At 54.0% G+C, this 57671-nt stretch carries 56 protein-coding genes (2 of these 56 cut by a window edge); 38 read left to right on the top strand and 18 right to left on the bottom strand.

Features of this window, described 5'->3' with window-relative positions; genetic code table 11:
• From ACXIZX_RS21545 to ACXIZX_RS21575, 7 genes are all read left to right on the top strand, one after another.
• On the top strand, positions 1-221 hold the 3' portion of the coding sequence (locus ACXIZX_RS21545) for a DUF1028 domain-containing protein (RefSeq protein WP_479404975.1). Its footprint begins 454 nt before the window's first position; the window shows 221 of its 675 coding nt (coding positions 455-675); the start codon falls outside the window, past its left edge; the stop codon is at positions 219-221.
• Positions 222-229: 8 nt separating this feature from the next.
• Positions 230-1375, top strand: a complete 1146-nt coding sequence (gene argE, locus ACXIZX_RS21550; protein WP_479404976.1) for an acetylornithine deacetylase — start codon at positions 230-232, stop codon at positions 1373-1375.
• A 40-nt stretch (positions 1376-1415) separates the two neighbouring features.
• Positions 1416-2564: an ABC transporter ATP-binding protein gene (locus ACXIZX_RS21555; protein WP_479404977.1), complete on the top strand. Its 1149-nt coding sequence runs from the start codon at positions 1416-1418 to the stop codon at positions 2562-2564.
• A 6-nt stretch (positions 2565-2570) separates the two neighbouring features.
• Positions 2571-3581, top strand: a complete 1011-nt coding sequence (locus tag ACXIZX_RS21560) for an NAD(P)H-quinone oxidoreductase (protein ID WP_479404978.1) — start codon at positions 2571-2573, stop codon at positions 3579-3581.
• A complete protein-coding gene (locus ACXIZX_RS21565) occupies positions 3578-4189 on the top strand; it encodes a glutathione S-transferase (protein ID WP_479404979.1) in 612 nt (203 codons plus the stop codon). Before ACXIZX_RS21560 ends, ACXIZX_RS21565 begins: the two co-directional genes overlap by 4 nt.
• Positions 4190-4346: 157 nt before the next feature.
• Positions 4347-4796 carry a type II 3-dehydroquinate dehydratase gene (locus ACXIZX_RS21570; RefSeq protein ID WP_061719240.1) on the top strand — a complete coding sequence of 150 codons (450 nt, stop codon included), beginning with the start codon at positions 4347-4349 and terminating at the stop codon, positions 4794-4796.
• The gene (locus ACXIZX_RS21575) at positions 4793-5722 is read left to right on the top strand and encodes a 2-hydroxyacid dehydrogenase (protein WP_479404980.1); all 930 of its coding nucleotides are present in this window, start codon (positions 4793-4795) and stop codon (positions 5720-5722) included. Before ACXIZX_RS21570 ends, ACXIZX_RS21575 begins: the two co-directional genes overlap by 4 nt.
• Before the next feature lie 30 nt (positions 5723-5752).
• On the opposite strand, the gene ACXIZX_RS21580 is transcribed toward ACXIZX_RS21575, so the two are convergent.
• Positions 5753-6715: a LysR family transcriptional regulator gene (locus tag ACXIZX_RS21580; RefSeq protein WP_479404981.1), complete on the bottom strand. Its 963-nt coding sequence runs from the start codon at positions 6713-6715 to the stop codon at positions 5753-5755.
• A 79-nt stretch (positions 6716-6794) separates the two neighbouring features.
• On the opposite strand from ACXIZX_RS21580, the gene ACXIZX_RS21585 reads away from it, so the two are divergent.
• The 6 genes from ACXIZX_RS21585 (at position 6795) to ACXIZX_RS21610 (ending at position 11515) form a co-directional block, all read left to right on the top strand.
• On the top strand, positions 6795-7094 hold the full coding sequence (locus tag ACXIZX_RS21585) for a hypothetical protein (RefSeq protein ID WP_479404982.1): 300 nt from the start codon (positions 6795-6797) through the stop codon (positions 7092-7094).
• The gene (locus ACXIZX_RS21590; protein WP_008106832.1) at positions 7084-8115 is read left to right on the top strand and encodes a polyamine ABC transporter substrate-binding protein; all 1032 of its coding nucleotides are present in this window, start codon (positions 7084-7086) and stop codon (positions 8113-8115) included. Before ACXIZX_RS21585 ends, ACXIZX_RS21590 begins: the two co-directional genes overlap by 11 nt.
• A 63-nt stretch (positions 8116-8178) precedes the next feature.
• Complete coding sequence (locus tag ACXIZX_RS21595) at positions 8179-9033, top strand: ABC transporter permease (protein WP_061719243.1); 855 nt, start codon at positions 8179-8181, stop codon at positions 9031-9033.
• A 1-nt stretch (position 9034) separates the two neighbouring features.
• On the top strand, positions 9035-9853 hold the full coding sequence (locus ACXIZX_RS21600; RefSeq protein WP_479404983.1) for an ABC transporter permease: 819 nt from the start codon (positions 9035-9037) through the stop codon (positions 9851-9853).
• 126 nt (positions 9854-9979) lie between these two features.
• A complete protein-coding gene (locus ACXIZX_RS21605; protein WP_479404984.1) occupies positions 9980-11230 on the top strand; it encodes a flavin-containing monooxygenase in 1251 nt (416 codons plus the stop codon).
• 60 nt (positions 11231-11290) lie between these two features.
• Complete coding sequence (locus ACXIZX_RS21610; RefSeq protein WP_479404985.1) at positions 11291-11515, top strand: hypothetical protein; 225 nt, start codon at positions 11291-11293, stop codon at positions 11513-11515.
• A gap of 117 nt (positions 11516-11632) precedes the next feature.
• Here the strand turns inward: ACXIZX_RS21610 and mqo are convergent, their stop codons facing one another.
• A complete protein-coding gene (mqo, locus tag ACXIZX_RS21615; protein WP_154191187.1) occupies positions 11633-13279 on the bottom strand; it encodes a malate dehydrogenase (quinone) in 1647 nt (548 codons plus the stop codon).
• A gap of 361 nt (positions 13280-13640) precedes the next feature.
• Between mqo and leuC the strand changes: the two genes are divergently transcribed.
• Genes leuC through ACXIZX_RS21635 form a run of 4 tightly spaced genes read left to right on the top strand, consistent with a single transcriptional unit; the run spans position 13641 to position 17604 of the window.
• Entirely contained in the window at positions 13641-15062 is a 1422-nt protein-coding gene (gene leuC, locus ACXIZX_RS21620) for a 3-isopropylmalate dehydratase large subunit (RefSeq protein ID WP_479404986.1), read from the top strand.
• 1 nt (position 15063) lies between these two features.
• Entirely contained in the window at positions 15064-15699 is a 636-nt protein-coding gene (leuD, locus tag ACXIZX_RS21625; RefSeq protein ID WP_179453019.1) for a 3-isopropylmalate dehydratase small subunit, read from the top strand.
• On the top strand, positions 15696-16610 hold the full coding sequence (locus ACXIZX_RS21630; RefSeq protein ID WP_179453020.1) for an alpha/beta fold hydrolase: 915 nt from the start codon (positions 15696-15698) through the stop codon (positions 16608-16610). The genes leuD and ACXIZX_RS21630 overlap by 4 nt, the downstream gene beginning before the upstream one ends.
• Before the next feature lie 31 nt (positions 16611-16641).
• Positions 16642-17604, top strand: coding sequence for a LysR substrate-binding domain-containing protein (locus ACXIZX_RS21635; RefSeq protein ID WP_323271523.1), 963 nt, complete (start codon positions 16642-16644; stop codon positions 17602-17604).
• Positions 17605-17628: 24 nt separating this feature from the next.
• Here ACXIZX_RS21635 and ACXIZX_RS21640 read toward each other — a convergent pair whose 3' ends face one another.
• The 5 genes from ACXIZX_RS21640 to ACXIZX_RS21660 all read right to left on the bottom strand — a co-directional run bounded on the left by ACXIZX_RS21640 (position 17629) and on the right by ACXIZX_RS21660 (position 22627).
• Entirely contained in the window at positions 17629-17934 is a 306-nt protein-coding gene (locus ACXIZX_RS21640) for a YdgH/BhsA/McbA family protein (protein WP_154157056.1), read from the bottom strand.
• Positions 17935-18249: 315 nt separating this feature from the next.
• Positions 18250-20118, bottom strand: a complete 1869-nt coding sequence (gene kup / locus ACXIZX_RS21645) for a low affinity potassium transporter Kup (protein WP_008106811.1) — start codon at positions 20116-20118, stop codon at positions 18250-18252.
• Positions 20119-20420: 302 nt separating this feature from the next.
• Positions 20421-21221: a MetQ/NlpA family ABC transporter substrate-binding protein gene (locus ACXIZX_RS21650; protein ID WP_479404987.1), complete on the bottom strand. Its 801-nt coding sequence runs from the start codon at positions 21219-21221 to the stop codon at positions 20421-20423.
• Between the two features lie 91 nt (positions 21222-21312).
• Positions 21313-22107 (bottom strand): MBL fold metallo-hydrolase, encoded by a 795-nt coding sequence (locus tag ACXIZX_RS21655; RefSeq protein ID WP_179453023.1) that lies wholly within the window; start codon positions 22105-22107, stop codon positions 21313-21315.
• Between the two features lie 190 nt (positions 22108-22297).
• The gene (locus ACXIZX_RS21660) at positions 22298-22627 is read right to left on the bottom strand and encodes a gamma-glutamylcyclotransferase family protein (protein WP_179453024.1); all 330 of its coding nucleotides are present in this window, start codon (positions 22625-22627) and stop codon (positions 22298-22300) included.
• Positions 22628-22869: 242 nt separating this feature from the next.
• On the opposite strand from ACXIZX_RS21660, the gene ACXIZX_RS21665 reads away from it, so the two are divergent.
• The gene (locus tag ACXIZX_RS21665; RefSeq protein WP_286176395.1) at positions 22870-23781 is read left to right on the top strand and encodes an MBL fold metallo-hydrolase; all 912 of its coding nucleotides are present in this window, start codon (positions 22870-22872) and stop codon (positions 23779-23781) included.
• A 28-nt stretch (positions 23782-23809) separates the two neighbouring features.
• On the opposite strand, the gene ACXIZX_RS21670 is transcribed toward ACXIZX_RS21665, so the two are convergent.
• From ACXIZX_RS21670 to ACXIZX_RS21690, 5 genes are all read right to left on the bottom strand, one after another.
• Positions 23810-24355: an RNA polymerase sigma factor gene (locus ACXIZX_RS21670; protein ID WP_008106795.1), complete on the bottom strand. Its 546-nt coding sequence runs from the start codon at positions 24353-24355 to the stop codon at positions 23810-23812.
• A 5-nt stretch (positions 24356-24360) separates the two neighbouring features.
• Positions 24361-24804 (bottom strand): hypothetical protein, encoded by a 444-nt coding sequence (locus tag ACXIZX_RS21675; RefSeq protein ID WP_479404988.1) that lies wholly within the window; start codon positions 24802-24804, stop codon positions 24361-24363.
• Positions 24805-24944: 140 nt separating this feature from the next.
• Positions 24945-25655: an SDR family oxidoreductase gene (locus ACXIZX_RS21680; protein WP_479404989.1), complete on the bottom strand. Its 711-nt coding sequence runs from the start codon at positions 25653-25655 to the stop codon at positions 24945-24947.
• A 166-nt stretch (positions 25656-25821) separates the two neighbouring features.
• Positions 25822-27192 (bottom strand): amidohydrolase, encoded by a 1371-nt coding sequence (locus ACXIZX_RS21685; protein ID WP_479404990.1) that lies wholly within the window; start codon positions 27190-27192, stop codon positions 25822-25824.
• 106 nt (positions 27193-27298) lie between these two features.
• Positions 27299-35896, bottom strand: a complete 8598-nt coding sequence (locus ACXIZX_RS21690; protein ID WP_479404991.1) for a glycoside hydrolase family 94 protein — start codon at positions 35894-35896, stop codon at positions 27299-27301.
• A 270-nt stretch (positions 35897-36166) separates the two neighbouring features.
• On the opposite strand from ACXIZX_RS21690, the gene ACXIZX_RS21695 reads away from it, so the two are divergent.
• Complete coding sequence (locus tag ACXIZX_RS21695) at positions 36167-36328, top strand: YnfU family zinc-binding protein (RefSeq protein WP_008102026.1); 162 nt, start codon at positions 36167-36169, stop codon at positions 36326-36328.
• Between the two features lie 4 nt (positions 36329-36332).
• The gene (locus ACXIZX_RS21700; protein ID WP_008102024.1) at positions 36333-36578 is read left to right on the top strand and encodes a hypothetical protein; all 246 of its coding nucleotides are present in this window, start codon (positions 36333-36335) and stop codon (positions 36576-36578) included.
• 16 nt (positions 36579-36594) lie between these two features.
• Here ACXIZX_RS21700 and ACXIZX_RS21705 read toward each other — a convergent pair whose 3' ends face one another.
• Positions 36595-36867, bottom strand: coding sequence for a hypothetical protein (locus ACXIZX_RS21705; protein ID WP_061719258.1), 273 nt, complete (start codon positions 36865-36867; stop codon positions 36595-36597).
• 197 nt (positions 36868-37064) lie between these two features.
• Here ACXIZX_RS21705 and ACXIZX_RS21710 point away from each other — a divergent pair, with 197 nt between their 5' ends.
• Positions 37065-37541 carry a YciE/YciF ferroxidase family protein gene (locus tag ACXIZX_RS21710; RefSeq protein WP_061719259.1) on the top strand — a complete coding sequence of 159 codons (477 nt, stop codon included), beginning with the start codon at positions 37065-37067 and terminating at the stop codon, positions 37539-37541.
• Positions 37542-37693: 152 nt separating this feature from the next.
• Positions 37694-39082 carry a H(+)/Cl(-) exchange transporter ClcA gene (clcA, locus tag ACXIZX_RS21715; protein WP_479404992.1) on the top strand — a complete coding sequence of 463 codons (1389 nt, stop codon included), beginning with the start codon at positions 37694-37696 and terminating at the stop codon, positions 39080-39082.
• A 27-nt stretch (positions 39083-39109) separates the two neighbouring features.
• Here clcA and ampR read toward each other — a convergent pair whose 3' ends face one another.
• Positions 39110-39988, bottom strand: a complete 879-nt coding sequence (gene ampR / locus ACXIZX_RS21720; RefSeq protein ID WP_479404993.1) for a LysR family transcriptional regulator AmpR — start codon at positions 39986-39988, stop codon at positions 39110-39112.
• Positions 39989-40104: 116 nt separating this feature from the next.
• On the opposite strand from ampR, the gene blaPSZ reads away from it, so the two are divergent.
• Positions 40105-41238 (top strand): PSZ family class C beta-lactamase, encoded by a 1134-nt coding sequence (blaPSZ, locus tag ACXIZX_RS21725; RefSeq protein WP_479405384.1) that lies wholly within the window; start codon positions 40105-40107, stop codon positions 41236-41238.
• Between the two features lie 71 nt (positions 41239-41309).
• Positions 41310-41450 (top strand): hypothetical protein, encoded by a 141-nt coding sequence (locus tag ACXIZX_RS21730; RefSeq protein ID WP_008106109.1) that lies wholly within the window; start codon positions 41310-41312, stop codon positions 41448-41450.
• On the opposite strand, the gene ACXIZX_RS21735 is transcribed toward ACXIZX_RS21730, so the two are convergent.
• Genes ACXIZX_RS21735 through ACXIZX_RS21745 form a run of 3 tightly spaced genes read right to left on the bottom strand, consistent with a single transcriptional unit; the run spans position 41437 to position 44094 of the window.
• Positions 41437-42549 (bottom strand): MFS transporter, encoded by a 1113-nt coding sequence (locus ACXIZX_RS21735; protein WP_479404994.1) that lies wholly within the window; start codon positions 42547-42549, stop codon positions 41437-41439. The two genes, ACXIZX_RS21730 and ACXIZX_RS21735, sit on opposite strands and share 14 nt — an antisense overlap.
• The gene (locus ACXIZX_RS21740; protein WP_479404995.1) at positions 42546-43088 is read right to left on the bottom strand and encodes a TetR/AcrR family transcriptional regulator; all 543 of its coding nucleotides are present in this window, start codon (positions 43086-43088) and stop codon (positions 42546-42548) included. Before ACXIZX_RS21740 ends, ACXIZX_RS21735 begins: the two co-directional genes overlap by 4 nt.
• A 58-nt stretch (positions 43089-43146) precedes the next feature.
• Positions 43147-44094: a MurR/RpiR family transcriptional regulator gene (locus ACXIZX_RS21745; protein ID WP_479404996.1), complete on the bottom strand. Its 948-nt coding sequence runs from the start codon at positions 44092-44094 to the stop codon at positions 43147-43149.
• A gap of 291 nt (positions 44095-44385) precedes the next feature.
• Here ACXIZX_RS21745 and ACXIZX_RS21750 point away from each other — a divergent pair, with 291 nt between their 5' ends.
• The 14 genes from ACXIZX_RS21750 (at position 44386) to ACXIZX_RS21815 (ending at position 57416) form a co-directional block, all read left to right on the top strand.
• On the top strand, positions 44386-44691 hold the full coding sequence (locus ACXIZX_RS21750) for a PTS sugar transporter subunit IIB (protein WP_008106139.1): 306 nt from the start codon (positions 44386-44388) through the stop codon (positions 44689-44691).
• A 59-nt stretch (positions 44692-44750) separates the two neighbouring features.
• Positions 44751-45092 carry a PTS lactose/cellobiose transporter subunit IIA gene (locus tag ACXIZX_RS21755; protein WP_008106141.1) on the top strand — a complete coding sequence of 114 codons (342 nt, stop codon included), beginning with the start codon at positions 44751-44753 and terminating at the stop codon, positions 45090-45092.
• Positions 45085-46398, top strand: coding sequence for a 6-phospho-beta-glucosidase (locus ACXIZX_RS21760; protein ID WP_479404997.1), 1314 nt, complete (start codon positions 45085-45087; stop codon positions 46396-46398). The genes ACXIZX_RS21755 and ACXIZX_RS21760 overlap by 8 nt, the downstream gene beginning before the upstream one ends.
• Positions 46399-46429: 31 nt before the next feature.
• Positions 46430-47779, top strand: a complete 1350-nt coding sequence (celB, locus tag ACXIZX_RS21765; protein WP_179453037.1) for a PTS cellobiose transporter subunit IIC — start codon at positions 46430-46432, stop codon at positions 47777-47779.
• Positions 47780-48223: 444 nt separating this feature from the next.
• Complete coding sequence (locus tag ACXIZX_RS21770) at positions 48224-48484, top strand: biofilm/acid-resistance regulator YmgB/AriR (RefSeq protein WP_061719268.1); 261 nt, start codon at positions 48224-48226, stop codon at positions 48482-48484.
• Between the two features lie 160 nt (positions 48485-48644).
• Entirely contained in the window at positions 48645-48977 is a 333-nt protein-coding gene (locus tag ACXIZX_RS21775; RefSeq protein ID WP_179453039.1) for a hypothetical protein, read from the top strand.
• A 126-nt stretch (positions 48978-49103) separates the two neighbouring features.
• Positions 49104-50531, top strand: a complete 1428-nt coding sequence (locus tag ACXIZX_RS21780) for an arabinose isomerase (protein WP_479404998.1) — start codon at positions 49104-49106, stop codon at positions 50529-50531.
• 242 nt (positions 50532-50773) lie between these two features.
• Complete coding sequence (locus ACXIZX_RS21785; protein WP_176972458.1) at positions 50774-51238, top strand: nucleoside deaminase; 465 nt, start codon at positions 50774-50776, stop codon at positions 51236-51238.
• A gap of 170 nt (positions 51239-51408) precedes the next feature.
• Positions 51409-52119, top strand: a complete 711-nt coding sequence (locus tag ACXIZX_RS21790; protein ID WP_479404999.1) for a FadR/GntR family transcriptional regulator — start codon at positions 51409-51411, stop codon at positions 52117-52119.
• Entirely contained in the window at positions 52106-53272 is a 1167-nt protein-coding gene (locus ACXIZX_RS21795; RefSeq protein WP_479405000.1) for a PLP-dependent transferase, read from the top strand. Before ACXIZX_RS21790 ends, ACXIZX_RS21795 begins: the two co-directional genes overlap by 14 nt.
• A 20-nt stretch (positions 53273-53292) precedes the next feature.
• Complete coding sequence (locus ACXIZX_RS21800; RefSeq protein WP_479405001.1) at positions 53293-54564, top strand: ABC transporter substrate-binding protein; 1272 nt, start codon at positions 53293-53295, stop codon at positions 54562-54564.
• Positions 54565-54588: 24 nt separating this feature from the next.
• Complete coding sequence (locus ACXIZX_RS21805) at positions 54589-55512, top strand: carbohydrate ABC transporter permease (protein WP_179453044.1); 924 nt, start codon at positions 54589-54591, stop codon at positions 55510-55512.
• Positions 55513-55521: 9 nt separating this feature from the next.
• Complete coding sequence (locus ACXIZX_RS21810; RefSeq protein ID WP_154191289.1) at positions 55522-56346, top strand: carbohydrate ABC transporter permease; 825 nt, start codon at positions 55522-55524, stop codon at positions 56344-56346.
• Positions 56347-56348: 2 nt separating this feature from the next.
• Positions 56349-57416, top strand: a complete 1068-nt coding sequence (locus tag ACXIZX_RS21815; RefSeq protein ID WP_179453045.1) for an ABC transporter ATP-binding protein — start codon at positions 56349-56351, stop codon at positions 57414-57416.
• Between the two features lie 42 nt (positions 57417-57458).
• Here ACXIZX_RS21815 and ACXIZX_RS21820 read toward each other — a convergent pair whose 3' ends face one another.
• Positions 57459-57671, bottom strand: partial view of a hypothetical protein gene (locus ACXIZX_RS21820; protein WP_179453046.1) — the 3' portion only. It continues 9 nt past the right edge of the window; only the last 213 of its 222 coding nucleotides appear in the window; the start codon falls outside the window, past its right edge; the stop codon is at positions 57459-57461.

Raw genomic sequence — 57671 nt, forward strand, 5'->3', positions numbered from 1 at the left:
AAGCTGGCGGCGAAGCGGGGCCGGTGCACTCCTCGGCATTGTCGATCGTAGATGATCAGGTGTGGCCGATTGTCGATCTGCGCGTTGACTGGACGGACGGCGATCCGATTGGCGAACTCGAGCAGCTGTGGCTGGCCTATCAGCCACAAATGAACGATTACGTGACGCGCGCCATCGATCCAACGCAGGCACCTCGTTACGGCGTGCCGGGCGACGAGTAGGAGTTTCCATGTTTACCAGCCGACAACTGCTTGAAAAGCTAGTGGCGTTTGACACCACCAGCCGTGAATCCAACCTGGCAATGATCGATTTCGTCTGGCGCTACCTGAGTGATTTAGGTGTGAGCTGTGAGCTAATCCACAACGCGGAACGCAGTAAAGCCAATTTGTATGCCCGTCTTGGGCCCGCTGGCGATGGCGGTGTGATGCTCTCCGGCCATAGCGATGTAGTGCCGGTGGATGGGCAAAACTGGAGCGTGCCACCGTTTGCTCTCACCGAACGTGACGGCAAGTTATACGGGCGCGGCACCGCCGATATGAAAGGCTACATCGCCTGCATGCTGGCGGCAGTGCCCCATTTTCTGGCGCAACCGCTGACACAGCCGCTGCATCTGGCGATCTCCTACGACGAAGAAGTCGGCTGCCTTGGCGTGCGCACCTTGCTGGATGCGCTGTCGCAGCGCCCGGAAAAACCGGCTATCTGCCTGATTGGTGAACCTACCGAATTGCAACCGGTGCTGGGTCATAAGGGCAAATTGGGCATGCGCTGTGAAGTGAAGGGTGCGGCTTGCCATTCGGCCTATGCGCCGCAGGGCGTTAATGCCATCGAATATGCCGCGAGATTGATTCAGCAGTTAACGGCGATTGGCGAGCGGATGGCACAACATCAGGATGCTCGTTTTGATCCGCCGTTTACCACCGTACAAACCGGCATCATCAGCGGCGGCCGCGCATTGAACATTGTGCCCGCCGAATGCGCCTTTGATTTTGAAGTGCGTACCTTGCCGCAGGATGATGCGCACGCCATCGCCGCTGAGCTGGATGCGTTCGCCCAAGCAGAACTGTTGCCGCGCATGCAGGCCATCGCAGCGGACAGCGCGATCCGTTTTTATCCGATTAGCGGCTATCCAGGATTATTGACCGATGCCCAAAGTGAGGCCGCGCGACTGATCGCCTATTTAACCCAATCCAGCGACTTCAGCACCGTGGCATTTGGCACCGAAGGCGGGCTATTCAATCAAGCCGGTATTTCCAGCGTAATTTGTGGGCCAGGCAGCATGGCGCAAGGACATAAACCGGACGAATTCATCAGCATCGCGCAGTTGGAAGCCTGTGACGCCATGTTGCAGCGCTTAGCCGCATGGATGAGTCAATAATTTCTGTGACATTGTCACGCAAAACAGTTTTGGAGAGTTCATGGTCAGTGCAGAAGTTACCCGATTCCCGCAGCCCGACATGCCGCATCAGGCAGTGAAAGCCAGTAACGTCGCCGTGCAGTTAGATGGCGTGCTGAAAAAATTTGGCGACGCTATCGCGCTGCACAAAATTTCCCTGACCATTGAAGAAGGGGAATTTATTACGCTACTCGGCCCGTCGGGCTGCGGCAAAACCACGCTGCTAAACCTGATGGCCGGTTTTGCCGAGGCTGATGGCGGCGAGATTTTTATCGATGGCGATCTGGTGACCGAGATTCCACCTTACCAGCGTGAAATCGGCATCGTATTCCAAAACTACGCGCTGTTCCCGCACATGACGGTAGAGAAAAACGTCGGTTACGGCCTGCGTATGCGCGGCGTGTCAAAGGCCGAAATCGCCGAGCGCGTTGAGCAAGCATTAGCCTTGGTCAAATTGGCGGGTTACGGCCATCGCAAACCACGTGAACTCTCCGGTGGACAACAGCAGCGTGTGGCGCTAGCGCGTGCGCTGGTGATCCGGCCCAAAGTGTTGCTGCTGGATGAGCCGTTTTCGGCGCTGGATAAAAATCTGCGTTTATCAATGCAGGTCGAACTGAAAGCGATCCAGCGCAAATTGGGCGTCACCACGGTGTTTGTCACCCACGATCAAGGTGAAGCGCTGAGCATGAGCGATCGCGTGGTGGTGATGTCGGCGGGACACGTGCGCCAAATCGGTACGCCGGATGAGATCTATCGCCAGCCGCGCGATCCTTTTGTTGCGGGCTTTGTCGGAGACGTCAATATTCTTCCGGGACGCTATGCCGGGCGCGATCACGCGGCGGTGCTTGAGCTGGGTGGCAACACGCTGCGTCTGCCAGCAGAACGTGTGCAGGCGAGCGTTGGTGAGCGTCTGGATGTGTATGTTCGCCCGGAAAACATTCAGTTGGGGCCGCTGTCTTCGCACTCCTTCCTGAGCGCCACGGTGATCACCCATGTTTTTCAGGGTGATCACGTGGATGTGCATCTTGATGTTCCGGCGCTCGGCAGCGCATCGCTGTTTGCGCGTCAGTCTGGGCTCGATTCCCTGACGCGTTGGCCGGTTGGCAGCGTGGTGGGAATCACCTTTGATGATGAAGGCGTGTGCGCCTTTACCACCGCTAAGCAGGGATAAGATCTGATGTTGCCTGAAATGATGAAAGCGGTAATAGCCAGCCAACCGGGCGGCGCAGAGGTTTTAACGGTTGTGGAACGTGCTGTGCCACAACCTGCGGTGGGTGAAGTGCTGATTCGCGTCGCCAGCGCGGGTGTTAATCGTCCGGATATTATGCAGCGCAACGGCATGCCCATTCCGCCGGGTTGTTCAGATGTGTTAGGTCTGGAAGTAGCAGGAAAAGTGGTGGCGTTAGGTGCAGACGTAATTGGCTTCGCCATCGGCGACGCGGTGATGGCGCTGCTCAACGGTGGTGGCTATGGCGAATATTGCGTGGCGCGCGCTGAGTTGTGTTTGCCGGTGCCCGGTAATCTGCCGTTGGCGCATGCCGCAGGCGTGCCCGAAGCGGCGTTTACCGTATGGCACAACTTGTTTGAGCTGGGGCGCTTAGCACCCGGCGAAACGGTGCTGATTCACGGTGCCGCCAGCGGCGTCGGCACTTTTGCCATCCAATGCGCGCAAGCCTGTGGCGCACGGGTGATTGCCACTGCGGGCGGTATCGACAAAATTGCGGCACTGCAACGGCTTGGCGTCTGGCGCGCCATTGATCGCTATAAAGAGGATTTTGTCGCGGTGATTGCAGCGGAAACCGCAGGTCGGGGCGTGGATGTAGTGCTGGATAACGTCGGCGGAGATTACGTGGCGCGTAATCTTAGCGTGTTAGCGCAGGGCGGACGTCATGTGAGTTTGTCATTTATGCAGGGCGCGAAGATCGAACTCGATCTGCAATTGGTGATGCGTAAAGGATTGAGTTTGACCTCTTCGACGCTGCGTCCCAAAAGCGCTGCTGAAAAGACGCGCCTGGCCGAGTGCATCCGCAAGCATCTGCTGCCGCTCATCGCTGCAGGCAAAATCGTCCCCACGCTGCATCAAGTTTTGCCGTTGTCGCAGGCGGCTGATGCGCATCGCATCCTCGAAGCCAATGCAAACATTGGCAAAGTGCTGCTCAGCGTGGATAAGCCGGGAGCGCTGGCATGATGCAACTGTTTTACGCCACTACGTCCGCCTATGTGCGCAAAGTGATGGTCACCGCACATTGTCTTGGGCTGACGAATGAGATCGCGCTGTTAGATTCGGCGGCGCATCCGATTGAACGTGATGAGCGCATTGCTACCTTTAATCCGTTAGCTAAAGTGCCGGCGCTGCGCACGGGAGATGGTTTATGTCTCTACGACAGCCGCGTGATTTGCGAATATCTCAATGCCCGCGCGCAAGGTGATTTAATCCCGCCGCACGGCGACGCGCGCTGGTTGAGTTTGTCGCGCCAGGCGCTGGGCGATGGTTTGATCGATGCCGCTTTGCTGGCGCGTTATGAATTCAGTGCGCGTCCAGCGGAAAAACAGTGGCAAGGTTGGGCCGATGGACAACTGAAGAAAGTCAGCGCCGCGTTGCGGGAAATTGAACGTCAGGTCGCCAGTTTTAGCACGCAGCCGAATGACCTGGGTTTGATCGCCATTGGGTGCGCGCTGGGTTATCTCGATTTCCGCTTCGAAGTCCTTAACTGGCGTGCAGATCATCCGCAAACCGCCGCCTGGTTTGCCATGTTCGATGCCTATCCAGCGATGGCCAGCACGCGCCCGCATTGATTGCCGTTAATCGTAATTCGGTCACCATAAATGGCGACCCTACGAATAACAGGCACTTTAACCGTAGGGTCGCCATTTATGGTGACCAGAAAATCGCACAGAACATTTGTAGGGTCGCCATTTATGGTGACCACCGCATAGCGACTCAGGAACTCACATGAATCAGCAAATCTATTTCCTTAACGGCCCAAACGCCAACCTGTACGGCATGGACAAAAGCGGCACCTACGGCACAGAAAGCTTTGCCAGCATCGGTGAACGCTGCCAGCGCCGAGCGGACTCGCACAACATCACGCTGCAATTTCGCCAGAGCAATCACGAAGGCGTGTTGGTTGATTGGATTCAGGAAGCGCGTCAGCAGGCCGCTGGATTGATCATCAACGCCGCCGGTTTAACCTACAGTTCGGTGCCGATTCTCGATGCGTTGCTGATGTTTGATGGCCCAATCATCGAAGCGCACATGAGCAACATCTGGAAGCGCGAGCCGTTCCGCCATCATTCAATGGTATCGAAAGCCGCCACCGGCGTGATCGCCGGCTTGGGCGTGATCGGTTACGAACTGGCGATTGATGCAGTGGTCGAGTTGATCAAGGCGAATGCGGCATGAGTATCCTGGTGTTTTACAGCGAGTTCGACAGCTTTGAACAGTGGTCAGCGTTGCTCGCGCCGCATCTGCCAGGCGTGACCATCTGTCGCGCGGAAGAGGTGCAAAACGTCGACCAAGTGCATTTCGCGTTGGTGTGGAAACCGCCGCACGGCTTTTTCGCTGCGTACCGTAACCTGAAACTATTGGTGAATCTGGGGGCGGGCGTTGATTCGCTGGTCGGACGCGATGATTTGCCGGATATCCCGATTGTTCGTTTGTCTGACCCGCATATGGCGCGCATGATGGCCGGCTTCGTGCTGTTTGCCGTGCTGCGTTATGTGCGCGACATTCCGGCGTTTGAGCGGGCACAACGTGAACGGCGCTGGCATTACCTGCATCCACGTTCGCCGGAAACCGTGCGCGTTGGCGTGCTGGGATTGGGTGAACTGGGCGCGCACGCCGCGCAGGAGTTGGCGCGTCAGGGCTTGGATGTGCGTGGCTGGTCGCGATCGCAGAAAACCATCGAAGGCATTACCTGTAGCAGCGGAATAGACGCGCTGGATGATTTTCTCGCCAACAGCGACATTTTGGTGGTGATGCTGCCACTCACGCCGCAAACCCAGGGATTGCTGAGTGCTGAACGACTGGCTCGCTTACCGCACGGCAGCGCGTTTATTAATGTATCGCGCGGGGCGATTGTCGATCAGGTGGCGTTAACGCAGGCATTGCAGCGTGGGGATATTGGTCAAGCCACCCTGGATGTATTCGATCGCGAACCGTTGCCGCCGGAAGATGCATTGTGGTCGATGGATAATGTATTGATTACACCGCATCTGGCTTCGGTCGCCATTCCCGCCAGCGCCGCACCGCAGGTCGCCGATAATATCCAACGCGCCGCGCGCGGCGAACCTGTTTTAAATCAGGTATTCCCGCAGCAGGGTTATTAACTAGCGGTGCCATTATGGCGACCGCCCGCATCACGCCACCCGCACCACTTGCGGATCGAAATAACTCGGTGCCGCCATGCCGGGAATATATTGGTCGGAAATAAACATGCGGCAACGCTCGGCAAACGCGCTCACCACCATGGATTGCTGCACATGCGCCATGGTGGCATAACCCAACTGCATCGCCTTGTTAACGCCCGCCAAACGCACGCGAATCAAGCGTTTACCATCCTGCGACAAGTGCGCTTTGGGTCGGACGTTAGCGATACCAAAGCCGACACCGTTCGCCACCATCGCACGTACCGTTTCCATACTGCTGGATCGCATCACCACATTCGGCGTCACACCGGCTTCGCTGAACAAGCCAAGAAAATATTCGCGACTCCACGGCATATCCAGCAGCACCATCGGCACTTCAGCCAGATCCTGCATCGAAACCGCGGATTGTGTGGCGAACGGATGATGCTCACCCACCATTACATAGGGCGGCAGTTGCGCCAGCGACTGGAAAGTCACATCGCTGGCGGGCACCAAATCATAGGTGAGGGCGATATCGATATCGGCTGAGCGCAGCTGTTTTAACAGCAACTCATGATTGCCTTCCACCAGCGAGATGCGCACGCCGGGAAAGGCGCGGCCAAAGCCAAACACCAATTCCGGCGTCAACATCGGCGCCAGCGTATCGAGGCAACCGACGCGCAGCGGGCCGCGTACGTTGTTCATCGATTCCGATGCAATGGTGTAAAGGTTCGACATCTGTTCGAGGATCAGTTTGGCCTCTTTTAATACCTGGTGGCCGATGGCGGTGAGTGAAACGCCCTGGGCATGGTGTCGCACAAACAGCTGCACGCCAAGCTCAGACTCAATATGGGTGATGGCGGCGGAAATCGACGGAGAGGAGACGTGAATACGCTCCGAGGCGCCAATAATGCTGCCCGCTTCACCGGAAGCGACAAAATATTCCAGCTGACGCTGGGTGATGCGACTGAGCATGCAGGTTCTCCTGAGATCGCTGACACGCTCATGTCGCGTCAGTCATTCTAATAGTGTCGATTTAGCTCAAGCATTTCTCATGCCAAATTCCGACTCACATCATAATCACCTGTCCATGCGCCAGCGCCCATTCGCTTCTGCCTCACCACTGCTTAAGAAAATCCTTGCTAAGCAGGCCGCTTTTTTAGCCTCAGAAATTCTGATGCAACAGCGAGGGAAATGCTGTTTTACCCAATCTCACCGCAACGGCATTATCGCTTCAACACCCGAGAGCCGCCTTCGCACTGTTTTAGTGCATTGCGACGCGATAGACCAGACGGTGGTGCAAAGCAGCTACAACAGCCATTTCATTCATTGGGGACGAGAATATGTTGCGTAAGATTGGTGCCTTAACGTTGTTGACCACGTGTGTATTGAGCGCAGGGAATGCGATGGCCGCAGATAAGCTGATTGTCAGCACCTGGGGCGGCAGCTTTAAAGATCTGATTGATCAAACCATCGCCAAAGAGTTCACCAAAGAGACCGGCGTAGAAGTGCAGTTCGTCACCGGCGGCACCATCGATCGCTTAAACAAAGCCAAGCTGGCGGGCGGCTCGCCGGAAACCGACGTCACCTTTACTACCGCGCATGTCGGTTATCTGTATGCCAATAGCGGCCTGTTTGAAAAGCTCGACATGAGCAAAATCCCTAACGCGGTGAATCTGGTGCAGCAGGCCAAAGTCAGCCCGTATCACCTTGGCGTGTGGGGCTACGTTTACACCATCGGCTATCGTCCAGATTTAGTACCGAAGGGCGAAGAATTCACCAGCTGGAACGATCTGTGGCGTCCGGAGCTGAAAAGCTCGATTGCGCTGCCAGATTGGGATCCGAGCCATATCATCGCGGTCTCCGCCAAACTCTCTGGCACTGATGCAGCGCATTGGGAACAAGGTCAGGCCAAGCTGAAAGCGTTGATCCCGAACATCAAATCCTTCTATACCGATGATGCCAACAGCCAGCAGCTGATCTCCACGGGCGAAACGCCGGTGCAGGTGATGCTGTCGATGAACGCCTACAGCATGATTGCCGAAGGCGTCAACATCAAGCTGGCGATTCCAAAAGAGGGCGCGATTTTGGGTGTTGATACCGTTGGTATCAATAAAGGCACCAAACACGCGGAGCTGGCCTACAAGTTCATGAATATCGCGCTGAAACCGGAAATCCAGCAGGAAGTGGCGAAGATTTATCGCGGCAGCCCAACGGTGACCAATGCGCATATCGATCCGGAACTGGCGAAGCTGCCTGGCATGCTGACTACGCCAGAACAGTGGAATGCCACCATCAACACCGATCCACAACTGCGCGCGGAAAAAACCGCCGAGTGGCGTCAGTGGTTCTCTGAAAACATCATGTCGCATTAATAAATAGGGGCGGCCGTTTGGTCGCCCGGTTCGTCGCACCATTTTATTCAGGCAGCAACGTCTATGACGAGAAAACCGACATTCTTACCATGGTTCATTATCCCCGCTACGTTCACGGCGCTTGGGCTGGTGGTAGCCATGTTTGCCGTGATGCAGTTTAGCGTGCGGGCTTATATTCCCGGCTCGCTCGACGTGGGGGGATTCACGCTGGCGAACTTCAACGGCTTATTTAAAAAAATCTATGCCGATGCGTTTATTAATACCGTGATGCTCAGCGCGAAAACCGCGATTTTTGGCCTGCTGATGAGTTATCCGCTGGCGTATGCGCTGGTGAGAACGCGCACCACCTGGATCAAATCCACCATTCTGATTATCGCCATTACGCCGCTGTTTCTTGGCGAAGTGGTACGCACTTATTCGTGGATCATCGTGCTGGGCAATAGCGGCTTCCTCAATAGCTTGCTGCTAGCGATGGGTCTGATTAACAAGCCGATCCAGTTTATGTTTACCCAAACCGGCGTGGTGGTCGCGCTGGTGCATGTGACCATGCCAATCATGGTGATGATGCTGGCGACTGCGCTGTCGCACATCAATCCCGACTATGAAAAAGCCGCCACCAGCCTGGGCGCAGGGCCGATTCGGACCTTGTTGACGGTGACGATTCCGCTGTCGATTCCCGGTATCGTTTCCAGCCTGACCACCGCGTTTGCCTGGACGTTCAGCGCTTTCGCAACCCCGCAGCTGATTGGCGGTGGACGCGTCAGCACCGTGGCAACCATGGTGTATCAGCTGGGCTTCTCTTCGATGAATTTTCCGTTTGCCGCCGCGCTCAGCATTGCCGGTTTGATTCTGACTATTCTGCTGCTGATGGCGCTGAAACGTATGAGCCGCTTTATCCATGCGATGGGAGAGCACTGATATGACCCGATCCCTCAACGATAAATTGATTACTCTGGCGGGACGCACGCTGGTTATCGCGATTTTGTTGTTCGTCTTGCTGCCAACGATTGTGGTGTTCATCTCCTCGTTCAGCAGCACTTCAGTGTTGTTCTTCCCGCCAAAAGGCTGGTCGCTGCGCTGGTTTGAACGTGCGGTAAATTACGATGACTTCCGTCACGGCTTCTATTCGGGGTTGATTGTGACGGCCTGGGCGTCAACGCTGGCGGTGGTTATCGGCGCCACGCTGGCGATCGCCATTGAACGTTACAGTTTCCCGTGTAAACAGGTGCTGGAAGGCGTGCTGCTATCGCCACTGTTTATTCCACATTTCACCATCGGTCTCGGCTTACTGATGCTGGTCTCTCAGTTGGGCATTGGACGCGGTTATCCGCTGGTGATCTTCTGCCACATCGTGCTGGTGCTGCCGTTTGTGCTACGTAGCGTATATGTGTCGCTGAAAAACCTCGAACAGCGTATTGAACTGGCGGCAGCAAGCCTTGGTGCTTCGCCGCTGCGCGTGGTGTGGACCATTACCGTACCGCTGATTTTGCCGGGCCTGTTTGGCGGTTGGTTATTTGCCGCCATTCTGTCCTTCAACGAATTTACCGCTTCGCTGTTTATTACCACGCAAGCCACTCAGACCTTGCCGGTGGCGATGTACAACTATGTGCGTGAGTTTGCCGACCCAACGCTGGCTGCACTGTCGGTTATTTATATTGCGGTGACGGCGACGATGTTAATTATCGCGAATAAGTTTTTAGGCTTAGGAAAAATATTAAACGTCGAAGCAGGGCATTAATGTATTAGCACCGAATGCTGTGCTTATTTAATGGCGCAGCATTTATTAACCTGAATATCATTCATACGGCACCTGATTACTCTTTTCCATGAAAAGATCGGGGTCGATCATCTTTAGGGATCTCACATGTTAGTAGAAAAAATTAATACCGTGGTGGTCGGGGCGGGTCAGGCAGGTATTGCGATGAGTGAACATCTGTCATTAATGGGCGTGCCACATGTGGTATTCGAGCGTAGCCGTATTGCTGAGCGTTGGCGTTCAGAACGTTGGGATTCATTGGTTGCCAATGGCCCAGCCTGGCACGATCGTTTTCCTTCAATGAAATTCGATAATATTTCCCAGGAAGCGTTTCCACCAAAAGAGCGCATGGCGCAATATTTCGAAGACTACGTGGAAATGCTCGATGCGCCGGTGCGTACCGGCGTGGAAGTGTATTCGGTTGAGCGCCTGCCGGAACGTAGCGGTTTTAAAGTGCTGACATCGGTCGGTGAATTTGAAGCTGACAATGTGGTGGCGGCAACCGGTCCCTTCCAGAAACCCGCTTTCCCGCAGATCGTGCCGGAAAGTGCTGCACTGCATCAAATTCACTCATCGGCCTATAAAAATCCGCAGCAGCTGCCGCAGGGCGGCGTGCTGGTGGTGGGCGCAGGCGCTTCAGGCTCACAAATTGCGGAAGAGCTGCGTAAATCTGGCCGTGAAGTGACACTCTCCATCGGCGAACATTACCGTCCACCACGTTCGTATCGCGACCGCGATTATTGCTGGTGGTTGGGCGCGCTGGGCTTGTGGGATGAAGTCAAAATCAAGCCGAAGAAACAGCACGTTGCTTTTGCCGTGAGTGGGTATGAAGGGGGTAAAACGGTCGATTTTCGCCGACTGGCACACATGGGAATTAGGCTTGTGGGTATCACCAAAAGCTGGGATAACGGCGTGCTAAGCTTTGCCGATGGTTTAGTGGAGAATATTGCCGAGGGCGACAAGGCCTATTTCGACGTGCTGCGTGATGCTGATGCTTATATTGAACGTAATGGCCTGGATTTACCGCCCGAACCGCAAGCATGGGAATTACTGCCAGATCCAGAATGTCTAATTAATCCATTATCAGAATTGGATCTGCAGGCTGCAGGCATCACCAGCATTATTTGGGCCACCGGTTTTAAATTTGATTTCAGCTGGCTGAAAGTGAATGCCTTTGATGACAATGGTGTACCGTTCCATAAGCGCGGTATTTCAGCCGAACGTGGTATTTACTTCCTTGGCTTGCCTAATCTGGTGAATCGTGCATCATCGTTTATTTACGGCGTATGGCACGATGCCAAATATATTGCCGATCATGTGGCATTACAAAACGCCTACACCGATTATAAAAAGTCGTAAAAATATCCGTAGGGTCGCCATTCATGGCGACCTCTTCCAAATATTATTGGAATATCCTCTATGACCATCACCTGCATCGAAGAATTACGCCATTTAGCCCGTAAACGCGTACCAAAAATGTTTTATGACTATGTCGATGCAGGTTCATGGACGGAAAGCAGCTATCGCGATAAAGCCGCCAACTTCAGCGCTTTGGTGGCAAAACGAATATGGGGGCGATTGACGCAGATATTCTTCGTTTGTAAGTCGGTCGCCATAAATGGCGACCCTACAAAAACGCGCTAATCAATTGTAGGGTCGCCATTTATGGTGACCGAAAGACGCTTTACTGACGATTATTGCCCCTACAAAAGACAATAAAAAAGCCGGACATTGTCCGGCTTGGTTCACTTCTGGCGAAGATTACAGCGCCATATCCTGTTTGCCTGATTCCGCACGCGGCTTAGCCTGCGTCGGTGCAACAGCTTGATCATCCATGTTGATAACCGGCGGTTTGGTCAACAGCAGCGTCGCTGCGGTGTTATCCCAAACTTGCTGGGTCAGCGCGGTGTTGCCGTTCAGCTTCTGGCCGAAGCTTGGCACGATAGCGCGGATCTTCTGCTGCCACTCTGGCGAAGCGAACTGCTCTGGGAACAGCTTCTTCATCACGTCGAGTGTGATTGGCGCAGCAGTAGAAGCACCCGGAGATGCGCCCAGCAGGGCAGCCAGGGTTTTCTGCTGATCGGTCACGATTTCGGTACCCAGTTTCAGCAAGCCACCTTTTTCGGCATCTTTCTTGATGATCTGTACGCGTTGACCAGCCTGAATCAGTTTCCAGTCTTCTTTACGCGCGTTCGGATAGTACTCTTTCAGCGCAGCAAAGCGGTCGTCGTCATTCAGCATCACCTGACCAATCAGGTATTTCACCAGATCGAAGTTGTCGATGCCCACATGCGTCATCGGCATGATGTTGCTGGTGGTGGTCGCGCTCAGCAGGTCAAACAGCGAACCATTTTTCAGGTACTTGGTAGAGAAGGTCGCGAACGGTCCAAACAGCACCACTTTCTTACCGTCAAGGGTACGTGAATCGATGTGTGGAACCGACATCGGTGGCGCACCCACAGAAGCCTGACCGTACACTTTTTCCAGGTGACGGTTAGCGATTTCAGGGTTCTCGGTCATCAGGAACGAACCGCCGACCGGGAAGCCGCCGTAGTTGTCTGCTTCCGGAATGCCGGTTTTCTGCAGCAGCTTAATCGCGCCGCCGCCAGCACCGATGAACACGTATTTCGCATCAACCGAACGCTTATCGCCGCTCTTCACATCTTTGATGGTGACGTGCCAGGAATTGTCGCCGTTACGTTTGAAATCAGTGACTTCAGATGAGGTTTCCAGCTTGAAGTTCTGATCTTTTTTCAGGCTACCGATCAACTGACGGGTAATTTCACCGTAGTTAACATCGGTGCCAACGGGTGTCCAGGTTGCCGCGACTTTCTGGTTCGGGTCACGACCTTCCATCACCAGCGGTGCCCATTGCTGGATCTGCTGATGATCGGTGGAGAACTTCATGCCCTGGAACAGGGTGGTTTTCTGCAGCGCATCGTAACGCTTGGTCAGGTACTCGACGTTTTTGTCGCCCCAAACGAAGCTCATGTGCGGCGTAGAGTTAATGAAGGAGTGCGGATCGTGCAACACACCGCGCTGCACTTGCGACGTCCAGAACTGACGCGAAATCATGAAGGATTCGTTGATTTCCAGCGCTTTGCTAACGTCGATTGAACCGTCTGCACGCTCAGGCGTGTAGTTCAGCTCCATGTTAGCAGAGTGACCAGTACCGGCGTTGTTCCAGCCATTGGACGATTCCAGCGCGACGCCGTCCAGCTTCTCAACCATCAGCTGTTTCCAGCCCGGTTGCAGCTCTTGCAGCCAGGTGCCGAGCGAGGCGCTCATGATGCCGCCGCCAATCAGCAGAACGTCAGTTTTTTCTGGTGCGTCTTCAGCGCGTACCGCTGAAGAGACAAGCAGCGCTGCCAGCGATAGGGCAGACACGATCTTTTTGGTGTGAGTCATTCCAGTCCTACTTATTATGCAATGCAGGTGAACGTTAAAAATTCGGTTTGCACATTAAGAGATTGTTACGAAATGATTAACTTGTTTTTAGTTAATAAAGTATTGGTGTTAATTAATTAACTTACAAAAAAGAAAATAGCGTGAAATATAAGCAGAAGGGGGAATTAATCGGGGATAAACCGCTTAAGCAGCGCGGTTATTCTTTATATCGGGAGACGCGACTTAGGTCAAATGAAACTCACGTATCCTTCGCTGCACATTCCATAAAACATCACTTCACGAAGCGTGTTCATTGCCCGCACACAAACTGTATTACCCTAACGTCTCTAATGACTTGTTTTACTTTCGCGTGGGCAACGGCATGACTAACAAAACACTGTATGAAAAACTGATCGATCAGCATGTGGTTCGTAAGTTAGACGATGAAGGGCATGTGCTGCTCTACATCGATCGCTCGATTCTGAATGAATACACCAGCCCGCAGGCGTTTAGCGGCCTGCGCGATCACCAGCGTCCGGTACGCAATCCGGGCACCATTCTGCTGAATGTCGATCACGTCAATCCGACGCGACCCGAGCGCGATGAGGCGATGACCGACGCGGGCGGGCAGTTACAAGTCGATTACTTCCGCCAGAACGCCGCGCATTTTGGTATCGAACTGTTCGATGTGCTGGACCCGCGCCAGGGCATTGAACACGTGGTGGCGCACGAACAAGGTTTGGTAATGCCCGGCATGGTAATTGCGGCAGGCGACAGTCATACCACCACTTACGGCGCGTTTGGCGCGCTCGGTTTCGGTATCGGCACCTCGGAAATTGAACATCTGCTGGCGACACAAACCCTGATTTATCGCACGCTGAAAACCATGCTGGTGACGGTGAGCGGCGAGCTGCCGTTTGGTTGCTCGGCGAAGGACATCATCATGGCGCTGATCGAACAGATTGGCGCATCGGGCGCGACCGGATTTGCCATTGAATTTGCGGGTGTTGCCATCGAAGCGCTGAGCATGGAAGGGCGCATGACACTGTGCAACATGGCGGTGGAAGCCGGTGCGCGCGGTGCGATTATCGCGCCGGATGAAAAAGTATTTGCTTATATCGCGGGTAAACCGCAAATGCCGACCGGCGAGCTATGGCAGCAGGCTGTTGCCGAGTGGCGCGATTTGTGTAGCGATGCGGACGCGTGCTTTGACCGCCGCATCGCCATCGATTGCAGCGATCTCGAACCGAAAGTGACCTGGGGAATCAGCCCGGATCAGGCCAGCGCCATCACCGGCCGGGTGCCCGATCCGGCGCAGGAAAAAGATGCGGTAAAACAGCAGACGCTGCGCAGTGCGCTGAAATATATGGGACTTGAGCCCGGCACGCCGTTAGCGGAAATCGCCATCACGCATGCCTTTATTGGTTCCTGCACCAACGGCCGCATTGAGGATCTGCGCGCCGCCGCCGCGATTATCGACGGACACAAAATCGCGCCGCACGTACGCGGCATTATCGTGCCGGGATCGACGCAGGTGCGTCAGCAAGCAGAAGCGGAAGGTTTAGCTGCGATTTTCGTTAATGCCGGTTTCGAATGGCGTCAATCGGGCTGCTCGATGTGCCTGGCGATGAACGAAGATGTGTTAGCGCCCGGCGATCGCTGTGCGTCTGGCACCAACCGCAACTTCCCTGGCCGCCAGGGTGCAGGTGCGCGCACGCACTTAATGAGCCCGGCGATGGTCGCCGCCGCCGCGATTGCCGGTCATCTGGTTGATGTCCGTAAATTCATGACTGCAGAGGTTTAATATGGAAGCATTTAACAACATTACTGGCACGCTCGCGCCATTACCGGCTGCCAATATTGATACTGATGTGATCATGCCCAAGCAGTTTCTCAAAGGCATCGATCGCCAGGATTTGGATCGCGGCGTGTTCTTCGACCTGCGCTTTCTGCCTGACGGCAGCCCGAATCCCGATTTCATTCTGAATCAGCCCGGCTGGGAAAACGCTGCTTTCTTACTGGTCGGCGCCAATTTCGGCTGTGGTTCCAGCCGCGAGCATGCGGTTTGGGGACTCAATCAGCTCGGCATCCGCGCCATAATCGGCACCAGCTTTGCCGGCATCTTCGACGATAACTGCCAGCGTAATGGTGTGTTGACGCTGACGTTAAGCGAAGAGGATTATCAGCGCCTGTGTGCAGTGGCGAACGATGCCGCAAACAACCGCATTACCGTGTCGCTGGAACAACAGGCGATCCTCTTCAATAATCAACGCATTGCCTTTTCGGTCAGTGCCTTGAAGCGCGAGATGTTATTGGGCGGCGGCAGCGCGGTGGACTGGACGTTGCAGTACGAATCCGATATCACCCAGTTTGAAGCACAGCATTTTGCCCAGCGTCCGTGGCTGAAACGCGGCCCAATAGTACAGGATGCCCAAGCATGAGTGAGATAACGCCACGCGGCGATTCACCCTTTATCGACGGCTTTACGCTGAGTGATGTGCGATTGGCGAACGGCGTGACGTTGCGCGTCGCCATCGGCGGAGAAGGCCCGCCGTTACTGATGTTGCACGGACATCCACAAAATCATCTGGCGTGGCGCAAGATTGCGCCGCAGCTGGCGCAGAAATATCGCGTGATCCTGCCGGATCTGCGCGGTTACGGCGACAGCGACAAGCCGGTAAGTGATGAGACGCATCGTGCTTATTCGAAACGCGTGATGGCAGACGATATTAGCCTGCTGATCGACGCATTAGGCCTGGAGCGCGTGGCGTTTGTCGGTCACGATCGCGGCGCACGCGTGGGCCATCGGCTGGCGCTCGATCATCCGGAAAAACTCTCCTGCTGCGTGTTTGTCGATATTGCGCCAACCGCCACCATGTATGCGTTAACCAATAAAGAATTTGCGACGCGTTATTTCTGGTGGTTCTTCCTGATTCAACCTTATCCCTTGCCGGAAACCATGATCGGCCACGATCCGGCGTTATTCCTGCGCAAACACATTGATGGGCAATTAAAAACGCCGGGCGCCACCGAAGAGGTAATATTCTACGATTACCTGCGCTGTTATCAAAAGAAAGAGATGATTCACGCGGTGTGCGAGGATTATCGTGCCGCAGCGACAATTGATTTAGACGATGATGCGCAGGACAGCGATAAACGCATAGAAGCGCCGCTGCTGCTGTTATGGGGAGAAAAGGGCACGGTCGGCCAGTTATATAACGTGGTGGAAACCTGGCAGGATAAAGCGCGCCATATTCAAGGCCACGCATTACCTTGCGGTCATTCACCGCATGAGGAAGTGCCCGAACTGTTTTTAAGCCAGCTTCAGCCCTTCCTGGATTCTGTGTTATAACCGGCTAAATTTCTCTAACGCTGTGATGGTTATGAAGATACTGCTTGCCGGGAAAAGTTATCAGAAGCCGCTTGAGGGCTGGCCGTCGGTTGAAGATCTGTATGTATTTATCAGCGTGGCGCGCTACGAAGGTTTTGGCCGCGCCGCCATTGAACTCGGCCAGTCGCCATCCTATATCAGCAAGCGTATTGCCATCCTTGAAAAGCAGCTGGAAACCCGGCTGTTTTTCCGCACCAACCGTGTGATGCGCCTGACGCCAGAAGGTGAAAAGGCGCTGGAAGGCGCGCTGCAAGTGGTTCACGAGATGGATTCCTTTCTCAATAACTTCCAGCAGTGGCGCGGCGAATTGACCGGCGATCTTACCGTGGCCTGTTCATTTGGTTTTGGTCAGGATTATTTGTCCGATGCGATTGCAGAATTTATGACGCGCCATCCGTCACTGAATATCAAACTGATGCTCAGCGATCGTGATATTGATTTATTGCAATCAGGAACCGATGTGGATATTCGCGTTGGCGATGATGTTAATCATTCCTACATTGCGCGAAAATTAGCCGCCAATCGGCGTATTCTTTGCGCTTCAGCAGATTATTTAGCCCGATCGCGTCCGCTGGAGACGCTGGATGATTTAATCGATCATAGCTGTCTTATTATTAATGAAAATAACAATACCTTTGGGCATTGGACGTTAACCGATGGCGAAAATAAAATCGTCTGTCGCCTGAATAGCCATTACTCATCGAATAGCGGAAAAGTGATTTTGAACTGGGCCTTAAAATCACATGGCATTGCGTTGCGATCGGCCTGGGATGTCGCACCTTATTTAAGTGAAAATCAATTGGTGCACGTTTTACCGCAGTGGTATCAGGAAGCGAATGTTTGGGCGGTTTACACGCAACGTGCTTCTGAATCGCCGCGTATTAAAGTGTTTATTGATTTTCTCGCTGAATATTTTGCAGAAAAAAGCCTGCCGATGATGAAGGGCAGGCTGTAAATTCAAGCAGAACGAAGGTAGACATTAGCCATAAGCCACTTTGCTATTAATGTGATACAACGTTGCTGTGGCGGCCATGATATGTTGACCATCGTGCGCTGGTTCGTGGGATTCCACTTCGGTGATGTGATAACCCACCGCACCGGCGGCAACGGCTTTCTGCACAAAGGCGTCATTCAGCTCTTCCATTGAGGTCGCCCAGCTCACCGAAGTAAATCCTACCGGATGAATTGATGAAAGTTCGCGATGGGTTAAATCAGCGCGAATTAAAACCGGTTTAACGGATTGCGGTGTGAAAATAGATATTACGTCATTAATTAATTGTTTCATGGCGATACTCCTCGCAAATAGTAGCTGAACCAATGGCCGCAGCTACGAATCTTTCAATTGTTGATAATGCGCTTAAACCCTAAATGTTCACGACAGGTGATCATTGCCGGTGAAGTTAATAAACACCTTTTCAGGTTAAGCGTTTTAGCTTTAATTGCTAATTAGATGTTAAGAAAGATTCAGCCACAACTCATTCAAACTTACGCGACTATTTTTGCATCTGGTTACATTTGGCGGAAAAAATAAGGTCGCCATGAATGGCGACCCTACGGTTATTTCGCGGGATTTTGTAGGGTCGCCATTCATGGCGACCGACTAAAACTCGCGCTGCCCGCCCAGCTCGATGACCCGATTCGGCGGGATATTAAATTGCTCATGCGCGCGCTGTGCGTTGCGCTGGCAGAAATGGAAAATACCGCCTTTAACCCGCATCAAACCTTTTCTCTTCTTCATCACCAGCGTGTCGTGCGAGGTGAAGAACGAGGCTTCATTGACGGTACAACCAAATCCTTCCAGCCCGCACAAATGCAGGATCTCCGCCATCGAAGGCGTTTCTCGCCAGCCGTAAGCGGCGGTTACTTGCCAGAACGACGGCGACAACTGAGTGATGCTGAGGCGCTTCTGGTTGTAGACGCGCGGGATATCGGTGGTGCGGATATGCAGCAGCACCACACGTTTATGCAGCACGCGGTTGTGCTTGAGGTTGTGCAGCAGCGCCTGCGGAATCTCATGCTCTTTACGTGAGAGGAAGATGGCAGTGCCAGCTACGCGACTCGGTGGATTGGTTTCCAGCGAACGAATCAATGCCAGCAGGCTTTCGGGATCGTTATTCAATTTGCGAATCAGGCGATTACGCTCGCTGCTCCAAATCAGCATCAATCCCATCATACTCAGCGCCAGCAGCACCGGCACCCAACCGCCAGATAGCAGCTTCATCAGGTTGGCGCTGAACAGCGGCACATCAATGCTTAACATACACAGCAGGAAAACCAGCGCCACCGGCAGCGGCCACTTCCAGTTACGCAGTGCCACCACACCCGCCAGACAAGCGGTAATCACCATGGTGCCGGTCACCACAATGCCGTACGCGGAAGAGAGTGCAGAAGATTGACGGAACGCCAGCACAATCACCGTTACTGCGACAAACAGCAGCCAGTTCACCACCGGAATATAGATCTGACCGGATTCGGTATGCGAAGTGAAAATGACGCGCATCGGCGGCAGGAATCCCTGACGAATCGCCTGATGCGTCAGCGTATACACGCCGCTAATCACCGACTGCGCCGCAATCACCGTCGCCAGCGTTGACAGCACAATCAGCGGAATCTGTCCCCAGCCCGGCGCGAGATTAAAGAATGGATTATTGATGGCCTGCGCATCGGCAATTACCAGCGCGCCCTGACCAAAGTAGTTGAGCACTAGCGCGGGCATTGCGATCACCAGCCAGGCCATGCGAATCGGCGCTTTGCCCAGATGTCCCATATCGGCGTACAGCGCTTCCGCACCGGTCACCGCCAGCACCACCATGCCAAGCGCGGCAAACGACAACGCTTTATGGCTAAGCAGGAACGTCAACGCATAGGAAGGATTGAGTGCATACAGCACCTCAGGATTGAGCAGGATGCCGCGAATACCCAGCAGAGCAATCGATACAAACCAGACAAACATCACCGGGCCGAACACTTTACTGACCTTTTCGGTGCCGTGTTTTTGAATGATGAACAGCAGCGTGAGGATCGCTACCGCCAGCGGCACTACATATTTATCCAGCTCAGGCGACACCACTTCGATACCTTCAATTGCCGAAAGCACCGAAATGGCCGGAGTGATTACGCCATCGCCGTAAAAGAACGCGCCACCAATTAAGCCCGCTAACACAATGATATGCGACGCTTTCGGTCCGACATGCTGGCGTGCCAGTGACATTAACGTCAACACGCCGCCTTCGCCGTCATGATCGGCGCGCATCACGAAGCAGACATATTTCAACGTCACAATCAGCGTCAGCGCCCAGAAAATCAGCGATAAAAATCCCATCACTGCGGTGGTGGAGATCGCGCCGTTAGGCAAAATGGAGAGACACTCTTTGAGGGTATACAGCGGGCTGGTACCGATATCCCCAAACACGATCCCTGCGGCCGCCAGCATGCCAGCAGGCAAGGACTGTTTTTCACTCTGACTCATAGATTTCCTGTGGTTTATCAGGGTTGAAGCTAATGAGGGCGAACATACCTGTTTGCGACCGATGCGAACAGTGGCAGGCGATTTTACGTACAGCATTTTTACGCCAATGACCGAAATTTTTACACCATTTTTATATGGCGCTTATTTTATGAACTGAGCTTAGCTGATTAACGCGGGAAGTCGCGGAAGGATGGATGTTGTCAGTTAAGCGGAAAATCGGTCGCCATGAATGGCGACGCTACAGTGGTTTGCCGGTGTGCATTGATGCGCACCGGCATACATAGGCTTAATTAAACCGTAAATTACCAGCCTTTAATAATATCGCCTTTGTAGATCTCATTAGCCTTATCCAGCACTTCCTGCGACTGGAAAGCTTGTTTCAGCTTCTGCACGTTGGCGCTGTCTTTATTATCTTCTCGCGCCACAATCGCATTCACGTAAGGCGAGGCTTTGCCTTCCATAAACATGCCGTCACGCGAAGCGGAGAGATTAACCAGCGCGGCGAAGTTGTTGTTGATGATCGAAATATACACCTGCGGATCGTCCAGCGTACGCGCCAGTTGCGGCGTATCGACTTCAACAATTTTCAGCTTCTTCGGATTATCGGTGATATCCAGCGTGGTTGGCAGCAGGCCCGCTTCCGGTTTCACTTTGATTAAGCCTTGCGCCTGCAATAGCAGCAGACTGCGGCCGAGCGTGGTGGCTTCGTTGGAGATGGTCACGGTCGCGCCATCCGGCAACTCTTTCAGCGATTTAATCTTGCGCGAGTAACCCGCAATCGGGAACACGAAGGTGTTGGTGACCACGGCAAAGTGGTAGCCGCGCTCTTTGGATTGCATCTCCAGATAAGGCAGGCTCTGGAAGGCGTTGGCATCAACATCTTTGTTGAACAGCGCTTCATTCGGCTGCACGTAATCATTGAAGGCCACCACATCGACATCCAACTGATATTTGTCATGCGCAACTTGCTTCACGGTATCCCACAGCGCCTGATCAGGTCCGGTGTTAATGGCCACTTTGATTTGATTTTCATCGTTTTTATTACAACCACTCAGCAGCGCCACGGAAGCAGCCAACAGAGTCGTTAGTATAATTTTCTTCATTGCGCAGATCCCCTCTTAACGTAGGGAACGAAATATAATGGATGTTTAGACGTCTGTACATCCATCTGCGGCGTGTTTGCTTACTATTCGTTCAGGCGTTCAAGCAGGCAATATATTTCTCGCCCGACTGCATCACGACCTGCTGCGCATCAGCGAGGATTTCCCGCTGTTCAAATGCGCCATAAAGCCGCGCAAATTTCAGCGCCGCCAGACGATGTGTAATATCACTCACCGTAGTGGCTGATAACGGCAGCATATTCGGATAGCTCCACATAAATGACACCGCATTAGCGCCCGGCGTGACTTGCACAATATCGCCGCTCAGCAACACGCCACCATCCTGCGCCCAATGCAATACACATCCGCCGGCAAAATGTCCGCCGAGACGAATCAGCTTCACATTCGGCACAATTTCCAGCTCATCATGTTGCCAAAGCCTAATATGCAGGCTTTCGCGCATAATCCATTCACTATCGTCGGCGTGCAGATAAATTGGCGCATCGAATGCCGCCGCCCAATCTTGCATGGTGCTGTAGTAGTGCGGATGCGAAATAGCGATGGCGTGAACACCGCCGAGCGCGGTGACAATCGCTTTAGTGGCTTCATCGAAATTAGCGATGCAATCCCACAGAATATTGCCGTGCGGCGTTTGCAGCAGAAACGCGCGTTGATTAATGGCGAAGTTGGGTACGGTTTGCAGGCTAAATAAGTTGGCAGCATGCTGCTGCCATTTATTGCAGTGCGTGGATTGCAGGCTATTCAGTGAAATCCATTTTTGCCCGCTGGCCGGCACAAATTGCCGCTCGTCTTCACATATTTTGCAGTGTTCGATTTTTCTCTGCTGCTCATCGTACGATGTGCCGCATGCCGTGCAGATTTTAATCATCATGAATTCCTCTCGTCTATTTGAGATTCATTCTAGAAGGCGAAATCAGGACGTGCGCAGATCACCATCGATTGTATTAAGGGCGTTGCACCGCATTTGGGTGTAAGAGGAAAGTGGGAATTCCGTAGGGTCGCCATTTATGGTGACCAGGTGCGCATGAATGCGCACCCTACGAAATCGGGCTGTGAAGTTAAAGTTGCGGCTGCAACTGATAAATCCACGCCGTGACCAGCTCGCCATTGCTGGTAGTGACATCAACTTCCACCCGATCGTAGCCATCTTCAAACTCATCGAGCATCGGCCAATGGGGTTCAAGCATGTCAGACATAAACAGATAACCCGGTACGCGCGGGCCGTTGTCCTGCAATACAATGCCGGGGAAATCCGCCGCTGCGCCCCAGCCGCGTGCATAGAAGGTGCCGCGAACCGATCCCGCCAGCCATTCACCGCCGATGTTTTCCAGAATATGTGCATTTGAATGGCCGGGCTGCAGCGTACCGTAGACAAATAGACGTTTCATTTTCCCTCATAAAATCAAGCAAAAGGGTGACTTTACCTATCGGCGATGACGATGTCATCAATCGCCCAATATGCGATGTGCGATGCCTTAAAAGTGGCTATTCTGAAGGACCCGCGATGAGAGGTAAAAGATCAATGTTGAATAGTTCAAGCATTTCTCGCTGCAATATAAAAAGCTACCCGCAATCCGCTCAGTTCGATGGCAAAAGGTTTAACAATAAGATCCCACGCCAGCAGTTAGGATTGACTGAATTCGCCAAACTATTCTGGGATTTTGCCTTTAATAAACCGAAAAACACCGCTCCTGAAGCTGCGCTGCCGTTAATACAACTCGACGCGCAGCAGCTTGCAGCGGCGGCGGATAACAGCGTATTTCGCCTTGGCCACTCTTCATTGCTGTTTAAAATGCAGGGGAAATATTGGCTGACCGATCCGGTATTTACCCAGCGCGCGTCGCCGTTTAAGTGGTTTGGTCCCAAACGCTTTCAGCCCGCGCCAATAGCGTTAGAAGATTTGCCGCCCATCGAAGGGATCATTCTTTCGCATGATCATTACGATCATCTGGATTATCACACCATTTTGCAGCTCAAAGATCGTGTGCGCTATTTCCTCACACCGCTTGGTGTGGGCGATTTGCTGATGTCGTGGGGCGTTGCGCAGGAAAAAATTACTCAGCTGGATTGGTGGGAATCAGAGAATATCGGCGGTATTCATTTTGTTGCGACGCCATCGCAGCACTTTTCTGGCCGTGGGATCTTCGACAGCAATAAACGGTTGTGGTGCTCGTGGAGCATTATCAGCGATGAATTCCGCCTGTTCTTTGGCGGGGATTCCGGTTATTTCGATGGTTTCAAACAGATCGGCAATAAATTTGGCCCATTCGACATGGCCTTTTTGGAAAACGGCGCGTATGACCGCCGCTGGGCCGATATTCATATGTTGCCGCAAGACACCATCAAAGCCTTTATCGATCTCAACGCGAAATGGTTGTTCCCGATTCACAATGCCGCTTTCGATTTAGCATTCCATCAATGGAACGATCCGCTTAATCAAATCGTGGCGCTGGCGCAGGAACAGCAAATTAACGTGTCGATGCCGCAAATCGGGCAGGGCGTGCAATTTTTGCAGCCGCAGCAAGAGAAACCGTGGTGGTAAAAAGAGGCCCGATTGCCAGGCAATCGGGCTATCCGGTTATTTCGTCATACAGGTTGCGCAGTCGCGTGCGCAGAAATAAAACCGCTTTGTGCTTGCGCGATAATAACGTCTGCACGCTGCTGCCGCTCTCTTCAGCCAGTTCGTTATAGCTGTAGCCGAGCAGTTCGGTTTTCTCGAACACCTCACGCTGCGCGTCCGGTAATTCGGCTAACGCTGCCTCCAGTTCTTCCCACAGCAGCGTTTTGAGATATTCATCTTCCGGCGTTTGCGGCACGCCAAATAAGGTTTCTGCCAGCTCATCTTCCGGGAAATCATTCTCTTCATTGCCGCCGAAAAAATCGGCCAGCGGCAGCTCACGCTTTTTCCGTGCCCGATCGGTCATTTCATTGCGTGCCGCCCGGAACAGCCAGGCGGCGACATTCTCCACCGGTTGCTCCACCTGCATCAGCTTATAAGTGACTTCCTGCAAGATATCGTCGGCATCTTCACGCACTGCGGTTCGTCCGCGAATAAATGCATTTAGCTTAGTGCGACAGGCGGTGATCGCCGACATCAGCAGTGAATTCTGCGCCATCGCGCTTACTCGGCGTCGCTGGATTTAGGCGGGTTATTCTCCGGCTGTGCGCGCGCTTCGCCTCGCTCATCACGACGACCATGCCAGTCGCAACGATCGCGGTTGCCACGATGACCAAAGCGATTGCGGCGATGCTGCATAAACTCTTCGCGCTGTTCCGGCGTCATCTGCATCCAGCGTTCGTGCATGCGGCGACGCGCCATACCAAACATCCCCGGACGGAATCCCAAACCGCCAAACAAGATGCGGCACAATGCCAGCAAACCCAGTGCTTGCCAGAAGCCGATGCTTTTCACTCCGATGATGCCGGGCAGCAACGCATTCCACAGCGACATCACCAACAAGCCCAGTGCGGCGATAATTACCGCGCCCATCAGCAGCGGCTTCGCCAGGCGATGGCCGCCAAAATGATCACGATGACCGTGTCTGTGCATATCAAAATCTCTCATTGTTTTATTCCTCATTAGATTAACGGATAACTGCTGGTGATGAGGTAGACGAATGAGCGGTGAGAATATTGCTAAAAAATTTAAAAAAAGAAAAAGGCTGCCAGATGGCAGCCTCGAATTGCAGACTATTTGTCGAAGAATCAGCGTTTTGCTTTATCCCTCCGTGGTCTAATTACAATATCTGCAATTTGCGTATCTTCCGGACTGTCCACGATAAAGCGTACGGCGCGTGCCACTGAAGCCGCGTCGAGATATTCCAGCGGATTGATCGGCGCATGGTTGCCCACGCGGGCACGCGAGGCCTGATTCATCGGCGTATCGGTTGGGCCAGGCGCGACTGTCGCGACCCGCACGCCATGTTCGCTCTCTTCGCTACGCAGCGCATGCGCCAGCGCGGTGAGAGCAAATTTCGAGGCGGAGTAAATAACGTGTCCTGCTAACGCCAGCGTTCCCGAACCGGAGTTGATAAACACCACTTTGCCCTGCGAAGCGCGCAGGGCTGGCAAGGTTAAACGCGTGAGTTCAGCAGGCGCGATGACGTTAATATTCAGGTGCTGTTGCCACAGTTCTGGCGTGGCGGAGAAGGTGGTGCTGAGTATCGAGATCGCTGCCGAATGCACCAGCACGTCAATCCGATCTAGCGTGGCGGTGAACGCGGCCACAGCGGCAAAATCCGTGATATCCAGCGCCAGCGGAATGACGTTGGTGACCTGTTCTAAAGCCTGCAATGTTTGCTGATTGCGACCGATGGCGTAAACCTGATGATCGGCCGCCAGTAACTTCACGGTTTCCAGACCAATACCGCTGTTGCCGCCGGTGACAATCGCCACCGGTAATGCTGATGCTGTCATAAGTTCCTCTCCTGTTGATGATTTCAAGCTAAGGAAAAGGACTGCCGCAGGCAAATGCATAAATTGACTATGTTTACCTGGTGCGCATGAATGCGCACCCTACGAAAACCTTGTTCAATTGTAGGGTCGCCATTCATGGCGACCATCATCGGTATTTGCGTGGCGTCTACATCTTCGCCAAACTACCAAACGTCTGTTTACCGTTATAGAACGTCGCCATCACCGGCGCGATGTGCGCAACGGCTTCCGCAGAACAGCTGGCGTTAACCAGCATCATGGTGGCGTGATCCTGCGCTTTCGGCCATTGCTGCTCGCCGTGGCTATTCAGCGGCAACACTTCGTTAGTGGCGATACCTAACGCGCGGCTGAGCGAAAACTCATCCGGCCCACGATAAAGCTGCGAATAGACATTGGCTTTTTCCAGCATGCTGCCGCTACCAAACGGCTGCCAGTGATCGGCGATGGTGTCAGTGCCCGACCACACCGGCACGCCAGCGGCACGCAGCTGCGGCAGCGGCATGATCACCCGGCCAATCGGCACGGTAGTAGCGATGCTGAACTGTTGCTCTTTCAACTCTTCAATCATTGCCGCCAACTCGTTACCCTGTAACGTACCCAGCGCGAAAGCGTGGCTGATGGTCACCTTGCCTTTCAGCTGCGGATTGTCACGCACCGTTTTCAGCATGTAGCGAATCGCCGCCACGCCGTGCGGCTCGGTTTCGTGCAAATGAATATCGATCGGGGCGGCGAAATCGAGCGCGATGCTGAACATGGTATCCAGCGACTTCTCCATCGCGCCGTCAACATTAGTCGGGTCCAGCCCGCCGACATAGTTCGCGCCCATCTTCATCGCTTCGCGCATCATGCCTTCGACGTTTGAGCGCAGCAATCCGTGCTGCGGGAAGGCGACAATCTCCGCATGAAAATCGTCGCGATGGTTAGCAATCGCCTGCTGCAGATGCTCCAGACCTTGTAACTTGCTGACCGGATCGATGTTGCAATGGCTGCGTGCGGAGCTGCTGCCTTTCGATTGCAGCAGGCCAATCAGTTTCTCGGCACGGATTTCTGAAGTCGGCACCAGTTCGGGCAGGATCTGCTCCTCCTGGTGAATCATATCGATCACGCTATGACGCGGCAGCGGGGCACGCCAGCCTTCGCCGTAGAAGGTTTTATCGAGATGGATGTGCATATCGCGCGTGGCGGGCAGCAGCAGATAACCGGCGGCATCCCATGCGGGCAAATTAAGTCTGACGCCTGCGGGATGAACGGCGGCAATATTGCCGGCATTCACCTCGACATCATACAAACCGGTGCGCGTGGCGGTAATCACGTCCTGTTTGCGAATAAAAGCTTCTTCCAGTCGTACATTGCGCAGCAGATAGTGCGTGGCATCCACGCGGCTGGCATTGGCGGGTTGGCAGGTTGCCGCCGCCTGGACGCTGCGGCTCATGCCCGAGCTGAGTAAGGTGCCTGCGGCGGTGAGTTTCATGCCAGCGGAAAGAAAATCCCGGCGATTACCGGGTGATAAGAGGCTCATTAGTCATTCTCCTTGTAGGGGAGAATTACCCTAAAATAGCCGCTGGCAGGGCGCTGCGATATTTTCCACTGCTGGCTATGGTGAAAACTAATGACCGCAGTGATTGCTACTCAGCGAGATGAATTCGTACCTGATGAATCCCAGCTTCACCGCTGAGCGTAATGGCATCATCCGCACTTAGCTCATCATCCAGCCACAGCTGATAACCGCCTGGCGTACGCAGCATCTCAATCTCATAGCGCGCGGCACCTTCATGATAAATCACCTTCCCGCCCGGCCACGCCTTAGGCAGACGTGGACGCAGTTGCAATTTATCGCCGTGGCGCGTAATGCCGAGCAGGGTCTCGATGATCAGCTGATACGTCCAGCCCGCCGAACCGGTGTACCACGTCCAGCCGCCGCGACCTTGGTGGTTCTCAGCGCTGTAGACATCCGCCGCCATCACATAAGGTTCGACTTTGTAGGTTGCAACAGCATTCGCATCAAGGCTGTGATTGATCGGATTGATCAGCGCCAGCAACTCCCATGCGCGATCGACCTGGCCCATTTCCGCGAACGCCATAATCGCCCACAGCGCGCCATGCGTGTATTGCCCGCCGTTTTCGCGAATGCCTGGCAGATAACCACGAATGTATCCCGGATTGGGACCAACGCCATTAAACGGCGGTGTCAGCAGCTTGATCAGGCCGTTATCGCTATCAACTAACTGCTGATCGAGCGCCTGCATCGCCGAGGTGCATTTATCATGATCGCCCGCAGCGGAAAGCACCGACCAACTTTGTGCGATAGCATCAATGCGGCATTCGGCGTTGCGCTGTGAACCCAGGGTTTCGCCGTTATCGAAGTAGCCGCGCAGGAACCATTCACCATCCCAGGCGCGCTGATTCAGTGCCGTTTTCAGCTTTGCAGCCTGCTGTTCGCACAACGTAGCGGCTTCCGCTTGCCCGATACGTGTGGAGAGCGCGGCAAAGCGTGTAAGCACGCTGTAAAGGAAAAAGCCTAGCCAGACGCTCTCGCCTTTGCCGGCAATGCCGACTTCGCTCATGCCGTCGTTCCAGTCGCCAGAACCCATCAGCGGCAAACCATGCTCGCCAAATCTCAGACCATGCTGGATGGCGCGTAAGCCATGCTGCCACAGGTTTTCCTTCAGCTGACTGACGTTAGGCAGGCTGTAAACCGACTCTTCTTCGGCCACGAGCAGCGGCGCTTCAAGATAGCTAACTGGCTGTTCTAACAGCGCCAAATCCTCAGTGGCAGTGATGTAGTGGCAAAGTGCAAAGGGCAGCCAGAGATAATCATCCGAGCAGCGGGTGCGCACGCCGCGTCCGGCTGGCGGATGCCACCAATGCTGTACATCGCCCTCGAGGAACTGGCGGGACGCGCACAGCACCAGCTGATCGCGCAACAAGTGCGGCGCGGCGTGGGTCAGCGATAGCGTGTCCTGCAACTGATCGCGGAAGCCAAACGCGCCGCCCGACTGATAATAACCGCTGCGCGCCAGCAAACGGCTGGCCAGCGTTTGGTACAGCAGCCAGTTGTTCGCCAGCAGGTTCACCGCTGCATCCGGTGTTTGCACCTCGACTTTGTTTAACAGACCGCGCCATTGCTGCTGCACTTTTGCCAGCTCTGCTTCCGCCTGTTCGCTGGGGAGAAATTGCTGCATCAGCGCCAGCGCCGCTGTTGTATCTTCCGCCGCGCCTAATACGAACACCAAGGTGCGCGTGTCGCCATCAATTAAGCTGGTCAGCGTTTGCAAGGTGGCGCAGGGATCGAGCCCCGCGCCGGTGTTACCCGATAAGCCACGCGCTTGCATCATCGCGGGTTTACGCGTTGAACCATTGCGGCCCAGACACTCAAGGCGATTACCGCTGAAAGCAATCTGATTGCCAGATGCGGCGAAGAAAGCGGTGCGCGCCGATCCGGCGCTGGTGTACGGATTCATCGCCAGAATGGCGCTGCCATCGGCCACTATCGCCGATGAGGTTTGCACGTGACGAGCAGATTGGCTCATCAGCTCACCCAGCACCCATTCGACGTAGCCGGTGATCGACAGATGTCGCGTTTTACCCGACAGATTGCTCAGCTGGATCAGCGTGATTTTCGCTGCCTGTTCGCCCGCGACGAAGGTGGTGAGCGTGCTGCGGATGCCTTGCTCCTGATGCACAAAGCGGCTGTAACCCATGCCGTGCTGCGTTAAATAATCACCATTGCCACGCATCGGCAGCGGCATCGGCGACCAGACATCGCCGCTCTCCTCATCGCGCAGATAAAAGGCTTCGCCCGACGTATCGCTGACCGGATCGTTGTGCCACGGCGTCAGGCGGTATTCGTGCGCATTTTCATACCAGGTGTAGGCCTGACCACTTTCCGAGATCACGCTGCCAAACTGTTTATTCGCCAGCACGTTGCACCAGGGCGCGGGCGTCTGAAGATGTGGGGACAGCAGAATGTGATATTCACTGCCATCGACGCTGTAGCCGCCGGTGCCATTGAACAGTTGCAAGGTTTCCGCTGCGGCGAGGCGAGCGGGCGCAGGAAAGGCCTGTTTATGTGGCAGGAAGCGGGAAGGCGGCGCAACCGGCTGCGGTTTTAACAGCACCGTCAGCTGATCGGCCAAACTGCCATTGCGTCCTTCCAGCACCACGGCTGCCACGCTGAGTAACAGCGTGACGTCCTCGGCGGCAAAATGATCGCTTTGCCGCAGGAAGATGCCGCCCGGCTTGTCGGCCAGCAACTGCACCTCGCCGGATGAAATCATCTTGATTAGCTGATTCTGCAACAGCTGCTGATAGCCGCCTTGCTCGCCGTTAAGGATCACCAAATCCGCCGTTAATCCTTTCTGACGCCAGTATTGATGGGCCTTGATCAGATTGCTCACCAGGCTAAGCTGGGTTCCGTTTTCGATGCGTACCAGCACGATAGGCAGATCGCCTGAAATGGAGTAGCGCCATAGCGAGGTTTGCCCCAGACGATTCTGCTGCATACGCTGGCTGTCGCCGCGCATTTCAGGGCTGGCAAAGATCACCGCGCTGGCGAGTTGGTTATACAAACTGGCATCTTCGGCGAGGATATTCAGCTGCCGTAGCGCCACCTGACTGTGCGAAGCCGCCATTTCAAATACCCGATTGGCATAGACATTGTTGCGATACTTCTCAATCAACCCAAGGCAGGCGTCACGCTGCGTAGTAACGCCGTACACCAGATCGAGGGTGATGGATTTACCCGGTTTGAGCGCGATTTTTTGCCGAATCGACATCAGCGGATCGAGCACCGCACCGGCGCTACCGCTGAGTACGCCTTCCGCTGAAATTGCCTGCGGATTGGCGGTGGTTCTGCCACGACCAATAAACTGCGCGCGGTCGGTTTCATAATGCGTATCGCGCTCGCTGGTGCCGTGAATCAGCAGCGCGTGGAACATCCATACTGGCTCAGTTTTTTCATCACGCGGGCGGCGATGCGCCAGAATAGCTTCCAGCTCGGTAACAATCTCGGTTTGCACAAACAGATTACTGAACGCCGGATGCGCCATATCGCTGGCGGCGGAGGCGAGCACCACTTCCGCATAGCTGGTGATATCAATCTCACGCAGCTGGCGTGAATGGTTGGTGAGGACGATGCGGCGAATCTCCACATCATCTTCTGGCGACACCACCACCTGCGTGTGCGTGCTGAGGGTTTCAGCGCGTGACTCAAACTCCGCGCCAGCATCGGTGAAGCGCGCAATGTGTTGCGGTCGCGCATCGCCGCTCGGCTGGAACGTCGGGCTGATCAGCTCGCCGGATTGACGATCGCGGATATAGCAGAAGATGCCGTGCTGATTGCTGGTGCCATCGGCGCGCCAGCGGGTTAACGCTAATCCTTTCCACTGGCTGTAACCGGTGCCGGATTGCGTCACCATCACATGATAATTGGCATTCGACAGCAGCTGCAGCTGCGGCAAGTGCGCAGCCGAACCGCTGAACTCACGCAGTTCAGGCGTGTCCGAACGCGGCTTGATCTCGCTGGTGTCAACGAACTGACGACGCGGCGTATACAGCTCAATGTCATCCGGCACGCGCTCCTGCAACAGTAAATAAGAAGACTGGAAGCGCGCGCTGGACATAAACCGCGCCACCATCGGCGCTTCATGCAGCAGATGCGAGATCGCCAGAAAACCCATTCCCTGGTGATGCGCCATGTAGGTTTTTACCGCGACAAATTGCTGACCGCGCGCCAGCCGATGTGCGGTGAAATCAAGCGCTTCGTAGAAACCGTATTTGCCGCAGGCACCCATTTTTTTTAGCCGCATCAGGTTGTCGCTGGCCTGATGCGGCAGCACCATTAGCGCTAACAGCGAGGCGTAGGGCGCCACCACATGGTCATTATTGAGGCCACGTTTTAGCCCCAACTCGGGGGTACCAAAGGCTTTGTATTGATAGTTCTGGTTGTCATCAAAAGCGGCATAGGCTGATTCGGAAACGCCCCACGGAATCTGTGCGGCGTCGCCAGAGGCGATCTGCTGTTTCACCGCCGAGAGCGCCATTTTCTCCAGCAGCGTATCCGGGTAAACCGGCATCACCAGATGCGGCATCAGATACTCAAACATTGAGCCGCTCCACGACATCACCGCAGGTTTGTTATCCAGCTGGGTAAACAAGCGGCCCAGTACGAACCAACTTTTTACCGGCAGCTGATTGGCGGAGATGGCGTAATAGTGCGTCAGGCGCACTTCGGAGGGGAAGAGATCGTAATGGCCTTTGTCGAGCAGGCCGCTATCGAGATTATAACCGACGCTGAGCAGCGCGTTTTTTTCGACATAGAGAAAACGGAAGTCCATTTTGGCGTGATCTTCCAGACGTCCTTCCAGCTCCAGCAAGGTCGCCATGCGTTCACGCGCGGCCCACATCACGGAAGCGGCGAGCTGGGCATTAAGGCCGGGGCGATGAAGCTTTAATTCACTCAGCCACAGCAACGAGGGCAAAGCGTCAGGCAGCACATCATCCGGCCCGATCCAGCTGAAATAGCGCATCCACTCTTGCTGAAAATCGCTAAGCTGGTGGATGAAGCGTTCAAACCATTTCACCTGCGACGCCGGCAGCTTGAGCTGTGCCAGCAGAATTTCACTCAGCGCGATCAAGGATGAAAGATGATTGGCAATCGCGGCGGGTGCGACATGCTGCAGCGCAACAAACTGCTCGGCGAGCTCATCCCAGCGATCGTGACGCTCTGTGCCCATTTGCGCTTTGGCCAGCGTCAAGGTGTCATTCAGACCAGCCATGATCACCGGCAAACCAATTACTGGCAGATGCTTCCACTGCGCAAGGCCCGCTTGCAAAGTAGCGAGGTGCGCAGCGAGGTTACCGCTATCGACAGTAGAAACGTAGCGTGGATTTAACGGTTTTAGCGTGTAAGTGTCGTACCAGTTGTAGAGATGACCACGGAAATGCTCCATGCGATCGAGGCTATCCAGCGTGGCGAGCGAACGGCTAATTACCTGTTTCTGCGTGATGTAGCCGAAATCCCACGCGGTTAAATTAGCCAGCAGCGACAGACCGATATTGGTCGGCGAAGTACGGTGCGCCACCACCGGCTGCAACACTTCCTGGAAGTTATCCGGCGGCAAGTGGTTATGCTCGGCGATGACGAAATCTTCAAACCATGCCCAGGTATGGCGCGCGGTCTGGCGCAAAAACTGCTGCTGCTCGGCGGAGAGTTTTTTCTGCCGCGATTGCGCCGGTTTACTCAACTGCCATAACAGCCACGGCGTAAACAGCCACAGCAAGGAAAGCGGCAACGCCAACGCGATCAGTTGTGGATTGATCAGCGCGGTTAAAAGTGACAGTGCAACGCCTGCCGCCGGATTAAACCACATCGCCTGATAAAAATGGCGCAGTGACGGCGTGGGCGATGAGCTGCCCGCCGATGCGCTTTTCCATTCATGGAGAAACTGCCCGCTGACGTTCAATCGCCACAGCGTGACGATGATCGCTTTCAGCGACCAGTAGCTTTCATGTGGCAACGCTACCAGAGTCAGTCCTGCGCGGCTCAGGCGCATTAACGCGTCTGAGGACAAGATAGAGAGATGATGTTGCCAGGCGCGCTTTTTGCTTTTGCGCATGCCTTCCATGCTCAGCGCAAAAGCGCTTGGCAGCAGCAGGAACAGCGCAATACAGCCGACCCAAAACGGCGGATTCGCTACCCAAGTGAAGGCCAGAAACATCAGCAGTAACAAGGCAGGAGCCACCAGGCTACGACGCAGGTTATCGAACAATTTCCAGCGCGAAAGTGCGCTCAGCGGATTGGCCTGATAACCGCCATCCTCGAGACGTACGCGCAGTTTTAACCAGTTCAGCAGCTGCCAGTCACCGCGCACCCAGCGGAAACGCCGCGCGACATCGCTGAGATAGTTGTCCGGATAGTGTTCATACAGCACCACATTGCTGACCACGCCGGAACGCGCGTAACAGCCTTCCAGCAGATCGTGACTCAGCACCAGATTTTCCGGGCAGGTATTGCGCGTCGCGCGAGTGAAGGCCGCCACATCGTAAATGCCTTTGCCGACAAACGAACCTTCGCCAAACAGATCCTGATAGATATCGGAAGACATTGATGAATAGGCGTCGTTGCCCGGCACGCTGCTGGAGAGCCGCGCGTAGCGACCTTGCCCAAAGGGCGGGATCTCTTCGGCCAGACGCGGCTGCAGAATGGCGTAGCCTTCCACCACGCGGTTCAGGCGATCGTCAAATACCGGCGCATTAAGTGGATGCGCCATGATGCCAATCAGCTTGTGTGCGGTTTCGCGCGGCAGAATGGTGTCGGCATCAAGCGTGATGACGTATTTCACCGTGCGCATCTGCGCCTGGCTGGCACCGACGATAACGTTAAACATCTCCGCTTCACCTTGCAGCCAGCGATTGAGCGCGTGCAGTTTGCCGCGCTTGCGTTCATAACCCATCCAAACGCCCTGCGAAGGGTTATGAACACGATTACGATGCAGCAGCGAAAACAGCACGTCGTGGTGCGATTTGCTGCTGTAACGGCGGTTAAGCGCCTGAATTTTTAGCACCGCATATCCGATGATTTCATCATCATCAACCTGATGTTCGTCCACGCTGTCGGTGAAGTCGGCCAGCAGCGCAAAGGTGATGTTGTCGAGCGCATTGCCGAGATAGCTGGTTTCCAGCGAGCGCAGCAGCGTATCGGTGCCGTGTTTGCTGCTGATCAAGCAAGGAATCACCACCAAGGTGCGATCGCCATCCGGCACCGCCAGCTCGTAATCGAGTCGCGGAAGGGGAACCGGATGGCGAGTGCGAGTTGTCACTTCGCTGAGCAGCTGTAAGGCAAGCTGGCTGCTGATGAGGATCACCGCCGGTACCAGCAACAGCCACAGCACCACCGACATACCGGCCTGATGGGTGAAAAACAGTGCTTCGGCGCTGAAGGCGGTGGTCAATAAGGTGAGGCTGCCAAGCCAGGAGAGCAGCGGCGTTTGGCTGAGATGATGACGCGCCTGATTGAGCCAGGAGCGGCGCGGCTTTAACTGTTGCTCAAGCTGCGCGCGTCCTTTATCCAGCAAAAAGTAACCTATATGCTGTTGGCGCGGCGGTAATTCGGGCTGATGACTCAGCGCCAGCACCTGATTAGCCACGCTAAGTTCATCAAACGCGCTCTGACGCGCCAGCTCTTCCACCACGTGTCGGTACTGATCGCGGCTGTCAAAATGCATCTGCGGATAAATGCCGGCAGGATCCTTTAGCAGTAGTTGCTCAACCAGACTGAGTGATTCGACTAAATCCTGCCAGTTGATTTCGCCGAGCTGGCGCAATCCGGCAATGCTGTTACTTACTGAGAGCTGGCTCAGTGCCAACTGACGGTTAAATTGTTCAATCACATCCGCGGTATTTCGCCCGGTATTCAGCAGATGTTGCTCCACCCACGTCAGCGCCAGCGAGTGATTCTGACCATTCAGCTTGCGCGCCAGTTCAGCGACGAACGCGCCTGAAAGCTGGTCGTTTTTGTGCGCCATCTCGGCAATTACCTGAATCACCCGCGTGGCGTCTTTAGCGGAGTGATGAACGATCTCATTAATCCACGCTTCGGCCTGGCTGCGCTCCTGATGGATCTCGGCAACGCCTTGCGCAATGCGCGCGAGGTTATCGAGCAGCGCAAAACGCAGCATGGCGGGAAGCGCCCACAGTTCTCCCATCAGCAGCGGCGTAATCCTCTGATAAGCATGAATAAAAGTCGCCAGCACCGTCGATTCTAAGCGGCCGTCGCTGTGACTGATCATCTCATCAGCAATCGCCTGAATACGTAAAGCGTGGGCGGGCTCTTCAAGCGCGGGTAAACCTTGACCAAATTTGGTGGGCAACAGATGGCGTACCATGCGAATTTGCTCTTCGATGATATAAAAATTATCTAAAAGCCATTCGCCAGCCGGCGTCAGATTACGCTTATCACCGGTACTTAATATTTCCGCACTTTTTATCAGCGCCTGTTCGTTTTCAGTCAGCCGCTGCAATAATTTATAACTTTTTTTGGCGTCAGAAAGATGATGCGTCTTTGCCAGTCGCTCGCCATATATTGCCATTTGCTGTTCGGAAAAAACGTCTGGCCGGTTCGCCTGATAGATGCCGCTGTCAGGCAATAATTCAAGACTAGCGCGTGCCGTTGCTGGAAGCGCACTACTGCCGATGATTGATCCGGTGGGAATTTTATTTTTCATAATGGCGTCGCTAAAAATCCAATGGATTATAAAAGTCAGCACTATCAACAGGAAGATTGACGGTATAAGAGAGGGCGAGGGAAATATCTATCTTTTATGAGTATAGCCTTAAAGTGATTTAACGTTTGGCTTTATAAGATAAAAGTTAATTTAAAATATTTAACTGAGCGTAATGATGGGGTTGAAGATCATTAACAATGTTGTCAAGTGTTAGTTGCAGTGAAAAAAATAGGGTGTGTTAGAATGAGTTAACTGAAAAAGGAAAAAATCATGAGCTGGTTAAATCAATTTTTAGAAGGTTTATCGCGCCGGGAAATAAAAACGCAGTGTCCAGTGTGTAAAAAATTCTGCCCGCAATCTTCCTTAAAACAAGCGCGCGGGCAGGCGATGTTGTGCCCGCACTGTAAATCACTGTTTATTGCTGAGGTATAGATGCATGCGCCATATTCTTGAATGGATTGATTTAAATGAACAAGCGCCGGGTTACAAGCAGGAGTGCATTGTGCAATTTGATAATGGCGAGGTGCAGGGCGGCTGGCTTTACGGCGGGCAGTCGCGCAGCGGTGAGCATATTTTTCTTGAGTCACACGCAGAATATGAGACCAGCATGGGGGTTAATTTCTGGATGTCATTGCCACCCGCGCAACCGAACCAACTTGCCACTGTTCACTCTATAATATGAAAACGAAAAATTAATATTATCGCTCATATTCGATAAATGACCGCTGCGCTTCAGCCCGATCGACAAACTGAAATCCCAGTGGATGTATTAATTTTTCATCACAATACCAGCGATCATTTATTCGTTTAAAAATGTCACCCTGATGAAATGATTGATCTTTATCCAGGCGCATAACGGCATATTTGCCGTTATTGAAGATGACTTCGTAAAGAGAAATTAAACCGAGCGGGAGTAAAGTACGTTCGTGAATAATTTCACCGCTGAGTTCGGGTTGTCTTGGTTTTTTCATGATTATGTCTCCGATTGACCTCCTTTAATTCTGGCAATGAATTAAACAATGCGTGGCGTTTATTTTTTTAAGGCTTCGCTTGTTAAATGTGTAATGTCCGCCAGGATTAAGTCAGTCTTATGTGTCGGCGCAATTTATTATTCCTTCTCGCCCACGTTTTACCTACCTGACATCCCACTTTAGCAAAAGGCAATATTATGACGATTAAAACACTGCACGATTTGTTTGTGCATGATCTCTCGGATATTTACAGCGCAGAAAAACAGATCACTAAAGCGCTACCAAAAATGATTCGTGCAGCCACCGATCCTAATCTGGTTGCGGCCTTTAAACAGCATCTGGAAGAGACGCGCGGACAAATTGAACGTATCGATCAACTGGTTGAGCTCACTGAAGGTGTGCAGATCAAACGGATGAAGTGTCATGCGTTGGAAGGTTTGGCTGAAGAAGCGCAGGAGATCATCGATGAAGTGGAGAAAGGGCCGGTTTGCGATGCCGGGCTGATCGGTGCCGCGCAGAAGGTTGAACATTATGAGATCGCCACCTACGGCACTTTGCGCGCGTTAGCCCTGAAACTGGATTATCAGGACGCCGCGAAGTTATTGGGTGAAACGCTGGAAGAAGAAAAAGCCACCGACGAAAAACTGACGCTGATTGCTGAAGAGCAGGATTAATTCCCTGTGGAGGAGGCTAATGCAGCTAGCCTCTTCCAAACTGAAAAATCCGCTTGCGAATTCCTGGGTTAAAAATCACTTTATTCTCAGTATGCTAATGCCTCTTTTCTCAAACTCACGTTTGAACACTGTGATGAAAACAGAGGATTTGCATGCCTGCCAACGGTCACTCCGCAGAGCCCAACACGACATTACGTGCTGGGCGCTTCTTATTGATGCAGAAACTATTACGCCGCGACAAAACGCCCGTCGCGCTGTTGCTGCTGGCCGCGCTGGTCGGTGTGTTAACCGGTTTAGTTGGCGTGGCCTTTGATAAAGCCGTCAATTTTGTGGTGCATACGCGCTTAAGCTGGCTCGATGATGCGGGGGACAATCTGCTGGTTAAAATCGCCGGCGCGTTTCTGCTCTCGGCGCTATTAGGCGCTCTCGGCTACTTGCTGGTGCGACGCTTCGCGCCGGAAGCGGGCGGATCGGGTATTCCCGAAATTGAAGGCGCGCTGGAGGAACTCCGTCCGGTGCGCTGGTGGCGAGTGCTGCCGGTGAAATTTATCGGCGGCATGGGCGCGCTAGGTTCCGGCATGGTGCTGGGGCGCGAAGGTCCAACCGTGCAGTTGGGCGGCAATATTGGCGGCATGTGTGTTGATCTGTTCCGCGTAAAATCTTCTGAGTCTCGCCACACGTTGCTGGCAACCGGCGCTGCCGCGGGTTTGTCAGCCGCCTTCAACGCGCCGCTGGCGGGCATCCTGTTTATTATCGAAGAGATGCGTCCGCAGTTTCGCTACAGCCTGATTTCCATCAAAGCGGTGTTTGTTGGCGTCATCGTTTCCAGCATTGTTTTCCGCGTGTGTAATGGCAATGAAGCGATCATTAATATTGGACAGCTACAGGATGCGCCAACCAATACGCTGTGGCTTTATTTAGTGTTGGGCGTGTTATTTGGTGGCTGCGGCGTGGCGTTTAACCGCTTCATTTTCCTCGCGCAGGATCAGTTTCAGCGCTTACATAATGGCCGCGTGGCACCGTGGGTGATGTGGGGAAGTTTGCTGGCGGGGATGTGTGGCGTGATTGGCCTGTTTCTGCCACAAGCCATTAACGGCGGGATTGCGCTGATTCCTGATTTCTCCAGCGGAGCTTACAGCGCGCTGGCGCTCTTTGCCATTTTCGCATTGCGCACGTTGATAACAATTTGCTGTTTTTCCTCCGGCGCGCCGGGCGGTATTTTTGCCCCGATGCTGACGTTGGGCACGCTATTAGGTACTTGTTTCGGGCAACTCTGCATGCAGTGGCTGCCGGGTTTGCAACTGGAGCCGGCAACCTTTGCTGTGGCTGGTATGGGCGCGCTGTTTGCGGCCTCGGTGCGTGCGCCGCTGACCGGCATTGTGCTGGTGCTGGAGATGACCAACAATTATCAGCTAATTCTGCCGATGATCATTACCTGTCTCGGCGCGACGCTGGCCGCGCAATTCTTCGGCGGCAAACCGTTGTACTCCTCAATTCTTGCGCGCACGCTGGCGAAAGCGAAACAGATAAATGTGCAGTAGGTGAATTGGTCGCCATGAATGGCGACCCTACGGCGTCTGGTGCGCATTTATCAACCAATCTGAAAACGCCATCATCGCGGCGCTTTCTGGCCGCGACTGCAAATGCGTTAACCAGTAGCCACCGAGATCGATCTCTGCGGCGAAAGGGCGCACCAGCTTCTCGCTTTGTAGCAGGTGATTGAAAATCCTCACCGGTGCCAGCGCAATCCCCGCACCTAACAATGCTGCTTCAACCATCGTTAGTGATGAGTCAAAAATCATCACCGGATGCGCAGGCGATGGTGCATGTTCATTAATGCTGTGCAGCCATTGGCTCCACTCATCACGGCGAAACGATCGCAACAGGGTGAATTTGTGCACGTCTGCAGGCTGCTGCAACTGCCGGGCAATGGCGGGATTACACAGCGGCGATAGCGGGGCCGAGCAAATAAACTGCGCCTCGGTGCCGTGCCAGGCGCCACTGCCAAAGCGAATGGTGTAATCGTGGCCCTCGGCGGCTGGATCAACGCGATTATTGTGGGTGGAGAGTTGCAGTTCTATGTGCGGAAAGCGGCGGTTAAAATCCTCTAAACGCGGCAACAGCAAACCGGTTGCAAAGCTTCCCACCACGCCGACTTTCAATTTCTCGCGCATCTGACCCGATGAGAAACGATCCAGCGTATCGGCAATACGATCGAATGAATCGTTTAATACCGGCAATAGGCTTTCGCCTTCGGTGGTCAACATCAATCCGCGCGATACCCGCACAAACAGCTGGCAGCCGAGCTGTTGCTCCAGCGATTTCACCTGCTGGCTCACGGCTGCATGGGTTACATGCAGCTCAATAGCAGCGTTAGTAAAACTTAGATGACGTGCGGCGGCTTCAAAGGCTCTAAGCGCGTTAAGTGGGATATAAGGGCGAGTCATGCGGCGACCTGTAAGAATTTCTATTGTCTGACGCTAAAATTAACAGTTTGTTGCTGCCTGTCAAATTGGGCAAACTGCCCGCGGAACAACAACCCGGAAGGTTAATAACAGTGAAATTGATTTCTCAAACATTGATAGCAACCGCACTGACATCGGTGTGCTCAATGACGTTCGCCGCGACGCCTGATGTGGACGCAATCGTTGATCAGGCCATCAAACCGCTGATGCAGCAGCAAGCCATTCCCGGTATGGCCGTGGCGGTGGTGGTTAAAGGCCAGCCGCACTATTTTACGTGGGGTATGGCGGATGAAAAACAGCAGCGTCCGGTCACGCAAGAGACGCTGTTTGAACTCGGTTCGGTGAGTAAAACCTTCACCGGCGTGCTGAGTGGCGTCGCGGTGAACAAAGGCGAGATCGCACTGAGCGATCGCGCCAGCAAATACTGGCCGGCGCTGAATACGCCGCAGTGGCGTGACATCACGCTGCTGCAATTGGCGACTTACACCGCCGGCGGCTTGCCGCTGCAGGTTCCCGATGCCGTGACTGATGAAAAGGCGCTGGCGAACTTCTATCAACAGTGGCAACCGCAGTGGGCGCCGGGCAACACGCGTCAGTATGCGAACAGCAGCATCGGCTTATTTGGCTGGCTGGCGACGAAACCCAGCGGGCTGACATTTGAGCAAGCGATGCAGCAACGCGTATTTACGCCGTTGCAGCTTAAGCACACCTTTATCACCGTGCCCGACAGCGAGAAGGTTGCTTACGCTTGGGGTTACCGCGAAGGCAAGCCGGTGCGCGTGTCGCCGGGCATGTTGGATGCCGAAGCCTATGGCGTGAAGTCGTCAATTAAAGATATGGCGCGCTGGATGCAGGCCAATATGGATCCGCAGCAGGTTAAAGACAAAACGCTGCAGCAGGCGCTGAATTTCGCGCAAACGCGTTTCTATCGTACCGATGCGTTATATCAGGGTTTGGGTTGGGAGATGCTCGATTGGCCCGCTCAGGCAGAGATGGCGGTGAAGGGCGCAGATAACAAGTTGGCGCTCGGCCCGCAGCCGGTACGGGATGCGAAAGCACATCCGCGTGTAACAGCGTCGTGGGTGCATAAAACCGGCGCAACGGGCGGATTCGGTGCCTACGTCGCCTTCATCCCAGAGAAGCAGATCGGCATTGTGATCCTGGCGAACAAAAATTATCCCAATACCGAGCGGGTTAAAGCGGCGATGCAGATCCTGAAAGCGTTGCAGTAAGCGTGTGGGGCGAACTTATCGCCCCATCCAGATCAACTACACTTTATGGGTGATTAACCAAGGAGCTGCAGATGAGCCATCACCCGAAAGATAAACGTGACGTGAATGACGAAAAACATCCCGCTAAGGACAATCCCAGTGAACACGGTGAGATCCCGAGAACGCGAGATGACAGTGAAGATGACAAAAAAGATCCGTTTAACGACGAATAACCAACATCATCAGCAAGGGTAGCGCGGCAAACAGCATTAATGCGGTCGACGCGCTAGCCTGCGCATAGAGTTGTCCGAACAGCAGCGATCCAATGACCTGGCCCGTAGCCAACATGAAGAACAGAATGCCTACGCCGATGGCGGGGGCATTTTCCGTTGCTGCTGCTCCCCACACCAGCAACACGCCCGAGAGCGTAACGTATGCAGCGCCACCCAGTGCCACGGCGGGAAATAGCCAGATTGAATAGTGATGGCTGATCGCCAGAAGCAGTAAGGGAACGGCGAGGCAGCACTGCGACAGCCAATAAACCCACTTCATCCCTATCCATTTCGCCATCGGGCCTGTGAAGGCACCGATGATGCCTGCTGCGCCACCCATGAGCCACAGCAGGCTCACTATGCGATCGCTGACGTCAATGTGATGCAGCAAATCCGGACCGAAGCTCCACCAGGCTGCACTGGCGATGCCGCTGATCAACGCAATGATAATGAGTTTCTGCAGAGAACGCTGTCGCAGATGGCTTAACCAGGATTCATGCCCGCTGTTTTCACTTTGATGGGGCAGCTGGCGCCAAATCGGCATCAGGCAGATCAACGCCAGCATGGCGAAAACGCCACAGGCGACGCGCCAGCCGCCGGGCAGCCAGTACAAAATTGGCACAGACAGCATAATCCCCATGCTGGTCCCGGCATTAATCACGGTATTCATCTGCGGCTGCTGTTCAGCCTCAATGCGCTGGCTGACGGCGCTCGCTAACGCAGGCGAGGCGAGACCGGCGCTCATGCCGGCGATAAACAATCCCACGCCCAGCATCCACGCTGAAACCGCGATCGAGATAATCAGCAAACCCAATGCGGCACACAGCGCGGCAACGGCAGCAGGAAAACGCGGTCCCGCGCGGGCGGTCATCATCGGCGCGATCAGCACCGCCACGCAGTAAGCGGCAAAGCTGCAGGCTGACAGCACGCCGGAAACGCGCGGCGTGAACGGGATGTCGTGCATCACGTCCGGCATCATCAGGCCCCAGGCGAAACGCGCCATGCCGTAAGTGACGGCGATAAGAGAGAATCCGGTGATGCCGAGCGTCGTGCCCTTCATGACTTTTCACTGAGAGCGATAAGCTGCATAGCTGCATTTTTACCGATTTCGCACGCCTGCGACGCACCAATTATCAGCGCTGAAGTGAGAACACCTTCAAACAGCAGCCACACCGCATCCGCTAACGCCAGATGCTGCTTGCCGATCGCCTGCTTAATGGCGCGCGCAATGTAATCCCGCATCTTGTGACGGTAAGCCAGCGCCTGTTCGGCTAAAGCGGCATCTTCTCCGGCATATTCGCCCCACGCTTTAAGAAATAAGCATCCGTTATTGCCGTATTGCTGCATCCAGTCGGCCATCGCATCAAACATCTGGCTGACCGCTTGCGCATGTTCCGGCGGCGGTAATGCGGCAAAGAAACGATCCTGACGCGTCTCCAGCACCGCAGCCGTTAGCGCTTCACGTGAGGGAAAATAGCGGTACAGCGTGCGCGTCGAGACGTTCGCCTCGCTGCAAATGCGATCGGTGCTGATGGCATGAAAGCCGTTGAGATAGAACAGCCGCTCAGCGGCATTAATGATATCCAGTTTCTTTTTCATACTTAAAAAGTAAACCGATCGTTTTACTTTTGCAAATTTGAGGATGTTATAGATTTAATTAAGGAGTAGTTAATGCTGACTCCAACCGATCCAGCGCAAACAAAATGCCATAACGCCGTGCGTTTTTTGCATCCGGCAGCGGCAGCCAGATATCGGCCTGATTCGCCATGTCTGAGGTCTGCGCACAGAGCGCGATCACCGGCGTTTTTTGAATATGGGCATGATGTACCGCGCTGAGCACGTGGCTGTTGACCGCGTCCGGCGCGAGAATCAGCAACAGATCATCCGGCTGTAAACGACTCAGCGTCATGCTCAGCAGGTTGTCATCCTGAATCCATGCGATGGGCAATCCAGCGCTTTGCAGACGCTGATGGACTTCCGCGACCAGCGGAGTTTGCAGCCCCGACGCGCCAATCAGCAGCACGCTTCTGGCATTGCGCAACATCTCTGCGGCACGTTGCCAGGTTGCGGTTTCCGCTTGCGCGTATTGCTGACTTAATGCCTGAGTAATCGTCTCAATGGGTGCAATCGAGTTGGCTGTTCGCACCTGTGGCGCACGCGCCAGCCGCATGCGCAAATCGCGGATATCTTCGCAACCCAGCGAACGGGCAAAGCGGGTGATGGTGGCGGCGCTGACTTCGGCACGTCCGGCAAGTTGTTCGATGGTGGCGGAGGCGGCAAAAGCGGTGTCGCTGAGAATCGCCTCGGCAACGCGTTTCTCCTGCTGGCTTAGTGAAGATTGCCGCTGGCGAATGACATCAATAAATTCTACGTCCCGCTGTTGACCGGCTTTACGCACCTGATGCAGAAAATCATCGAGATCCTGACAGCCAGCCGACGTGGCAAAGCGTCGCAGCACATCCGGACTCACGCCCGCCTGCGTGGCGAGACTTTCCATGGTGGCCTGCTCAGTCGCACCCAATTTAGCCAGAAAAAACCGCGCCAGCCTCGATTCCTGCGCATCCGCGCGCTCCGATTGCTGCCGTAATTGCCAGACAATATCCATCAGCTCATCACATCCTCAGTAGCGAGTGTCCATCATGCATGAAATTATTTTTCATGTTGAGCTTTTTTTCATCTGATTATCGGGTTTTATCGGCTTTTGTTGGGATTGTGACTGTTAAATTACGGTTAAGATCACACTCGTGAAAAATATTTTCATGATGTTTTTTGTTATATCTCGATGATTTATATTGGTAAATTATCAAACCATCAGAAAATCCTCTGCCCGCAGCCACTTTACAGCTTCTCTGAGACAGGTCTTAAATGGCCGGGACAAATCACAGGAGAAGAAAATATGCGCATCGTACTTTGCTGTGCTGCGGGCATGTCAACCAGCATGCTGGTGAGCAAAATGCAGCACGCCGCTTTAGGTCGCGGTCTGGAAATCGACATCAAAGCCGTGCCGGTGGCGGAATTCGAACGTATTCTGCCGGATGCCGATGTCGTTCTGCTCGGCCCGCAGGTGCAATTTGAAGCCGCCCGTCTTACCGCGATTGCCGCGCCACAGGGCAAATCTGTCGCCGTCATCGATATGATGGATTACGGCATGATGCGTGGCGAACAGGTGCTCGATAAAGCGCTGGCGTTACACACCTCCTAACCGTCCGTTTTAACCCATCCGTCTGACATTACACGGCTTTGTGCTGTGGGGGATTTTGCATGTCTGAAATCGTGGCTATCGAGTTTGAAGAGGAAATTATGCTGCTGCTGGTGCAAGCCGGCGCAGCCCGCAGCGCGGCAATCAGCGCGCTGCGGCTGGCACGAGAAGGGCGCTTCAGCGAGGCGCAGCAGCAGTTAGCGGCGGCGAGCGAAAGCATTAGCGCGGCGCACCAGCAGCAAACCGCGCTGATTGGTCTGGACGAAGGCAGCGGCAAGTTGCCGGTCACGCTGATTTTGGTCCATGCACAGGACCATCTGATGAACGCCATGCTGATTCAGGATTTGGCAGGCGAAATCATTGAACTTTACCGCCGCACTGCGGCAGGAGGCACGAATGCTTAAGATGGCGATTATTGGTGGTGGCAGCAGCTACTCACCGGAGCTGGTAGAAGGCATTATCAATCGCTATGCACAGTTGCCGGTAACGGAACTGGCGCTGGTGGATGTCGAGCAGGGACGTGAAAAGGTGCATGTCATCGCCGATCTCACTCGCCGCATGCTGCAACAAAACGGGCTGGAGCAGGTGAAAGTCAGCGTGCATTTTGAACTCGATGAAGCGATTCGCGGCGCCCGATTTGTTCTGACGCAGCTGCGTGTGGGTCAGCTCGCCGCGCGTGCCGCAGATGAGCGCCTCGGACTGAAATATGGACGGCTCGGCCAGGAAACCACCGGCGTGGGCGGTTTTGCCAAAGCGCTGCGCACCATTCCTGTGATGCTTAACGTGGCGCGCAAAGTGGAAGTGTTGGCGCCAGATGCCTTTATCATCAACTTTACCAATCCGGCGGGCATTGTGACGGAAGCGGTGTCGCGCTACAGCAAGGCGAAAATCATTGGGCTGTGTAATGTGCCAGTGAATATGCACCACATGATTGCCGGTATGCTCGACGCGCCCTGGGATGAGGTGCAACTGCGCTTCGCCGGGCTCAATCATCTGGTGTGGGTGCATCAGGTGACCTGTCGCGGCGAGGATGTCACTTCGCAGGTGATTGAACAACTGTGCGATGGCCAATCGCTCACCATGAATAACATCAAAGATATGCCGTGGTCGCCGCAGTTCCTGCGCGCGCTCAAGGCGATTCCTTGCCCGTATCATCGCTATTACTGGCAAACGCCGCAGATGCTGGCTGAAGAGCAGGAGAAAGCGCAAAACGGTAACGAAGGCACGCGCGCGGAGCAGGTAATGAAAGTGGAAGCCGAGCTGTTCGAACTGTATGCCGATCCGCATCTGGCACATAAACCAGAGCAGCTGAGTTTCCGTGGCGGCGCATATTACTCCGAAGTGGCGGTTGAACTGATCAGCGCGATTCACAATAACAGTGGCAAAAATCTGGTGGTGAACTGTCGCAACAACGGCGCGATTCATGGCCTGCCAGATGATGCGGTGGTGGAAGTGAACTGCCTGGTTGATGCGCAAGGCGCGCATCCACTGGTGTTTGGCGAGTTGCCGCCGCTGATGAATGGCCTGACGCAGCAGATCAAAGCGTTTGAACGCCTGACCATCGAAGCCGCCGTGCACGGCGATCGTCAGCAAGCGCTGCTGGCGCTGCTCGGCAATCCGCTAGTCGGTGATGTCGCAACCGCCGAAGCGTTGCTGGAAGAAGTGCTGACCCTTAATAAGCCGTGGCTGCCGCAGTTCGCCACGCCATAATCCGTTGCGCCACCGAGCCAGAGGAACACTTATGTCTAATCGTACTTTTATAGACCGTTATGTCTTGCCCGTCGCACTGAAAATCGCCGGTCAGAAGCATGTGCTCTCCGTGCGTGACGGCATCATTCTCAACATGCCGTTTATGCTGATTGGCAGCTTCTTCCTGATCTTTGCCTATCTGCCGATTCCGGCGTGGGGCCATTTGATGGCGGATCTGTTTGGCGACACGTGGCGCAACAAACTGCTTTATCCGGTGCGCGCCACCTACGACATCATGGCGCTGATCTCCAGCTTCGGTATTGCCTACCGTTTGGCGGAGAAGTATCGCACTCTCGATCCGCTCACCAGCGGCGCGATGGCGTTAGTGGCATTTGTGATGACCATTCCACAGCAGACGCTGTTTGCCCCGGTGGAAGGCGCGCCGACGCAGTTGGTCACCGGCGTGTTGCCGATTTCGCTGATTGGCAGCCAGGGCTTGTTCGTGGCTATCGTCATTGCGCTGCTTTCCACTGAGATTTATCGCTTTGTGCACAACCGTAATCTGGTGATCAAGATGCCAGAAGGCGTGCCGCCAGCGGTAGCGAAATCCTTCCTCGCACTGGTGCCTGGTTTTTGCGTGCTGGCGGTGGTGTTGATGCTTCGTCTGGCAGTAGAAGCCTCACCGTTCGGCGATATCAATAACCTGATTGCGACTGTGATTGGATTGCCAATGCATCACGTCGGCGGCACGCTGCCCGGCATGATTTTCTCGGTGCTGTTGATTGGCATTCTCTGGACACTTGGGCTGCACGGCGATGCGATTGTGCTGGTGTTTATTCAGCCGGTTTGGCTGTCGAACATGAGTGAAAACCTCGAGGCGTTCCAGCACAACCAACCGATCCCGCACATCTTTACTCAGCAGTTTTACGATTTGTGGATTGCGCCGGGCGGCACCGGCGCGCTGCTGGGATTGGTGATCTTTATGCTGATCCGCTCACGCAGTCGTCAGATGAAGCAGCTCGGTAAAATTGCCGCTCCAGCGGCGCTGTTTAACATCAGCGAGCCATTGGTGTTCGGCATTCCACTGGTGATGAATCCGTATCTGTTCCTGCCTTTCATCCTGACGCCGGTGGTGTTGGTGATTGTGTCATGGGCGGCGATGAGTACCGGATTAGTGGCGCCTCCGGCAGGGATTGCGCTGCCATTTACCACACCGATTTTCGTGAGCGGTTATCTGGCAACCGGCGGGCATATTTCCGGCACCGTATTGCAGGTGGTTAATTTGACGATTTCCCTGGTGATTTACTATCCGTTCTTCCGTGTCTGGGATCGACTAAAGTTCCGAGAGGAAGAGGCGAGCCTGCAGCAAGCAAAAGTGGTTAGCGAAGCGGTAACGCCTTGAATAAATAGGCAGAAGCGCATGAATGTGCGCTTCTGCATCTCAGAAAGCGGTTGCGCAAAATGCAAATTAATCACGGGAAAGGACTAATTTACAATTCTCTTTGAGTTCTAACTATCACCCAACTGACTGTTATCACTGATTTTATTTTAACTGCTTAAAATAACAGCGCTTTTAGCAAAAGAAAATTCTGTACACGGATTACAGCTTTGTATACTTTTGTCGCCAAGCGGAGATGAGATAACTGTCCCCACTTAAACCCGCGCTTTCAAACATTAATCTCAGCAGGCTCTCTTGATAGATATATTCTCAAAAATTAACACTATTCCCCGTTCATCAATTTTAATCAATTTAGTTAGATCTTTAGTGGTCTCTCTTTTTAGACCATTCCATTAAAACATTTATCACTAAATAAAATATTGGCACTACCGTTGCCAGGGGAAATGCATGCAAAAAATCAATATTAGCACCAACTTTATAGCCTATTTCAATTGTGGTTCTGTGCAGCAAAAATCTGAGGCCGAAATACTGGGCTCAATCATCACCGCAATCATTGCGGACAAAAAAACCGTTACTAATAAAAGCATTATCGCCTATCTTCTGGCTGAGCTTGAGACTACCAATGATGCTGCATTCCAGGATTGCCTGCGAAACACGCTGCAAATCGTGCTGGGAAAGACGCCGGATGATGACGGGTTTTTAGGTTAAGAAAAGCCCCCATATATAGGATTATCGGTTTTAAAATGGTTTTCAATTTCAAAAGTTCAGGATTTATCTGACAGTCTACTGCCATGCCAAATGCGTTATAATGACTGGACCGACCAGAATAATCTGGCACACAGATAAATCCATTAATAAGTGATATTTTATGAATTACAGCAATTTTTCAGCAAAAGTGAGTTTCTGGCCAAATATGCATTTCACCGCGATTGAAATTCAACAGTGCGGCGATCTCTATGAGTTATATGCTACGGATATTTCCCGTCTCGCTAAAAGTAAGCTTTTCGTGGGGCGCACCCATGATCAACATTTGGCGGATTCCTACGCTAAACAGTTCGAAGAGTGGCTGCCAAAAGTAAACCGTGAAATGAAGCTGCGGGAAATCGCGCCTTTAGCCAGAAACACAGCTTCTTCGCGGATAAATCACCAAACAGAACTTGAAATTCTGCCGGGCTATTTGCACAACCAACGTGGGATGTAAAAATCTGCGAGCCATTACAGGCTGATTATTGGTCTCCTGCCATGAATGGCTTTTGGTTGTCAGAATGACACAGGTTTCCCAACGATAAATTCGCACAATGGAAAGCTTCTTTTTCCAGTGCGAGAAATGGTTGTGGACAACATTAAAGTCGGACTTTTTGGTATCGGGCTAGAAACCTACTGGCCACAGTTTGCCGGACTTAAGGAGCAACTTGAGCGCTATCTTGCTGTGGTATCCGGGCGGCTGCAACGTTACAACGCTGAGGTCGTGGATGCCGGCCTGATTGATAACAGTGAGAAAACCGAGCAGGCGACGCAATTGTTCTCTAAGGAGAATGTTGACGTTGTAGTTTTATACATCACCACCTATGCGCTCAGTTCTACCGTGCTTCCGCTGGTGCAAAGCCTGAACAAGCCAGTTCTGATATTGGCTTTGCAGCCGGAAATGTCTGTACCTTGTCAGCAAATTAATCTACTTACCAAGCGTGAAGACCGCACCGGCCAATGGCTGGCACACTGTCAGGCTTGTACGGCGCCAGAATTAGTTAATGTATTCCAGCGAACCGGCATTCAGCATCAGCTGGTTGTGGGTTATCTGGATGACGATGTGGCATGGCAACAGATCGCAAACTGGCTCAGCGCTGCGTACGTGGTGCGTTCACTTAAGCGCACGCAAATTGGTATCGCCGGTCACTATTACAACGGCATGTACGATGTCTATTCAGATATCACCAATCTCTCCGGACGCTTTGGCGTGCGTTTCAAAATCGTTGAGTTCTGTGAGTTAGTCACGCTTGCCAGCCAGTTGGAAGAGAGCGAAGCCAGCGCTAAAAGGGATGAGCTTTTCAGCGTGTTGGATGTTGATCCAGCCTGCGAAGAGACTGAAATCCAACGCGCATTAAGTACAGCGGTGGCGCTCGATAAGTTGGTCGATCAACATCAGCTTGGCGCGCTGGCTTATTACTATGAAGGCGCTCCCGGTTCAGCGCATGAAAATATCGTCACGTCGGTGATTGCCGGTAACACCTTGCTGACCAACCAAGGCGTTCCTGTTGCCGGTGAGTGTGAAGTCAAAAACGTGATTGCGATGAAGATCCTTAGCCTTCTCAAGGCTGGCGGATCTTTTTCCGAGCTTTATGGCATCAACTTCCGCGACGACAGCGTGCAGTGGGGCCATGATGGGCCTGCGCATCCAGCCATGTCGTCGGCGAAAGTCCGGCTGGTCCCTTTGCCGGTCTATCACGGCAAGCCCGGGAAGGGGGTTTCGATTCAGATGAACGTGGCCCACGGGCCGGTAACCTTTTTATCGGTGGTGGAGCACCGCGATGGCAACGTCACGCTGCAATACGCGGAAGGCGAAGCTGTGGCAGGTGAAACGCTCGATATCGGCAACACCAACAGTAATTACCGCTTTGCGCTCAGTGCGCGGGATTTAACCCGATTATGGTGTGAAGGCGGAGCCGCACATCACTGCGCAATTGGCCGCGGACATCTCGGCGAGGTGCTTGAAAATATCGCGACGCTATTAAATATTCAGTCAGCCCGAATCACGTAGGGTCGCCATTAATGGCGACCTGACAATTCCCAGGGTGCGCATTTATGCGCACCTGGTCACCATAAATGGCGACCCAACGGGATATTCAGCAACGCCGCCATCTGAAATAAAATCTTACTCACTCAACGATTAAATCGTATACGTTCAACCTGACCATCGCTTTCGCATTCTACAAAACTGAACCAGGCTAAAAAATCCATCGTTATCGATGGGCCGGTTTATTAGATATAAGCGAGGAAGGAATGGATTTTGTACAACGCACTATCGATTTAGCCATGAAGAATGTTGAAGAGGGCGGTCGCCCGTTTGCGACGGTCATTGTCCGAGATGGCAAGGTGATCGCTGAAAGCGCAAACCGCGTGGCTCAGACCAATGACCCGACCGCTCATGCTGAAATTCTGGCCATTCGCGAAGCTTGCCGCGAAACAGGCAGCGAAAACCTCACCGACTGCGACATTTATATTCTCGCCAGCCCTTGTCCAATGTGCCTGGGCGCGCTCTATTATTGCAGTCCAAAACAAGTGATATACATCACCAAGCGCGAAGAGTATTCGACATATTACCGTGACGACCGTAAATATTTTGAACTGGACACCTTTTACGACGAATACAGCAAACCGATTGAACAACGTCGCTTGCCGATGAAATATCAGCCTCGACCGCAGGCGCTTGATGTCTATAAACGCTGGCAGGTTTTAAATAAATAAAAACGCTTTCCACGTACTCTACTGGTGCAAATCCCCCCAGTTTGCACCAGCAAAACTCATAACACCCACTTATTACCCCGCACAAAATTCATGCAATTCAGCATATTAATAATCTGGCACGCACGTTGCTTTTCGATTGGTAGAGATGTTGGACCAATTAAGGCAGTGCCATGCAAATACCGGTTGAGCTCCATCCTATTTCCACGCCGCGTAGCGATACGCTGATTCTCGATGCGCTAACGCGTTATATGGCGCAGTCGGGCGCGCGGCCCGGCAGTCGCTTGCCGCCGGAACGGGTGCTGGCAGAGAAACTTGGCGTAAGCCGTAATACGGTGCGCGAAGCGCTCAAACGCTGGGAAGCGTTAGGCATTATTTTGCGTAAAAAGGGCAGCGGCACTTTTTTACAGGCGGAAGTGGGCGTCAACGACAGCTTCTTATCGCTGCGCTTTAAAAACGATTCGGCCAACATGCTGCATGCGCTGGAAGTGCGCCGCATTATCGAATCGGAATCCTGCGTGTTGGCGGCTCAGCGCGCCACGGCTGACGATCTGATCGAAATCGAGCAACGTCTCGATGAGATGGAGAAAGTGCATCTGGCGATCGGTTCTGCCGGTGCGGAAGACTGGGCATTTCACGCCAGCATCTATCGCGCTGCGGGTAATCCTTTGCTGCTGCAAATGCTCAACGGCATCTACGACTCATTTCATGCCTTTTTCGAATCACCGCCGGAACAGGCGCTGTTTTCGGACTCGTTCCCGCTGCACCGTGAACTCTTCAACGCTATCCGCCAGCGCGATTGCACGGCGGCGCGCGCCATCTGCCATCAAATTCTCGATATCACCGAACGCGACATGAAGGATGTAATCAATGCCAAACGCTAAGCCGATTTCGCAACAAACGCTGCTCACCCACGATCAACGCCATGAAATGGGCGCGGTCACCACGCCGATTTACCAGTCTTCGCTGTTTACCTTCAGCGATTACGACAGCATGATCGCGCGCTTTCGCGGCGAGAGCGATCAGCCGCTCTATTCGCGCGTTGATAACCCCACGGTAAAAGCGCTGCAGGACAAAATGGCGGCGCTGGAAGGCGGCGAAGCTTGTCTGGCCTTCGGCAGCGGCATGGCGGCGATCAGCAACGCGATTCTCAGCGTGGTGGCGCCGGGCAAAAAAGTGGTGTGCGTTAATCACGTATATCCTGATACCTACCGTTTCCTGCGTGGCTTTTGCCAGCGCTTTGGCATCGTTACCGAGTTCGTCGATGGTGATGACGAAGCCGCGATCCGTGCAGCGTTAACTGATGCCAGCCTGCTCTATCTGGAAAGTCCCTCAAGTTGGGTGATGAGCGAACAAAATCTGAATAAGCTCGGCGCGATGGCGCGCGAAGCAGGCGTTGTCAGCATTATTGACAACAGCTGGGCATCCCCGATTTTCCAGCAGCCGCTATTGTGCGGCATCGATATCGTGGTGCACTCGGCGTCGAAATATATCAGCGGTCACAGCGATGTGGTGGCCGGTTTGGTGATTTCCAGCCAGCAGCACATCAACAACATCTCCCGTCATATCAGCCCTTATCTCGGCGGCAAGCTCTCGGCGCATGAAGCGTCACTGCTGATGCGCGGCCTGCGCACGCTGCCGCTGCGCATGAAGCAGCATCACCAAAGTGCGCTGACTGTCGCGGAGAAACTGGCGGCGCATCCGCTGGTGACGGACGTCTGCCATCCGGGGCTGAAACCACAATCGTGGTCCACCTTGCGTGGCTACAGCGGTCTGTTTGCCTTCGAGGTGGCAGAGCAGGTGGATATTCCGCAGTTGTGTAACGCGCTGGAGCTGTTCCACATGGGCGTGAGTTGGGGCGGATTTGAGAGCCTGGTGATGCCAGCAATTTCCGTGATCAACCAGGCCAGTGAATTTAACTCGGCGGTGGACTTCGACGTCTCACCGCGTCTGATCCGCATCTCGGTCGGCCTTGAAGAGACCAACGATTTGTGGGCCGATTTGCAGCAAGCCCTTGCCAGCGCTAATCGCGCGTAATCACTCACCGGAGAAAAGTCATGACGCAACGTTTTGCCGTGAAAGCATTAGTGTTAGCCGTGGGTTTGAGTGCTGCCATGAGCAGCTTCGCCGCCAAACTTACCGTAGTGGAAGTGATTACCAGCCCGCCGCGCACCGCGCTGCTGCAAAAAATGCTCGATGAATATAAAACCCAGCATCCCGGCACGGAGATTGAACTGATCTCTCTGCCGTGGGGCCAGGCATTTGAAAAGCTCGGCACCATGCTGCAAAGCGGTCAGGTACCGGATGTGGTGGAGATGCCTGATACCTGGCAAGGTCTGTATGCCAGCAACAACATGCTGGAAGATCTCGAACCGCGCCTGAAAAGCTGGGATGCCACGCCACAGCTCACCGATAAAACGCTGGCCATGGCGCGCGCCGCTAATGGCAAAGCCACCATGGTGCCGTACGGTTTTTATCTGCGCGCGCTGTTCTGGAATAAAAAGTTGTTCCAGCAGGCCGGTTTAAGCGAACCGCCGAAAACCATGGAGGAGTTCGCCAGCGATGCCCAGCGCATCAGCAAGCTCGGCAACGGCATCAGCGGCTACTGCATGCGCGGTGGCGTGGGTGGCACCAACGCCTGGATGATGTTTATGGCGGCGATGAACGGTTCACCGGAGTTCTTCGACAAACAAGGTAACAGCACACTGACCGAGCCAGGCGCCATGAAAGGTGCGCAGCTGTTGGTGGATATGTACCAAAAGGGCGGCGCCTCAAAAGACAGCGTCAACTGGGGCTTTAATGAGATCGTCTCAGGCTTCTATTCCGGTAAATGTGCGATGCTCGATCAGGATCCTGACGCGCTGATCGCCATTAAAAACAGCATGGCGGCCGATGATTTCGCCGTGGCACCGATGCCGGTTGGTCCTTCTGGCAAAGCCTTCCCAACCATTGGTTATACCGGCTGGTCGATGTTCAAGCAGGGCAAACAGAAGGATCTCGCCTGGCCGCTAATTACCTTCCTCAGTGACAAAACCAACAACCTCGCCTGGTCGAAATTCGTCGGCACGCTGCCGATTTATAAAGGTGCCGAGCAGGATCCGTTCTATCAAACGCCGCAGTTCGCCGGCTGGTTTAAAGAGCTGAACGATCCCAACTATGTGCCGCTCACCATGCCAACCCATCTGAAAGGCTGGGGCTACTTCAACTCGGTGATTGTGAAAGAGAGCAGCCAGGAAACCTTGCTGGGTGAGAACGATACCGCCAGCATGGTGAAGGATTGGGCGAACTATCTCAGTAAAGAGCAGAAAGCCTGGCTTGCCACGCAGTAACCTCTAACCACGCGGAGTTTGATTATGATGCTTGATGCTTCTCTGCCTAACAGTCCCGCGCGCAGCCGCCGCCTTCGCTGGAGTAGGCTGGCTGAGCCGTGGTGGTATTTGTCGCCCGGCCTGTTGCTGATCGCCTTGTTCATTTTTGTGCCGATGGCGATCGGCATCTCCTATGCGTTTCAGAGCATCAACCTGCTTAATCCAATGGAAACCGGTTGGGTGGGCTGGGATAACTTCACCGAGATGTTTGATGACCGGCGCTTTTTCAAAGCGTTGGGACACACGCTGAACTGGACGCTCAGCTCGCTGCTGCTGCAATTCTTCTTTGGCCTGGCGCTGGCGCTGCTACTTAATCGCGAATTCCGCTTTCGCCGTTGGGTGCAGGCGCTGGTGTTCTTGCCGTGGGCGGTTCCGGCGTTTCTCTCTGGCTTGACCTGGTCATGGTTGCTTAATCCGGTAGTCGGGCCGCTGCCGCAGTGGCTGAGCGATTTGGGCGTGCTGAGTGAGCCGTACAACATCTTGTCCGATCCGCAGCTGGCAATGTGGGGACCGGTGATCGCCAACGTCTGGTTTGGTATTCCGTTCTTTGCCATCACGCTGCTGGCGGCGCTGCAGTCGATTCCCAAAGACCTGTACGAAGCGGCCTCAATTGACGGTGCCAGCGGCTGGCAGCAGTTTCGTCGCGTGACGCTGCCGTTTCTGGCGCCGATGATCGCTATCACCGTGATGCTGCGTACCATTTGGATCGCTAACTTTGCCGATTTGATTGTGGTGATGACCGATGGCGGACCGGCGGGATCGACCTCGATTCTTTCCAGCTACATCTTCACCACCGCCTATCGCAAGCTCGACTTCGGCTATGCCTCGGCGATGGCGGTGTTTCTGTTACTGCTGATGACCTGCTATGCGCTGGTGTTGCTGCGCATTCGTCATCAGCTGCTGAAATAGGAAGCGACTATGCGACTCTTACCGCTGATTGGCCATCGCCTGAGTATTGCGGCGTATTTGCTGTTCGCGCTGTTTCCGCTGTATTGGATCATCAAAATCTCGCTGACGCCGGACCAACTGCTGTTCAGTCAGGGCGTTACGCTGCTGCCGAGCGGTGTGACCCTCGGTCATTTCAAAAAAGTGCTGACCGACAGTGATTTCCCGACCTTTTTTACCAACAGCCTGATTGTCTCGTTTAGTACCGCGTTTCTTACCACACTGATTGCCGCTGCGGCCGGATATGCTTTTTCCCGCTTCCAGTTTCGCGGCAAAGTGCTAATTGCCGGGCTGCTGCTGTTCACGCAAATGTTCCCGCTGGTGATGATCATCGCACCGATTTACAAGGTGATGGCGCCGCTGGGCCTGACCAACAGTTTGCTCGGGCTGATTCTGATCTACACCGCCTTCAACGTGCCGTTTGCCACCTTTCTGATGCAATCCTTCTTCGATGCAATTCCAAAAGATCTGGAGGAGTCGGCGATGCTGGAAGGCTGTACGCGCTTTCAGGCGCTGTATCGCGTGCTGATGCCGCTGACCTTGCCGGGCATGGCGGCCACATTGGGCTTTGTGTTTACTGCGGCGTGGAGCGAGCTGCTGTTCTCGCTGATGCTGATCAACAAAAACGAAGTGATGACTTTCCCGGTTGGGCTGCTCAGCTTCGTATCGAAGTTTGCCGTTTCCTGGGGCGAGATGATGGCGGCGGTGGTGCTGGCGCTGATTCCGGCCTGTCTGTTCTTCGCCTTTATTCAACGCTATCTGGTTCAGGGACTCACCGCCGGTGCGGTTAAGGGGTAATCATGGCTGAAATCACGCTTAAACAGATCGACAAGCGCTATGGCAACGTTGAGGTGCTGCGCGATATTAATCTCACCATTAAAGACGGTGAATTCGTGGTGCTGGTTGGGCCATCGGGTTGCGGCAAATCGACGCTGCTGCGCACCATCGCCGGGCTGGAGCTGGCAACCGGCGGCGATATTCGTATTGGTAGCCAGCTAATGAACGATGTGGCACCGAAAGATCGCGATATCTCAATGGTGTTTCAAAGCTATGCGCTTTATCCGCATCTGACGGTGGCGCGCAACATGGGCTTCAGCCTGGAAATTCAGAAGCGTCCACGCGCGGAGATAGAAGAGAAGGTGAGGCGCGCGGCGGAGATTCTCAGCCTGACACATCTGCTCGATCGTCGACCCAAAGAGTTATCCGGCGGGCAACGCCAGCGCGTGGCGATGGGGCGCGCCATCGTGCGGCAGCCGCAGGTGTTTCTGTTTGATGAACCGCTATCCAACCTTGATGCGCAGCTGCGCGGTCAGATGCGCGTCGAAATCAAGAAGCTGCACCAGCAGATGAACAACACCATTGTTTACGTGACGCACGACCAGGTTGAAGCCATGACACTCGCCGATCGCATTGTGGTTTTGAACAATGGCGTGATTCAGCAGGTCGGTACGCCGCTAGAGTTGTATGACACACCGGCTAACAAGTTTGTCGCCAGTTTTATTGGCTCGCCCTCAATGAACTTCATTAATGGCGTGATGACAGCAAATGGCGTGCGTATTGGCGACAGCACGCAGCTGCCGCTGAACGCGAATTGGGCGCAGCATCAGGTTGGCCGAGCTGTGATTTACGGTATTCGTCCCGAGAACGTGGCGATTGCCGAGGCGGGGACGACCAATGCGCTGCCGCTGGAAGTGTCGCTGGTGGAGCCGACCGGATTATCCGAGTTGATTCATGGTTCGCTGTTGGGACATGACATTATGCTGTTCACCACGCAACGATCCGGTGCGCAGGCGGGAGATATTCTGCCGGTGACGATAGATGCGGATCGCGCGATGTTGTTCGATGCCGATTCGCAAAAGCGGTTGTAATTCGTGAGTTGAGCTGCCTGCTAGCGCAGGCAGCTCAGGTTATTACTTAGATTGCTGCTGTTTACTGTCTTCTTCTTTCTGCTTTTTATTCGCCATATGATGACCAACCGCGCAGCCTGCGGCCGCGCCAGCCACGCCGTGATGCGCCATGTGGCCCGCAACGCCGCCGACTACCGCACCTTTAATACAGCCCTTGGCTTCAACCTGAGAAGTGACCGACAGCAGCATGCCCGCAGTTAACACAATCAGAGAAAA

Source organism: Candidatus Pantoea symbiotica (genome assembly GCF_056491525.1).

Excerpts from the sequence above, each read along its gene's own strand:
- argE (WP_479404976.1), top strand. The coding sequence starts at position 230 with ATGTTTACCAGCCGACAACTGCTTGAAAAGCTAGTGGCGTTTGACACC.
- ACXIZX_RS21555 (WP_479404977.1), top strand. The coding sequence starts at position 1,416 with ATGGTCAGTGCAGAAGTTACCCGATTCCCGCAGCCCGACATGCCGCAT.
- ACXIZX_RS21560 (WP_479404978.1), top strand. The coding sequence starts at position 2,571 with ATGTTGCCTGAAATGATGAAAGCGGTAATAGCCAGCCAACCGGGCGGC.
- ACXIZX_RS21565 (WP_479404979.1), top strand. The coding sequence starts at position 3,578 with ATGATGCAACTGTTTTACGCCACTACGTCCGCCTATGTGCGCAAAGTG.
- ACXIZX_RS21570 (WP_061719240.1), top strand. The coding sequence starts at position 4,347 with ATGAATCAGCAAATCTATTTCCTTAACGGCCCAAACGCCAACCTGTAC.
- ACXIZX_RS21575 (WP_479404980.1), top strand. The coding sequence starts at position 4,793 with ATGAGTATCCTGGTGTTTTACAGCGAGTTCGACAGCTTTGAACAGTGG.
- ACXIZX_RS21580 (WP_479404981.1), bottom strand. The coding sequence starts at position 6,715 with ATGCTCAGTCGCATCACCCAGCGTCAGCTGGAATATTTTGTCGCTTCC.
- ACXIZX_RS21585 (WP_479404982.1), top strand. The coding sequence starts at position 6,795 with ATGCCAAATTCCGACTCACATCATAATCACCTGTCCATGCGCCAGCGC.
- ACXIZX_RS21590 (WP_008106832.1), top strand. The coding sequence starts at position 7,084 with ATGTTGCGTAAGATTGGTGCCTTAACGTTGTTGACCACGTGTGTATTG.
- ACXIZX_RS21595 (WP_061719243.1), top strand. The coding sequence starts at position 8,179 with ATGACGAGAAAACCGACATTCTTACCATGGTTCATTATCCCCGCTACG.
- ACXIZX_RS21600 (WP_479404983.1), top strand. The coding sequence starts at position 9,035 with ATGACCCGATCCCTCAACGATAAATTGATTACTCTGGCGGGACGCACG.
- ACXIZX_RS21605 (WP_479404984.1), top strand. The coding sequence starts at position 9,980 with ATGTTAGTAGAAAAAATTAATACCGTGGTGGTCGGGGCGGGTCAGGCA.
- ACXIZX_RS21610 (WP_479404985.1), top strand. The coding sequence starts at position 11,291 with ATGACCATCACCTGCATCGAAGAATTACGCCATTTAGCCCGTAAACGC.
- mqo (WP_154191187.1), bottom strand. The coding sequence starts at position 13,279 with ATGACTCACACCAAAAAGATCGTGTCTGCCCTATCGCTGGCAGCGCTG.
- leuC (WP_479404986.1), top strand. The coding sequence starts at position 13,641 with ATGACTAACAAAACACTGTATGAAAAACTGATCGATCAGCATGTGGTT.
- leuD (WP_179453019.1), top strand. The coding sequence starts at position 15,064 with ATGGAAGCATTTAACAACATTACTGGCACGCTCGCGCCATTACCGGCT.
- ACXIZX_RS21630 (WP_179453020.1), top strand. The coding sequence starts at position 15,696 with ATGAGTGAGATAACGCCACGCGGCGATTCACCCTTTATCGACGGCTTT.
- ACXIZX_RS21635 (WP_323271523.1), top strand. The coding sequence starts at position 16,642 with ATGAAGATACTGCTTGCCGGGAAAAGTTATCAGAAGCCGCTTGAGGGC.
- ACXIZX_RS21640 (WP_154157056.1), bottom strand. The coding sequence starts at position 17,934 with ATGAAACAATTAATTAATGACGTAATATCTATTTTCACACCGCAATCC.
- kup (WP_008106811.1), bottom strand. The coding sequence starts at position 20,118 with ATGAGTCAGAGTGAAAAACAGTCCTTGCCTGCTGGCATGCTGGCGGCC.
- ACXIZX_RS21650 (WP_479404987.1), bottom strand. The coding sequence starts at position 21,221 with ATGAAGAAAATTATACTAACGACTCTGTTGGCTGCTTCCGTGGCGCTG.
- ACXIZX_RS21655 (WP_179453023.1), bottom strand. The coding sequence starts at position 22,107 with ATGATTAAAATCTGCACGGCATGCGGCACATCGTACGATGAGCAGCAG.
- ACXIZX_RS21660 (WP_179453024.1), bottom strand. The coding sequence starts at position 22,627 with ATGAAACGTCTATTTGTCTACGGTACGCTGCAGCCCGGCCATTCAAAT.
- ACXIZX_RS21670 (WP_008106795.1), bottom strand. The coding sequence starts at position 24,355 with ATGGCGCAGAATTCACTGCTGATGTCGGCGATCACCGCCTGTCGCACT.
- ACXIZX_RS21675 (WP_479404988.1), bottom strand. The coding sequence starts at position 24,804 with ATGAGAGATTTTGATATGCACAGACACGGTCATCGTGATCATTTTGGC.
- ACXIZX_RS21680 (WP_479404989.1), bottom strand. The coding sequence starts at position 25,655 with ATGACAGCATCAGCATTACCGGTGGCGATTGTCACCGGCGGCAACAGC.
- ACXIZX_RS21685 (WP_479404990.1), bottom strand. The coding sequence starts at position 27,192 with ATGAGCCTCTTATCACCCGGTAATCGCCGGGATTTTCTTTCCGCTGGC.
- ACXIZX_RS21690 (WP_479404991.1), bottom strand. The coding sequence starts at position 35,896 with ATGAAAAATAAAATTCCCACCGGATCAATCATCGGCAGTAGTGCGCTT.
- ACXIZX_RS21695 (WP_008102026.1), top strand. The coding sequence starts at position 36,167 with ATGAGCTGGTTAAATCAATTTTTAGAAGGTTTATCGCGCCGGGAAATA.
- ACXIZX_RS21700 (WP_008102024.1), top strand. The coding sequence starts at position 36,333 with ATGCGCCATATTCTTGAATGGATTGATTTAAATGAACAAGCGCCGGGT.
- ACXIZX_RS21705 (WP_061719258.1), bottom strand. The coding sequence starts at position 36,867 with ATGAAAAAACCAAGACAACCCGAACTCAGCGGTGAAATTATTCACGAA.
- ACXIZX_RS21710 (WP_061719259.1), top strand. The coding sequence starts at position 37,065 with ATGACGATTAAAACACTGCACGATTTGTTTGTGCATGATCTCTCGGAT.
- clcA (WP_479404992.1), top strand. The coding sequence starts at position 37,694 with ATGCCTGCCAACGGTCACTCCGCAGAGCCCAACACGACATTACGTGCT.
- ampR (WP_479404993.1), bottom strand. The coding sequence starts at position 39,988 with ATGACTCGCCCTTATATCCCACTTAACGCGCTTAGAGCCTTTGAAGCC.
- ACXIZX_RS21730 (WP_008106109.1), top strand. The coding sequence starts at position 41,310 with ATGAGCCATCACCCGAAAGATAAACGTGACGTGAATGACGAAAAACAT.
- ACXIZX_RS21735 (WP_479404994.1), bottom strand. The coding sequence starts at position 42,549 with ATGAAGGGCACGACGCTCGGCATCACCGGATTCTCTCTTATCGCCGTC.
- ACXIZX_RS21740 (WP_479404995.1), bottom strand. The coding sequence starts at position 43,088 with ATGAAAAAGAAACTGGATATCATTAATGCCGCTGAGCGGCTGTTCTAT.
- ACXIZX_RS21745 (WP_479404996.1), bottom strand. The coding sequence starts at position 44,094 with ATGGATATTGTCTGGCAATTACGGCAGCAATCGGAGCGCGCGGATGCG.
- ACXIZX_RS21750 (WP_008106139.1), top strand. The coding sequence starts at position 44,386 with ATGCGCATCGTACTTTGCTGTGCTGCGGGCATGTCAACCAGCATGCTG.
- ACXIZX_RS21755 (WP_008106141.1), top strand. The coding sequence starts at position 44,751 with ATGTCTGAAATCGTGGCTATCGAGTTTGAAGAGGAAATTATGCTGCTG.
- ACXIZX_RS21760 (WP_479404997.1), top strand. The coding sequence starts at position 45,085 with ATGCTTAAGATGGCGATTATTGGTGGTGGCAGCAGCTACTCACCGGAG.
- celB (WP_179453037.1), top strand. The coding sequence starts at position 46,430 with ATGTCTAATCGTACTTTTATAGACCGTTATGTCTTGCCCGTCGCACTG.
- ACXIZX_RS21770 (WP_061719268.1), top strand. The coding sequence starts at position 48,224 with ATGCAAAAAATCAATATTAGCACCAACTTTATAGCCTATTTCAATTGT.
- ACXIZX_RS21775 (WP_179453039.1), top strand. The coding sequence starts at position 48,645 with ATGAATTACAGCAATTTTTCAGCAAAAGTGAGTTTCTGGCCAAATATG.
- ACXIZX_RS21780 (WP_479404998.1), top strand. The coding sequence starts at position 49,104 with ATGGTTGTGGACAACATTAAAGTCGGACTTTTTGGTATCGGGCTAGAA.
- ACXIZX_RS21785 (WP_176972458.1), top strand. The coding sequence starts at position 50,774 with ATGGATTTTGTACAACGCACTATCGATTTAGCCATGAAGAATGTTGAA.
- ACXIZX_RS21790 (WP_479404999.1), top strand. The coding sequence starts at position 51,409 with ATGCAAATACCGGTTGAGCTCCATCCTATTTCCACGCCGCGTAGCGAT.
- ACXIZX_RS21795 (WP_479405000.1), top strand. The coding sequence starts at position 52,106 with ATGCCAAACGCTAAGCCGATTTCGCAACAAACGCTGCTCACCCACGAT.
- ACXIZX_RS21800 (WP_479405001.1), top strand. The coding sequence starts at position 53,293 with ATGACGCAACGTTTTGCCGTGAAAGCATTAGTGTTAGCCGTGGGTTTG.
- ACXIZX_RS21805 (WP_179453044.1), top strand. The coding sequence starts at position 54,589 with ATGATGCTTGATGCTTCTCTGCCTAACAGTCCCGCGCGCAGCCGCCGC.
- ACXIZX_RS21810 (WP_154191289.1), top strand. The coding sequence starts at position 55,522 with ATGCGACTCTTACCGCTGATTGGCCATCGCCTGAGTATTGCGGCGTAT.
- ACXIZX_RS21815 (WP_179453045.1), top strand. The coding sequence starts at position 56,349 with ATGGCTGAAATCACGCTTAAACAGATCGACAAGCGCTATGGCAACGTT.